General features: G+C 64.5%; 53 protein-coding genes, 1 tRNA gene and 1 pseudogene (1 of these 55 cut by a window edge). 30 read left to right on the top strand and 25 right to left on the bottom strand.

The window, feature by feature from the left end:
• Nucleotides 1-9: 9 nt before the first annotated feature.
• Nucleotides 10-2,988, bottom strand: a complete 2,979-nt coding sequence (locus BST27_RS05745; RefSeq protein ID WP_069421969.1) for a type I polyketide synthase — start codon at nt 2,986-2,988, stop codon at nt 10-12.
• 1,219 nt (nt 2,989-4,207) lie between these two features.
• Here BST27_RS05745 and BST27_RS34440 point away from each other — a divergent pair.
• Nucleotides 4,208-5,050 (top strand): annotated as a pseudogene (locus BST27_RS34440) (PE family protein); the annotation flags it as partial.
• Nucleotides 5,051-5,148: 98 nt separating this feature from the next.
• Here the strand turns inward: BST27_RS34440 and BST27_RS05755 are convergent.
• The 3 genes from BST27_RS05755 to pgm all read right to left on the bottom strand — a co-directional run bounded on the left by BST27_RS05755 (nt 5,149) and on the right by pgm (nt 8,931).
• Nucleotides 5,149-6,489 carry a phosphotransferase gene (locus BST27_RS05755; RefSeq protein WP_232007428.1) on the bottom strand — a complete coding sequence of 447 codons (1,341 nt, stop codon included), beginning with the start codon at nt 6,487-6,489 and terminating at the stop codon, nt 5,149-5,151.
• Between the two features lie 562 nt (nt 6,490-7,051).
• Nucleotides 7,052-7,127: transfer RNA gene (locus tag BST27_RS05760), tRNA-Ala, on the bottom strand.
• 169 nt (nt 7,128-7,296) lie between these two features.
• Nucleotides 7,297-8,931 (bottom strand): phosphoglucomutase (alpha-D-glucose-1,6-bisphosphate-dependent), encoded by a 1,635-nt coding sequence (gene pgm, locus BST27_RS05765; protein ID WP_069421966.1) that lies wholly within the window; start codon nt 8,929-8,931, stop codon nt 7,297-7,299.
• An 82-nt stretch (nt 8,932-9,013) separates the two neighbouring features.
• Here pgm and crcB (BST27_RS05770) point away from each other — a divergent pair, with 82 nt between their 5' ends.
• Genes crcB (BST27_RS05770) through BST27_RS05780 form a run of 3 tightly spaced genes read left to right on the top strand, consistent with a single transcriptional unit; the run spans nt 9,014 to nt 10,883 of the window.
• Nucleotides 9,014-9,412 (top strand): fluoride efflux transporter CrcB, encoded by a 399-nt coding sequence (crcB, locus tag BST27_RS05770; protein WP_069421965.1) that lies wholly within the window; start codon nt 9,014-9,016, stop codon nt 9,410-9,412.
• A complete protein-coding gene (gene crcB / locus BST27_RS05775) occupies nt 9,409-9,789 on the top strand; it encodes a fluoride efflux transporter CrcB (RefSeq protein WP_069421964.1) in 381 nt (126 codons plus the stop codon). The genes crcB (BST27_RS05770) and crcB (BST27_RS05775) overlap by 4 nt, the downstream gene beginning before the upstream one ends.
• Nucleotides 9,786-10,883 (top strand): DUF190 domain-containing protein, encoded by a 1,098-nt coding sequence (locus BST27_RS05780; protein WP_069421963.1) that lies wholly within the window; start codon nt 9,786-9,788, stop codon nt 10,881-10,883. Before crcB (BST27_RS05775) ends, BST27_RS05780 begins: the two co-directional genes overlap by 4 nt.
• Nucleotides 10,884-10,950: 67 nt before the next feature.
• Here the strand turns inward: BST27_RS05780 and BST27_RS05785 are convergent, their stop codons facing one another.
• The 3 genes from BST27_RS05785 to BST27_RS05795 form a co-directional block, all read right to left on the bottom strand.
• Complete coding sequence (locus BST27_RS05785; protein ID WP_069421962.1) at nt 10,951-11,814, bottom strand: LLM class F420-dependent oxidoreductase; 864 nt, start codon at nt 11,812-11,814, stop codon at nt 10,951-10,953.
• A 99-nt stretch (nt 11,815-11,913) separates the two neighbouring features.
• Complete coding sequence (locus BST27_RS05790) at nt 11,914-12,267, bottom strand: DUF488 domain-containing protein (protein ID WP_069421961.1); 354 nt, start codon at nt 12,265-12,267, stop codon at nt 11,914-11,916.
• Between the two features lie 164 nt (nt 12,268-12,431).
• A complete protein-coding gene (locus BST27_RS05795) occupies nt 12,432-13,352 on the bottom strand; it encodes an HpcH/HpaI aldolase/citrate lyase family protein (protein WP_069421960.1) in 921 nt (306 codons plus the stop codon).
• A 112-nt stretch (nt 13,353-13,464) separates the two neighbouring features.
• On the opposite strand from BST27_RS05795, the gene BST27_RS05800 reads away from it, so the two are divergent.
• Both BST27_RS05800 and BST27_RS05805 read left to right on the top strand, forming a co-directional pair.
• Nucleotides 13,465-13,698: a hypothetical protein gene (locus BST27_RS05800; protein WP_069421959.1), complete on the top strand. Its 234-nt coding sequence runs from the start codon at nt 13,465-13,467 to the stop codon at nt 13,696-13,698.
• Between the two features lie 54 nt (nt 13,699-13,752).
• Nucleotides 13,753-14,247 (top strand): nitroreductase family deazaflavin-dependent oxidoreductase, encoded by a 495-nt coding sequence (locus BST27_RS05805; protein ID WP_069421958.1) that lies wholly within the window; start codon nt 13,753-13,755, stop codon nt 14,245-14,247.
• Here the strand turns inward: BST27_RS05805 and BST27_RS05810 are convergent.
• A complete protein-coding gene (locus tag BST27_RS05810) occupies nt 14,228-14,818 on the bottom strand; it encodes a TetR/AcrR family transcriptional regulator (protein ID WP_232007427.1) in 591 nt (196 codons plus the stop codon). The two genes, BST27_RS05805 and BST27_RS05810, sit on opposite strands and share 20 nt — an antisense overlap.
• Nucleotides 14,819-14,897: 79 nt before the next feature.
• Here BST27_RS05810 and BST27_RS05815 point away from each other — a divergent pair, with 79 nt between their 5' ends.
• Nucleotides 14,898-15,731, top strand: coding sequence for a mycofactocin-coupled SDR family oxidoreductase (locus BST27_RS05815; protein ID WP_069421956.1), 834 nt, complete (start codon nt 14,898-14,900; stop codon nt 15,729-15,731).
• Nucleotides 15,732-15,744: 13 nt separating this feature from the next.
• The gene (locus BST27_RS05820; protein WP_069421955.1) at nt 15,745-16,953 is read left to right on the top strand and encodes a cytochrome P450; all 1,209 of its coding nucleotides are present in this window, start codon (nt 15,745-15,747) and stop codon (nt 16,951-16,953) included.
• Between the two features lie 12 nt (nt 16,954-16,965).
• Here the strand turns inward: BST27_RS05820 and BST27_RS05825 are convergent, their stop codons facing one another.
• Nucleotides 16,966-18,420 carry an aldehyde dehydrogenase family protein gene (locus BST27_RS05825; protein ID WP_069421954.1) on the bottom strand — a complete coding sequence of 485 codons (1,455 nt, stop codon included), beginning with the start codon at nt 18,418-18,420 and terminating at the stop codon, nt 16,966-16,968.
• A gap of 149 nt (nt 18,421-18,569) precedes the next feature.
• On the opposite strand from BST27_RS05825, the gene BST27_RS05830 reads away from it, so the two are divergent.
• Both BST27_RS05830 and BST27_RS05835 read left to right on the top strand, forming a co-directional pair.
• Entirely contained in the window at nt 18,570-19,028 is a 459-nt protein-coding gene (locus BST27_RS05830) for an SRPBCC family protein (RefSeq protein ID WP_069421953.1), read from the top strand.
• Nucleotides 19,021-20,823, top strand: a complete 1,803-nt coding sequence (locus BST27_RS05835; RefSeq protein ID WP_069421952.1) for a sulfatase family protein — start codon at nt 19,021-19,023, stop codon at nt 20,821-20,823. The genes BST27_RS05830 and BST27_RS05835 overlap by 8 nt, the downstream gene beginning before the upstream one ends.
• Nucleotides 20,824-20,851: 28 nt before the next feature.
• Here the strand turns inward: BST27_RS05835 and BST27_RS05840 are convergent, their stop codons facing one another.
• Nucleotides 20,852-21,679, bottom strand: a complete 828-nt coding sequence (locus tag BST27_RS05840) for an LLM class F420-dependent oxidoreductase (RefSeq protein WP_069421951.1) — start codon at nt 21,677-21,679, stop codon at nt 20,852-20,854.
• A 6-nt stretch (nt 21,680-21,685) separates the two neighbouring features.
• Nucleotides 21,686-22,105, bottom strand: coding sequence for a DUF4267 domain-containing protein (locus BST27_RS05845; RefSeq protein ID WP_069421950.1), 420 nt, complete (start codon nt 22,103-22,105; stop codon nt 21,686-21,688).
• 62 nt (nt 22,106-22,167) lie between these two features.
• Here BST27_RS05845 and BST27_RS05850 point away from each other — a divergent pair, with 62 nt between their 5' ends.
• Genes BST27_RS05850 through BST27_RS05860 form a run of 3 tightly spaced genes read left to right on the top strand, consistent with a single transcriptional unit; the run spans nt 22,168 to nt 25,449 of the window.
• Entirely contained in the window at nt 22,168-23,055 is an 888-nt protein-coding gene (locus tag BST27_RS05850) for an Rv3090 family protease (protein ID WP_069421949.1), read from the top strand.
• A gap of 3 nt (nt 23,056-23,058) precedes the next feature.
• Complete coding sequence (locus tag BST27_RS05855; protein ID WP_079219849.1) at nt 23,059-24,801, top strand: patatin-like phospholipase family protein; 1,743 nt, start codon at nt 23,059-23,061, stop codon at nt 24,799-24,801.
• A gap of 42 nt (nt 24,802-24,843) precedes the next feature.
• Nucleotides 24,844-25,449 carry a DUF732 domain-containing protein gene (locus BST27_RS05860; RefSeq protein ID WP_170062274.1) on the top strand — a complete coding sequence of 202 codons (606 nt, stop codon included), beginning with the start codon at nt 24,844-24,846 and terminating at the stop codon, nt 25,447-25,449.
• A 39-nt stretch (nt 25,450-25,488) separates the two neighbouring features.
• Here BST27_RS05860 and BST27_RS05865 read toward each other — a convergent pair whose 3' ends face one another.
• Genes BST27_RS05865 through BST27_RS05880 form a run of 4 tightly spaced genes read right to left on the bottom strand, consistent with a single transcriptional unit; the run spans nt 25,489 to nt 29,273 of the window.
• Nucleotides 25,489-26,433 (bottom strand): TIGR03619 family F420-dependent LLM class oxidoreductase, encoded by a 945-nt coding sequence (locus BST27_RS05865; RefSeq protein ID WP_069421947.1) that lies wholly within the window; start codon nt 26,431-26,433, stop codon nt 25,489-25,491.
• A gap of 33 nt (nt 26,434-26,466) precedes the next feature.
• Complete coding sequence (locus tag BST27_RS05870) at nt 26,467-27,123, bottom strand: nitroreductase family protein (RefSeq protein ID WP_372515553.1); 657 nt, start codon at nt 27,121-27,123, stop codon at nt 26,467-26,469.
• Nucleotides 27,120-28,232, bottom strand: coding sequence for an NAD(P)H-dependent amine dehydrogenase family protein (locus BST27_RS05875; RefSeq protein WP_069421946.1), 1,113 nt, complete (start codon nt 28,230-28,232; stop codon nt 27,120-27,122). The genes BST27_RS05870 and BST27_RS05875 overlap by 4 nt, the downstream gene beginning before the upstream one ends.
• A 21-nt stretch (nt 28,233-28,253) precedes the next feature.
• The gene (locus tag BST27_RS05880) at nt 28,254-29,273 is read right to left on the bottom strand and encodes an acyl-CoA dehydrogenase family protein (RefSeq protein ID WP_069421945.1); all 1,020 of its coding nucleotides are present in this window, start codon (nt 29,271-29,273) and stop codon (nt 28,254-28,256) included.
• A 125-nt stretch (nt 29,274-29,398) separates the two neighbouring features.
• Here BST27_RS05880 and BST27_RS05885 point away from each other — a divergent pair, with 125 nt between their 5' ends.
• Nucleotides 29,399-30,556: an acyl-CoA dehydrogenase family protein gene (locus BST27_RS05885; protein WP_069421944.1), complete on the top strand. Its 1,158-nt coding sequence runs from the start codon at nt 29,399-29,401 to the stop codon at nt 30,554-30,556.
• Here the strand turns inward: BST27_RS05885 and BST27_RS05890 are convergent.
• The gene (locus BST27_RS05890) at nt 30,545-31,336 is read right to left on the bottom strand and encodes a TetR/AcrR family transcriptional regulator (protein ID WP_069421943.1); all 792 of its coding nucleotides are present in this window, start codon (nt 31,334-31,336) and stop codon (nt 30,545-30,547) included. The genes BST27_RS05885 and BST27_RS05890 overlap by 12 nt on opposite strands.
• A 198-nt stretch (nt 31,337-31,534) precedes the next feature.
• Between BST27_RS05890 and BST27_RS05895 the strand changes: the two genes are divergently transcribed.
• Complete coding sequence (locus BST27_RS05895; RefSeq protein ID WP_069421942.1) at nt 31,535-32,722, top strand: amidohydrolase family protein; 1,188 nt, start codon at nt 31,535-31,537, stop codon at nt 32,720-32,722.
• 322 nt (nt 32,723-33,044) lie between these two features.
• Here BST27_RS05895 and BST27_RS05900 read toward each other — a convergent pair whose 3' ends face one another.
• From BST27_RS05900 to BST27_RS05915, 4 genes are read right to left on the bottom strand one after another with little or no spacing between them, the layout of a single operon-like run.
• Nucleotides 33,045-33,869, bottom strand: coding sequence for an enoyl-CoA hydratase/isomerase family protein (locus BST27_RS05900; RefSeq protein WP_069420214.1), 825 nt, complete (start codon nt 33,867-33,869; stop codon nt 33,045-33,047).
• A 14-nt stretch (nt 33,870-33,883) separates the two neighbouring features.
• A complete protein-coding gene (locus BST27_RS05905; protein WP_069420215.1) occupies nt 33,884-34,966 on the bottom strand; it encodes a hydroxyacid dehydrogenase in 1,083 nt (360 codons plus the stop codon).
• Nucleotides 34,963-36,078, bottom strand: a complete 1,116-nt coding sequence (locus BST27_RS05910) for a TauD/TfdA family dioxygenase (RefSeq protein WP_069420216.1) — start codon at nt 36,076-36,078, stop codon at nt 34,963-34,965. The genes BST27_RS05905 and BST27_RS05910 overlap by 4 nt, the downstream gene beginning before the upstream one ends.
• Before the next feature lie 16 nt (nt 36,079-36,094).
• Nucleotides 36,095-36,883, bottom strand: a complete 789-nt coding sequence (locus BST27_RS05915) for an HpcH/HpaI aldolase family protein (RefSeq protein WP_069420217.1) — start codon at nt 36,881-36,883, stop codon at nt 36,095-36,097.
• An 89-nt stretch (nt 36,884-36,972) separates the two neighbouring features.
• On the opposite strand from BST27_RS05915, the gene BST27_RS05920 reads away from it, so the two are divergent.
• Complete coding sequence (locus BST27_RS05920) at nt 36,973-38,118, top strand: acetyl-CoA acetyltransferase (RefSeq protein ID WP_069420218.1); 1,146 nt, start codon at nt 36,973-36,975, stop codon at nt 38,116-38,118.
• Nucleotides 38,118-38,522, top strand: coding sequence for a Zn-ribbon domain-containing OB-fold protein (locus tag BST27_RS05925; RefSeq protein ID WP_069420219.1), 405 nt, complete (start codon nt 38,118-38,120; stop codon nt 38,520-38,522). The genes BST27_RS05920 and BST27_RS05925 overlap by 1 nt, the downstream gene beginning before the upstream one ends.
• On the opposite strand, the gene BST27_RS05930 is transcribed toward BST27_RS05925, so the two are convergent.
• Nucleotides 38,519-40,045, bottom strand: coding sequence for a class I adenylate-forming enzyme family protein (locus tag BST27_RS05930; protein WP_079219851.1), 1,527 nt, complete (start codon nt 40,043-40,045; stop codon nt 38,519-38,521). The two genes, BST27_RS05925 and BST27_RS05930, sit on opposite strands and share 4 nt — an antisense overlap.
• A 106-nt stretch (nt 40,046-40,151) precedes the next feature.
• On the opposite strand from BST27_RS05930, the gene BST27_RS05935 reads away from it, so the two are divergent.
• Nucleotides 40,152-41,018: an SDR family NAD(P)-dependent oxidoreductase gene (locus tag BST27_RS05935; protein ID WP_069420221.1), complete on the top strand. Its 867-nt coding sequence runs from the start codon at nt 40,152-40,154 to the stop codon at nt 41,016-41,018.
• Between the two features lie 5 nt (nt 41,019-41,023).
• Here BST27_RS05935 and BST27_RS05940 read toward each other — a convergent pair whose 3' ends face one another.
• Entirely contained in the window at nt 41,024-41,845 is an 822-nt protein-coding gene (locus BST27_RS05940; protein WP_069420222.1) for an enoyl-CoA hydratase/isomerase family protein, read from the bottom strand.
• A 108-nt stretch (nt 41,846-41,953) separates the two neighbouring features.
• On the opposite strand from BST27_RS05940, the gene BST27_RS05945 reads away from it, so the two are divergent.
• From BST27_RS05945 to BST27_RS05995, 11 genes are all read left to right on the top strand, one after another.
• Nucleotides 41,954-43,204 carry a hotdog family protein gene (locus BST27_RS05945; RefSeq protein ID WP_069420223.1) on the top strand — a complete coding sequence of 417 codons (1,251 nt, stop codon included), beginning with the start codon at nt 41,954-41,956 and terminating at the stop codon, nt 43,202-43,204.
• Between the two features lie 4 nt (nt 43,205-43,208).
• On the top strand, nt 43,209-44,015 hold the full coding sequence (locus tag BST27_RS05950; protein WP_069420224.1) for an enoyl-CoA hydratase/isomerase family protein: 807 nt from the start codon (nt 43,209-43,211) through the stop codon (nt 44,013-44,015).
• 7 nt (nt 44,016-44,022) lie between these two features.
• Complete coding sequence (locus BST27_RS05955; RefSeq protein ID WP_069420225.1) at nt 44,023-45,270, top strand: acyl-CoA dehydrogenase family protein; 1,248 nt, start codon at nt 44,023-44,025, stop codon at nt 45,268-45,270.
• Nucleotides 45,267-46,082, top strand: coding sequence for an enoyl-CoA hydratase/isomerase family protein (locus BST27_RS05960; protein ID WP_069420277.1), 816 nt, complete (start codon nt 45,267-45,269; stop codon nt 46,080-46,082). The genes BST27_RS05955 and BST27_RS05960 overlap by 4 nt, the downstream gene beginning before the upstream one ends.
• Nucleotides 46,079-46,879: an enoyl-CoA hydratase/isomerase family protein gene (locus BST27_RS05965; protein ID WP_069420226.1), complete on the top strand. Its 801-nt coding sequence runs from the start codon at nt 46,079-46,081 to the stop codon at nt 46,877-46,879. Before BST27_RS05960 ends, BST27_RS05965 begins: the two co-directional genes overlap by 4 nt.
• Nucleotides 46,876-48,321, top strand: a complete 1,446-nt coding sequence (locus BST27_RS05970) for a class I adenylate-forming enzyme family protein (protein ID WP_069420227.1) — start codon at nt 46,876-46,878, stop codon at nt 48,319-48,321. The genes BST27_RS05965 and BST27_RS05970 overlap by 4 nt, the downstream gene beginning before the upstream one ends.
• A 430-nt stretch (nt 48,322-48,751) precedes the next feature.
• Nucleotides 48,752-49,435, top strand: coding sequence for a hypothetical protein (locus BST27_RS05975; RefSeq protein WP_069420228.1), 684 nt, complete (start codon nt 48,752-48,754; stop codon nt 49,433-49,435).
• Between the two features lie 91 nt (nt 49,436-49,526).
• A complete protein-coding gene (locus tag BST27_RS05980; RefSeq protein WP_069420229.1) occupies nt 49,527-49,880 on the top strand; it encodes a hypothetical protein in 354 nt (117 codons plus the stop codon).
• 1 nt (nt 49,881) lies between these two features.
• On the top strand, nt 49,882-50,481 hold the full coding sequence (locus BST27_RS05985) for an SDR family oxidoreductase (protein WP_069420230.1): 600 nt from the start codon (nt 49,882-49,884) through the stop codon (nt 50,479-50,481).
• A gap of 11 nt (nt 50,482-50,492) precedes the next feature.
• On the top strand, nt 50,493-51,236 hold the full coding sequence (locus tag BST27_RS05990; protein WP_232007327.1) for an SDR family NAD(P)-dependent oxidoreductase: 744 nt from the start codon (nt 50,493-50,495) through the stop codon (nt 51,234-51,236).
• Nucleotides 51,237-51,311: 75 nt separating this feature from the next.
• Nucleotides 51,312-52,490 carry an amidohydrolase family protein gene (locus BST27_RS05995; RefSeq protein ID WP_069420232.1) on the top strand — a complete coding sequence of 393 codons (1,179 nt, stop codon included), beginning with the start codon at nt 51,312-51,314 and terminating at the stop codon, nt 52,488-52,490.
• Here the strand turns inward: BST27_RS05995 and BST27_RS06000 are convergent.
• Nucleotides 52,477-53,925, bottom strand: a complete 1,449-nt coding sequence (locus tag BST27_RS06000) for a cytochrome P450 (RefSeq protein WP_069420233.1) — start codon at nt 53,923-53,925, stop codon at nt 52,477-52,479. The two genes, BST27_RS05995 and BST27_RS06000, sit on opposite strands and share 14 nt — an antisense overlap.
• Before the next feature lie 119 nt (nt 53,926-54,044).
• On the opposite strand from BST27_RS06000, the gene BST27_RS06005 reads away from it, so the two are divergent.
• Complete coding sequence (locus BST27_RS06005) at nt 54,045-54,707, top strand: TetR/AcrR family transcriptional regulator (protein ID WP_069420234.1); 663 nt, start codon at nt 54,045-54,047, stop codon at nt 54,705-54,707.
• On the opposite strand, the gene BST27_RS06010 is transcribed toward BST27_RS06005, so the two are convergent.
• Both BST27_RS06010 and BST27_RS06015 read right to left on the bottom strand, forming a co-directional pair.
• Entirely contained in the window at nt 54,704-56,242 is a 1,539-nt protein-coding gene (locus BST27_RS06010) for a class I adenylate-forming enzyme family protein (RefSeq protein WP_069420279.1), read from the bottom strand. The genes BST27_RS06005 and BST27_RS06010 overlap by 4 nt on opposite strands.
• Nucleotides 56,243-56,250: 8 nt before the next feature.
• On the bottom strand, nt 56,251-57,007 hold the 3' portion of the coding sequence (locus tag BST27_RS06015) for an acyl-CoA dehydrogenase family protein (protein ID WP_069420278.1). The gene runs 446 nt beyond the window's last position; the window shows 757 of its 1,203 coding nt (coding positions 447-1,203); its start codon lies beyond the right edge, outside the window; it ends in the stop codon at nt 56,251-56,253.

The following is a 57,007-nucleotide window of genomic DNA, read 5'->3' on the forward strand; positions in this document are numbered from 1 at the left end:
TCCACTACGCTACAAACGCGGCCCACTCAGAGGCTGCACACCCATAAACCGGTGTGCATCAAACCCGGGGTGGTTCATGGTCTCCAGTTCGGTCCTGGGTTTGTTGCCGTGTTGACCGTTGTGCGCGGTTGGTTTGATTTCAGTTGGCCGTCTCAGCGGCTCGTCGCTTATGTCTGGCCTTCCGTAGATGGAACCGTTGATCTTGATGGTCAGCTTGGGTTTCGGACGAGTACGCGGGTCGTCGCCAAGCCGGTAATCGGCCCACAGAGGCTCGAAATTCATATCGATGCCGGCCGCCACAAGTTGGGCCAATCCGATCCAAAGTGATCGAATTCCATTTCTGCCCTTGACGTCCAGGGATACTGCGGCATGCTCCTGGCCAGCGAGACACATCCCGACGAGGCCGGTCAGCACACTGCCGGGGCCAACCTCGACGAAGGTGCGAGCGCCCGCCTGCCACATTGCTTGAATTTGCTCGAAGAACCGCACTGGCTGAGCAATCTGGTTGGCGAGTGTGGTCCGCATTTCCTGCGCGTCACCGGTGTAAGGCTGCGCCGTCGCGTTGGCATAGACGGGCACTTGCGGTGTGCCGAAGGGAATGCCGGCGAGGAACGCGGCGAATGGGGTTGCTGCCGAGCTGACGATCGACGAATGGAATGCGGTGGCGACATCAAGTTGACGGGGGTTCAAACCCACTTCGCGGAATCGTTGTGCGGCGGCGTCCACGGCAGCCCTGTCGCCCGACAACACAACCTGATTGGGCGCGTTGTGGTTGGCGATCACTACGGAAAGCTCCCATTGTTCGATCAGCTTGCGGACTTGTTCGGCAGGTGCCGCCACCGCGCACATGGCGCCATCGCTGTGTGCCGCCGCTTGAGCCATCAGAGCACCGCGCGCACGGGCGATCCGAAGTGCCATTTCTTCGTCGAAAACACCAGCGGCACATAGTGCGCTGATTTCACCGAAACTGTGGCCGCCGACGGCGATGGGCGCAATACCAAGGGCACGGAGCACCGAGAGCAGACTTAAACTATGTGCACCAATTCCTGGTTGCGCCCACTCGGTCTTGGTCAACTCAGCGAGCTGCTGCGCACGATCACCATCGGTGAATGCCGCTTTTGGCCAGACAACTTGGTGCAGGTCGCGATCGGCGTTCAGCAACTGAGCGCGGGCACGTTCCCACGGCGATAACGCTGGCTCGAAGAGCTGCGGGATGTCCCCACCCATGCCCAGGTACTGACTGCCCTGCCCAGGGAAGAGCAGTGCTACTGGCCCGCTCTGCCGCGCCGAATAGAAGTATCCCTTTGGCGAGCCGAAGGAGGCTGCCAGGTCGCGCGTTTCAAGTTTCGCCGCTACTTCACCAAGCATTGACTGCAAGCTTGAAACACTATCGGCGACGAGGGCTAGGCGGTGTGGCTGCGACGCATCGTAGGCTGATTGTGACTGTCGGGCGATGTAGCTGAGCATGTCGGGACTGTCGACCAAAGAAGCCGATAGACGAGCGGCTTGATCGGCAAGTGCCACTGCTGAATTCGCGCCGAGCACTATCAGTTCAGAGTCCCAGGAACGGGATCGCCATGCGCGGTTTCCCGCACCCGCGTACTCCTCCAGTGTGACGTGAAAGTTAGTGCCGCCGAAGCCAAACGAACTTACCGATGCGCGCCGCGGGACGTCCTTGTCGGAAATCCATGGCTTGGCCTGTGTCGAGATGTAGAACGGCGACTGCTCAATCTCGAGGGCGGGGTTGGGTTGGTCAACTTTGATGGTTGGCGGCAAGGTCTTGTGGTGCAGCGCCATCACAGCCTTGAACAAGCCACACGCTCCTGCGGCGCCCTTGGTGTGCCCGACCTGTGACTTGACTGAGCCGAGGGCACACCACTGTGGGTCCATCCGACCCGATGCCTCGAAAACATCACGCAGCGCGGAGAACTCGGCAAGATCGCCGGCTTTGGTACCTGTGCCATGTGCTTCAACCAGCCCAACCGTGTCCGGACCGTAGCCTGCCGCAGCATAGGCACGGCGAAGGGCTTTGGCCTGACCGGCCGGACTGGGTGCGTAGATGCTTTTTGCCCGCCCATCCGAGGACGAGCCAATGCCGCGGACCACCGCGTAAATCCGGTCGCCATCGCGCTCGGCGTCATCCAGGCGCTTGAGCGCCAGCATCGCCAGCCCCTCGCCCAGCATGGTGCCGTCAGATTTATCGGAGAAGGGGCGGCAGTCTCCCGTTGGCGACAGCGCGGTGACCTTGGAGAAACACATAAACATGAAGGCGTCGTTGAATGCGTCGACACCACCGGCAATCACCATGTCTGCCTTGCCGAGGTATAACTCATTGAGCCCAACTTCGATAGCGGCCAGGGAGCTTGCACACGCCGCGTCCACGACACAGTTCGTACCGCCCAGATCGAACCGGTTGGCGATTCGACCGGTGATGACGTTGCCAAGCAATCCGGGGAAGGTGTTCTCCTGCCACGGCGTGTAGTTCGACATCACGCGCTCACCGAATGCCTTGATCTCAGATTCGGTGAGACCAGCAGCACGAAGCCCGCGCTCCCAGACCGGCCGGTGCAGATGGCCGCTCATATAAATCGTCATTTCCGTACCGCCTGATGCGCCGAGCACCACGCTGACACGCTCGCGATCAATTTGCGAGAAGTCACCGCCAGCGGCGTCTTCCAATACTTGCTGCGCGACTCTCAGCGCTAGCAATTGCGTACTATCAGTGGCCGGCAAAATACTTGGGGGGATTCCAAAATCCATGGGTGAGAAGTCGATATCGGGCAGGAATCCGCCGCGGCGGGCGTATACCTTATCCGGCGCCCCCGGATCGGAGTCGTAATAGTCGTCGATACGCCAGTGCGACTCGGGAACTGTTGAGAGCAGGTCGACCCCCTGGACGATGTTGCGCCAGAAGCGTTCGGCTTCAGGCGAGCCAGGGAATAAGGCGCTCACACCAACAACCGCGACGGGCGGATGCTGAAATACCATGAGTGTCAACCTTTCTGCAGCAGAGCTGGCGATCCTAGAATGCGAATCGCACAGCAAGGTTGGGTATGGCTTCGTAGTCATGCCCCACGTGGTGACCGGAAAGGATCGATTGCCCAGCGTTCCGAAGCGATGCGACCGCTAAGGGGCACAACTGATCTGATCGACGTGCTTTCCGGCTGAATCTTTGAGGTGCACCTAAACGCGTACGATCGGTGCGGGCGTGTCCCCGCGACGGATACAACCGACCGATGGTCCCGCACACAACCCACACTCGACGGACGTGGCGGGTGGCGTAGGCCTCGAGTGGGCGTAGCTTGCCGAAGTGCGGACGGCTCGCGAACGACCCGGTGTGCACCCTTGCGCCCTGCGTCACCCGCTTGGCAGGGATTTCTTTAATGACGCTTCCAGGCATAATTAAACAAAGTTACGCATTAGGCAATAAATGTCAAGACTTCGGCTACGATATACCTTGTATTCGTGACGCGAGTCTCTATCCGCAGGTTTTTGAAACACCAAGTTAAGAGAATTGAGACGCAGGGTCATTGACTTTCGGCCAGGACAATCCTATTTGCACGGCATTTGATATTGTGGCGCCATTGAGCTGTTTTCTGGAAAGTAGCTCTCCGGCTAGGTTGACCAAAACACTCCTTGCCAGCGGGGCGCGGAAGGCGTCAGGCAGTGCACCCGGCGGCCCGCGACCTGCGCGAGCTGCGCGTGTTCGTACAGCGACGGCCCTTGCTATGTCGCCTGGTACCGGACAAGGGCGGTGGCGATGCGAGCCACGTGCGACCGGTCTGCGGAACTCGCTCCACAATGACACCGTGCCGGCGAATTTTCTAAGCGCGCTGCGGAAAGAACTTGTTTACCCCTTTAATCACCGTCCGACCGTTGGGTCGGTTCGTATATTAAATTTACCGATAGCAAACCCATGCATAATTCATCAGTCGCATTGGCCTACATTCGCATCGACCCGCCAACGCCTTAATGAACTGCCATCTACCACCAACCCAATCGTCCGAACGCCGACTTCAACCGCTTGGCAATTTAGGTCAAACCAGCTGATACGCAATGGGGTTCTGCCGATCGCGTTTGGCTTCCATCCGGGTTCTCATGGTCGCGGGTTGATGGCCCCGACGGTACCTGGCATGCGAACCTATTCAACACACCGCCAGTCGCAGGCTGGTCACAGAACCGATTCGAGCTCAGGGAAGGGAATTGGATGGCGCTCTTGATCGCCCCAGAAATCGTTACCGCAGCAGCGTCAGACCTGGCGAGCATCGAGGCGGCGGTCCACTGCGCGACATCGGCGGCCAGTGCCCCTACCACCGGAGTGCTGGCTGCGGCGGCCGATGAAGTGTCAGCCGCCATCGCGGCCCTGTTCAGCGAGCACGGCCAAGCATTCCAGTCCATCAGTGCCCAGGCATCAACATTCCAACAGCAATTCGTCCAACTGCTCAGTGCAGGCGCGGCGTCGTACGCGAGCGCCGAAGCCGCGAACGCCAACCCGCTTCTGGCGCTGATCAATGCGCCGTTCTTGGCCGCGCTCGGCAGGCCGCTCATCGGTGACGGCGCCGACGGCACTACGACCGTCAACGGTATCGGCACCAACGGCGGCCCCGGCGGCATCCTCTACGGCAACGGCGGCCGCGGCGGCGACAGCACCCGGGTCGGCGCCCAAGGTGGCTGGGGCGGCCCGGGTGGGTTGATCGGTAACGGCGGCGCCGGAGGGAAAGGAGGACCCGCCGGGGTGTTGAACGGGGTGACCTACGCCGCGGGCGCCGGCGGGTTCGGCGGTAGGGGCGGTTTCCTGTACGGCAACGGGGGCGCGGGCGGCGCGGGCGGCTTCTCAGCGGTGGCCGGCGGCGTCGGCGGGATCGGTGGCCGGGGCGGCGATGCGGTGCTGTTCGGCGCCGGCGGAAATGGCGGAGCCGGCGGCGATGCCGACCAGACGTGGCAGGGTAACAAGCCCGGTTACGGCGGATTCGGCGGCGCAGGCGGCGGCATCCCGAACTTGTGGCCCGGACTCTTCGGCCCCACGGGGTCGCAAGGCAACAACGGCCAGCCCGTGCCGTGAGGACGACAAAAAGATCCCCGACGGCCCTGTTTTCTCGGTGGAGGTAAGGGGACTCGAGCCCCTGACCCCCCACGCTTGCGCAGGAATCAGTCGAGCAGTTCGCTCAAGGGTGTGACGTGTCCGATTCGTCCTCCGGTCAGCATCGGTTCGATGAGCAAGAGCTGACGCATCACCCGGCGATGGAGAAGCACGATCAGTTCGGGATCCTGCTCAGGCGCTGCCATCAGCACGGCATGCTCCAAGGCCTGATCGCCGGCCGCCCGGTCGGCGGGCCGTTCCCCAAGGAATTCCTCGAGGTCATCGAGATCCGCGGCGTCGATGGCGTGGCCGTATGTGGCGACCCGGTGGGCCAATTGGGCGACGGTCGAAGCGCACCGGCGCTGGTGTTCGGCGATGCCCGGCAGCACGTCAAGCGACTCGATCATGCCGGGCAGCCCGGCGATTGCCCCGGGATAGGAAGTCGGCATGGGGTCAGGAAGCGACACCGTCGACAGGGGGACGCCGGCCTGCTGCGCAATGGATTCGATCGTGTGCAGTGACAGGAGATGAAACCACTCGATGTACTGAACGATGTCGGGCAAGGGCAGGTCCAGGTGCAGGACTATCGCCACTCCCAGCGGGGTGCACAGCGCGAACTTGGCGGTGTGGAATTCGATCGCCGCACGGTCCAGGGGTACGCCCGAGCGTTGCTCATAGCGCCGCAACAGGCGACCCAGGTCACCCATCGGTTCGGTCACGTTGCGCAATCGAAGGCCCGCGAGGTCATGGAAGACGTCACCTATGTGGGCGAGCTCGACGTCGATCAACCCAGTGATCCGGCCGTCGGCGTACATGAATTGGCCGGTGTCGCCCAGCACGAAACGCGGGGTGGCGCGATGCGACGGCACGTGGCGCCTCAGCCAGCCGATGGCGAACTCCAGCAACGGCTCCGGGCGCTGCTTGAAGTCTCGATAGCGCGTTACGAATGTCTCGAAATAGTCGAGCGCAACGGCTTCAGGGCCGGTCGGTATGGGCAGGCCCGCGGCGGCGAAAGCAGTCGGATCGATGCCGTGGGCACTGACCAACGCATCGATGTAATCGTCCATCACCGCGTCAATCTGCTGGGGCTCGATGTCGCTGCATGGACTGGCAGCGCCGGGCAGCCAGTCCATCACGACGGCTGATGCTTCCGGGATCTCGCCGTAAATGTGCGGGACCGCGATGCCGTGCGCTTCCATCACGCGCAGCACTGTCGCCTCGGCCCAGACTGTCGCAAACCCGAACCCTTCGCGATCCCCCCGGACATAGAGGCGTATTTCTTGATCGTCACGTGCCGCGGTCACGAACCACGCTGGCCGCCAACGTTGCTGGCGCTCGATGGTGCGGACGGGACCGATGTTCTCCGTGATCCAGGCTTCGATCACGGAGTCTTCGACGGGGCCGGACACTGGGCAATGATACATATCCCGTGTATCTGTATTGCGAACGTCGACGGCGATCGAACGCGGGGTGCGTGGGAGGAGGGCAGCTACACGTTCACCAGCCACCTCGACGCCGTGCCGATCACCAGCAGTTCTCATCGAAAAGCGTGGCCGTCCCGTTGTACCGGGCGAGTCGGGCGCAGCATCGTCCGCCCAAATCGGCCGTTTCGAGATTGCTAGCGACGAGTCCTGGCGCCGCTGCTCGGCCTGCACGGCATCACGCGCACCGACGGAGCAATCTCGATCGCGCGCGGCTTCCGGCCTGGCGAATGGCAGGCGTTCGCAAACATCGCCGGCGTGGACGCCGCGACAACCCGCGCGCCCGGCTTCCGGCTATGCGTTAGGAGCAGCCAAGGGTAGCGATAGCGCGCCGTCTGCAGCCGGCAGCGTGGCCGGGGAATGTCGGGCATGGGATCGAGCAAGCCGCCGGACCCGAAAGCGCTACAGGATTAACTTGCCCAGCGCCTCCGCTGCGGCCTTGAGCTCGCGCGATCGGTGTCACGGGTGGCGGCTGTGACCAGCGGTTTTCTGGTGGAGCTAAGGGGACTCGAACCCCTGACCCCCACACTGCCAGTGTGGTGCGCTACCAGCTGCGCCATAGCCCCAGAATGTCGTGCCCATCGAAGCTACACCACAGCCAACGCGGGTTCAAAGTCGCAGGTGACAGAGCCGGTGATAGCACCCGCGATAGCGCATTCGAAAACAACATGCCCCTTCCCCGAGGTGCCAGTGTTACTGGTGGGGTCAACGTGACCCAAGCAGCGGAAACGGGCCCTACCCAATCGCCTGGTTGACCACTTCCCGCGCCGTCTTCTGCACCTCGGCGAGGTGCTCGGGCCCGAGAAATGACTCGGCGTAGATCTTGTACACGTCCTCGGTGCCCGACGGCCGCGCGGCGAACCACGCATTGGCCGTCGTCACCTTGAGCCCGCCCAGCGGGGCATCGTTGCCCGGCGCAGTAGTCAGCTTCGCCACAATCGGTTCACCAGCCATTTCGGTCGCGGTGACCTCCTCGGCCGACAGCCGCCCCAGGCGCGCCTTCTGTTCCCGGTCCGCCGGTGCATCCACCCGCGCATACGTCGGCGCACCATACGACGCGGCCAGCTCGCGGTACCGCTGCGACGGCGTCTTTCCGGTGACGGCCAGGATCTCCGAGGCCAGCAACGCCAGGATGATGCCGTCCTTGTCCGTCGTCCACACCGAACCATCGCGCCGCAGGAACGACGCTCCCGCCGACTCCTCGCCGCCGAAACCGATCGTGCCGCCGATCAACCCGTCGACAAACCACTTGAACCCGACCGGCACTTCCACCAGCGAACGCCCGATCCCGCCGACCACCCGGTCGATGATCGACGAACTGACCGCGGTCTTTCCGACGCCGACATCGGCGGGCCACGACGGCCGGTGCGTGTAGAGGTAGTCGATGGCCACCGCCAGGTAGTGGTTCGGATTCAGCAGACCCTCGTCCGGGGTGACGATGCCGTGCCGGTCAGAGTCTGCGTCGTTGCCGGTCGCAATCTGATAGCGGTCCCGGTTGGCGATCAGCGAGGCCATCGCGTCCGGCGAACTGCAGTCCATCCGGATCTTGCCGTCGTGGTCAAGCGTCATGAACCGCCACGTCGCATCCACCAGGGGGTTGACCACCGTGAGATCCAGCCCGTGCCGCTCGCCAATAGCACCCCAGTAGTCGACACTGGCACCGCCCAGTGGGTCGGCACCTATCCGGACTCCGGCCGAGCGGATGGCCGCAAGATCCACGACGTTGGGCAGGTCGTCAACGTAATTGCCCAGATAGTCGTGACGTTGGGCGGCCGCCAGCGCACGCGCGAACGGAACGCGCTTCACCGCCGAGCCGAGACCCGCACGCAGAATCTCGTTGGCGCGCCGCGCGATCGCGCCCGTCGCGTCACTGTCCGCCGGCCCGCCGTGCGGTGGGTTGTATTTGAAGCCCCCGTCGGACGGCGGATTGTGCGACGGGGTGACCACGATTCCGTCAGCCAACGCGTCGGTGCGGCCACGGTTGTAGGTCAGGATGGCGTGGCTGATAGCCGGCGTCGGCGTGTACCGGTCGCGCGAGTCGACGACGACCACCACATCGTTGGCCGCCAGCACCTCCAGCGCGGACACCCAAGCCGGCTCCGAAAGGCCATGTGTGTCACGGCCGATGAACAACGGTCCGGTGGTGCCCTGGGCCGCGCGGTATTCGACGATCGCCTGGGTGATGGCCAGAATGTGGGCCTCATTGAACGCCCCGGCGAGCGCGGAGCCACGATGGCCCGACGTGCCGAATGCCACCTGCTGGGCGACGTCGTCGGGATCGGGCGTCACCGAGTAATAGGCCGTCACCAGGTGCGGCAGGTCGACAAGGTCTTCGGGCTGGGCCGGTTGTCCGGCGCGTGGGTGGGCCATGGGTAACAATTCTGCCCGTAGGGGCGCCCGACCGCCCTACGCTGCGTAGGCACACACTCGGCACACCGAAGGGGAACAACCAGTGGCACGCCGCGACTACCGGGAGCTGGCAGCGATTTTCGCCGGCGGAGCGGTCGGATCCGTCACCCGCGCCGCCCTCGCCCATCTCACCGCGCCCGATCCGGCTCGGTGGCCGTGGCCCACCTTCATCGTCAACATCGTGGGCGCTTTCCTGCTGGGCTACTTCACCACCCGGTTGCTCGAACGCCTGCCGTTGTCGAGCTACCGACGCCCCGCGCTGGGCACTGGACTGTGCGGGGGACTCACCACGTTCTCGACGATGCAGGTGGAGACCGTCAGGATGATCGAGCACGGCCATTGGACCCTGGCCATCTCGTATACCGTCGTGAGCATCACGCTAGGACTGCTGGCGGTACATCTGGCAACAGCCATGGTGCGCCGGGTACGGGTACGCGGATGACGGCCACGCTCACGACGGCTCTGGTTTGGCTGGGCGTCATGGTCATCGGCGGCATCGGGTCCGTGTCGCGGTTCCTGGTCGACCGCGCGGTGGCCCGCCGTATGGCCCGGCCGTTTCCCTACGGGACCTTGACGGTGAACATCACGGGCGCCGCGCTCCTGGGATTCCTCGGCGGCCTGGCGTTGCCCAAGGACGTGGCCCTGCTGGCCGGCACCGCGTTCGTCGGCGCCTACACCACCTTCTCGACCTGGATGCTGGAAACCCAACGACTGGGCGAGGAACGTCAGCTGACGGCCGCGTTCGCCAATATCGCTGTCAGCGTGGTGCTCGGCCTGGCCGCCGCGCTGCTGGGGCAGTGGATCGCGGGGCTCATATGAGCGAGCAGAGCCTGAAGCTGACCGCGTACTTCGGCGAACGCCAGCGCACCCTGGGGCAACCGCGGCGCTTCCTCGCCGATTCGATGCTGGACCTCTTCGGCACCCGAGGTATCGCAACAAGCGTAATGCTGCGCGGCACCACAAGTTTCGGGCCCAGAGGTGACCTTCGCGACGACCAAACGTTGAGCCTGTCCGAAGACCCGCCGGTGACGATCGCGGCGGTCGATGTGGAGTCGAAGATTCGGCCCCTTGTCGACGACGTGATGGCGATGACCGACCGCGGCCTGGTCACTCTCGAACGCGCCCGGCTGATCACCCGAGACAACGGCGCCGCCGCACTCAACGACCTCAACGGCGTAACCGCGGACGCCGCCAAGCTCACCATCTATGTCGGCCGGCAGGTGCGCGTCGCAGGGAATCCTGCCTACCATGCCATCTGCGAACTCCTGCACCGGCATCAATTCGCCGGGGCCACAGTCCTTCTCGGCGTCGACGGGACCGCATACGGTGAGCGCTACCGAGCCAGGTTCTTCGGCCGGAATGTCAACGTCCCGCAGATGATCATCGCCGTCGGATCCATTCAGCAGGTTGCCGTCGCCGCAACGGAACTCGCCGCACTACTGCCCCGGCCGCTGCTCACGGTGGAACGAGTGCGCCTATGCAAACGCGACGGCAAGCGGTTCGCCCGACCGCAAGAGCTGCCCCCCACCGATAACCAGGGACGCCCCCTTTGGCAGAAGCTGATGGTGCACACGGCAGAAACCTCTCTCCATGGGGGACGACCCATCCACCGCGCGCTGATTCAGCACCTGATGCAGAACAAGACGACCCGCGGCGCGACGACGCTGCGCGGGATCTGGGGCTTTATCGGTGATCATAAGCCGCACGGCGACAAGCTATTTCAGCTAGGCCGCAAGGTTCCGGTGACGACCATCATCGTCGACACCCCCGAAGCGATCGCCCGCAGTTTCAACATTGTCGACGAGCTGACCACCAGCGACGGACTGGTGACCAGTGAAATGGTTCCCGCGGCCGTTTCCCTGGGCGGATCGCACCGAGGTGTCGAACCCACGCTCGCGCAATACGATTACTGATCGGCGCAGCCGGTAAGTATCGCGTCGAGCACCCCTATGGCGATCTGGACTCCGCTTCGGCGCTCGATTAGATCGTCCACCGATCGGCCAACCCCGAAATCCAACTGCGTACGGCGTCGGCATCCTCCGGTGGAGATTCAACCAGAACCAGCTCATCAACCCCGAGTTCGGCAAGTGCAGCAACATCATCAACGCGAGGGCTGACCAGAGCCACGGCCACCCGTAACTCGCGACGGTCGCGTCCCGATTCAGCACAGAGCCGCCCCAGCGCACCAAGCCGGTCGCGCGCCTCGGCAACGCCGTCGAGGTTGAACCCGTACCAGCCGTCGCCCCACCTCGCGACCCGTCGCAACGCCGCATCACTGTTGCCTCCCACCACCACCGGAATGCGACGATCGCGAACTGGCTTGGGATTCACCCGGATCGAGTCGAAGTTGACGAACTCTCCGGCGAATGAGGCGACGTCGTCGCGCCACAACACCCGCATTGCGTCGACGTATTCGGCGGTGCGCGCCCCGCGGCGCTCGAACGGCACCCCGAGCGCGTCGAATTCTTCACGGGACCAACCGACGCCGACGCCTAGCGTCAAGCGCCCGCCGCTCAGTCTGTCCAGGCTGGCGGCCTGCTTGGCGACGGTGACGGGGCTATGCTCCGGCAGCAGCAACACACCCGTCGCAATGGAGATTCGCGAAGAGGCAGCGGCGGCGAAGCCCAATGCGATCATCGGGTCAAGCCAATCTGCTTGTGCTGGAACGGCAATGACGCCGTCGTCGGAATAGGGATAGCGCGATTCGGGGCGGTCGACCATCACGACGTGTTCGCCGGCCCACAGGGTGGCGAAACCGATGTCGTCGGCCGCGGAAGCGACGGCGTCGATCACCGCACGGTCGGCGCCTGTCCCGATTCCCAGAGCGTGCAATCCCAGCCGCATCCAATGATCATCTCACGCCGGCCACTCGCCACCCCGGCGCGAGCGATGGCGAAAGTCCCAGATTCGGTATGAATTCGAGGCTTTCGCGTCTGCTCGGCGTTATCGGGTGAGGACTTCCGCGAGGACGGTCGCGTGACTGGCGTGCGCCTGGCGACCGGCGGTCACCAGAGTCACGACGCCACGCTGTGCCAACGCGCGCAGTTCGTCCAACGCCGGGTTGCCCTCCAGCTCCGCCTCATAGCGCGAAGCAAATTCGTCGAATCTGTCCAGGTGGTGGTGATACCACTCCCGCAGTTCCTTGGACGGTGCGACGTCTTTACACCAGATGCCCACCCGCGGGTCGTCCTTGCGGATGCCGCGTGGCCAGATGCGATCGATCAGCACCCGTTGACCGTCATCGGGATCCGGCTCGTCGTAGATCCGTGCCACCCGCACCCGATTCTCTGCACTCACGAAAAGACCAGGTGGTTGTGGCCGTTGCAGTAGGTCTGGATGGCCGAATGGACGGTCAACTCGGCAGCCGCTCCGCACGCGACAACAAACCCGGCCTTCATCGTCCGCCTCCTCGAGGACTGCGGCATCCGATACCGACGTTACGCTGCCATCGCGTCGAGCAACTAGTAGTGGTACGTGTCCGACGGCGCGGGTGCGTGCACCCGTTCGTCCTCGAATTCCGACGCTTCAATGCCGTACGAGCGGGCCAATTCCAAGATCTTGGTCGCCCTGGCGATGCGCGGCAGATCCGACCCGTTGCGGATCTCCCCTCCGTCGCGTTCGAATTCGGCGAAAAACTCTTTGGCCCAGCCGATTTCGTCCTGAGACGGGGACAGCCCCTCGTTCACCACCGCGCACTGGTCCGGCGACAGGCAGATCTTGCCGGTCATCCCGAACTCGACGGACACCGCGGTCGCCTCGATGAGCTTGAGCGGATTGGAACCGATGGTCGGGCCGTCGATCGCGCTCGGCAATCCGGCGGCCTTTGCCGCGATCGTGAACCGCGACCGCGCGTACGCCAGGGTGGTGGGATCTTCGCCGAAGCCAGTGTCCCGCCGGAAGTCGCCGATCCCGAACGCCAGGCGGAAAGTGCCTTTGGCAGCTGCGATCTCGGTGATTCGCTCCAGGCCCCGGGCCGTTTCCACCAACGCCACGATCGGCACGTTGGGCAACCGCCTGGCCGTCTCCGTGACGTGGTCCACCGACTCGACCATCGCCAGCATCACCCCACCCACCCCGGTATCGGCCAGTTGGGCGATGTCCTTTGCCCACCACGGGGTGCCGAACCCGTTGATCCGAACCCAATCGCTATGGCCGTCGCTAAGCCAGCGCACCACGTTGTCGCGCGCAGCGTCCTTGCCTTTGGGCGCGACGGCGTCCTCGATGTCAAGGACCACGATGTCCGCGCGGGAACGCTCCGCCGATTCAAACCGATCGGCATGCGCACCATTGACCAGCAACCAACTTCGGGCCAGCACCGGATCGATGCGTGAACCGATTTCCGTCTGATCTGCCGCGTTGGCGGTGTTGACCTGGTCATACATAGTGCGAACCGCCCCTTCCATCCATCAGTTGTCGAGCGATTTTGCCCTAACCGTATGCGACAAACCTTGTCGGGCTAGAGTGGGAACAACAATAAAGGCGAGGACGGGTGCTATGACGAAACCCAACTGGTCCGATGCACCCGAGATACATCCCTCGGAGATTCGCATCGGCGACATCATCGGTACGTTGCGGCCGAGTGCATACCGATACAAGGTCAAGCTCATCGGCGAACCGAAGAAAACCCCTAAGCAGTGGACGTTTTTCGGCAGCGATGCCGACGGCCGCCAGCACACGGGCACGTTCGGCGAGAACGACCTCGTTCGCAGGTACGCCAGAACGTCCTAACCACGACCGACGGTGCGGCTGACGCGAAATACTCCCTAGCGCAAGGAGTTATCGATGCCGAAGTTCGCCCTGCCCGACGAAGCCCCGTCCGGACTGACGTCACCGACCACGGCCAAGGCCATCAAGTACATGTCCAAGGCACACGTGGCGGTTTTCAAACTGACCAACGGATACATCGGCAACAAGTGGCGCGTGGGTGCCGGCTTCCGCAACCCGGTGCCGACGCTGCTGCTCGAACATCGCGGCCGTAAGTCGGGCAAGCAATTCACCACTCCCCTGCTGTACCTGCAGGACGGCGAGGACTTCGTCATCGTCGCATCGCAGGGCGGTCTGCCGAAGAATCCGCAGTGGTACTTCAACCTCGTCGCCAACCCGGACACGCGAATCCATGTCAAGGGGCGACGCAACCTGGAAGTCTCCGCGCACGTCGCCACTCCCGAGGAGCGCGCGGGCCTGTGGCCCCGGTTGGTCGAGCTCTACCCCGACTTCGCCAAATACCAACACTGGACTGAACGCGAGATCCCAGTCGTCATACTTTCCCCGCGTTGACCGTCAGCCGAAACACGGCACGATCCAGGATCGGCAGTATCTCGGCGATGTCGATCTCGCCGGCGGAGAAACGCGCCACCAGGCCGTATGCAAGGTTCGACACGATCGGGGGCAGTTCTTCGACCAGGTCGGCGTCGGCGTCCGCGAGCACGGCCATCGTCGCGGGTATGACGGCATCCAGGCCACGGTCGACCAGCCGCTGACCTCCAGGGGCCGACCGCGCGCGGTGATAAGCCTTGAGCATGTCGGGATGCCGCTCCCACGGTTCGAAAATGGTCCGAAACACCCGCATCAGGCCGTCGTAGATCGACTCGTCCGGCTCGTGCGTCTGCGTCGCCAAACCGGCGAAACGGTTCTCGTCCATCCACCGCTCGAGGGCAGCCACGATCAGCGAGTCCCGGGTCGGATAACGCTTGTAGATGGTCGCCAACGACGTCCGGGCACGGCGGGCGACCGCGCGCAACTGCACCGCGTCGTAACCCTGCGTTTCCAGGATCTCCACGACGATGTCGAGGATGCGATCATGCCGCCTATCTGCGGCATCACCGGTCGTGAGTTCGGCACTGACCACTGTCGCCCTGCACCCTTGCATCGTCGGTGTAACGCGGTTACCGTACAACGGTAACACGGTTACTCTTCGAGGAGGAACGATGGCCGAGCGCGTCGCCGGCAAGGTCGCATTTGTCACCGGCGCCGCGCGAGGCCAAGGCCGCAGTCATGCGGTGCGGCTGGCGCAGGAGGGCGCCGACATCATCGCCGTCGACATCTGCCAGCCGTTCGACGACTCCCCCGCACCACCGGCAACGTCCGAGGACCTGGCCGAGACGGCCGATCTCGTCAAGAACCTGGACCGACGGATCGTCACCGCCGAAGTCGACGTCCGCGACTACGACTCGCTCAAAGCCGCGGTCGACGCCGGCGCGGAGCAGCTGGGCGGTCTGGACATCGTCGTGGCCAACGCCGGCATCGCCACGGTCGCCCCTCGCCTGGACCGGATGGACGAACGCCTCTGGCAGGACATGATCGACGTCAATCTGACCGGGGTCTGGAAGTCGGTGAAAGCCGCAGCACCACATCTAATTTCCGCTGGGCAGGGCGCAATCGTGCTGACCAGCTCGGTCGCCGGTTTGAAGGCCTACACCCATACCGGCCATTACAACGCCGCCAAACACGGAGTGGTCGGCCTGATGCGGTCCTTCGCGGTCGAATTGGGTCCCAAGAACATTCGCGTCAATTCGGTACATCCCACGCATGTGAACACACCATTGTTGATCAATGAGAAGACATTTCGCCTGTTCCGACCCGACCTCGACAACCCCGGACCGGACGATCTGGCCCCCATCTGCCAAACCTTCCACACCCTGCCGATCCCCTGGGTGACACCGGAAGACATCAGCAATGCGGTGCTCTTCCTCGCCTCCGACGAGGCTCGATACATCACCGGCGTCGCGCTTCCCGTCGACGCCGGAAGCTGCCTGAAGTAAAGGATCCTCGCTCATGACGATCGCACCCGATGCACCACAAACCGACGTCTACTACGACCCCTACGACGTCAACATCACCGCCAACCCCTATCCCACTTTCGCGCGCCTGCGCGAAGAGGCGCCGCTGTACTACAACGAGCGCTACGACTTCTGGGCGATATCCCGGCACGCCGACGTTGAGAGCGCGCTGTCGGATTGGGAGACGTTCTCCAACAGTCGAAGTGACATCCTCGAACTGATCAAGTCGAAGTTCGACATGCCCCCCGGAGTGATGATGTTCGAGGACCCCCCGACACACACCAGGCTGCGCGGGGTCATGGGGCGAGTCTTCACGCCACGGCGAATGGCCGCCATTGAAGACCAGATTCGACGCTACTGCATCAAGTGTCTTGACCCGCTGGTCGGTTCGGACGGGTTCGACATCATCGCCGAACTCGCCTCGATGATGCCGATGCGCGTCATCGGCATGCTGCTCGGCATTCCCGAAGAAGAACAGATCGAGGTGCGCGACGCCAACGATGCCAACCTACGCACCCGCCCCGGCGCACCGATGAAGGTCGCCGACCCCGACGCCATCGCCGACGGCCGGATCTACGCCGACTACGTGGAATGGCGCGCCAAGAACCCGTCCGACGACCTGATGACCGCGCTGCTCAACGTTGAATTCGAAGACGAGCACGGCGTGACGAGAAAGCTGACGCGCAAGGAGGTTCTGCACTACACCCAGGTGGTGGCGGGCGCGGGCAACGAGACCACGGGCCGGCTGATCGGCTGGCTGGCCAAGGTGCTCGCCGAACATCCCGACCAGCGCCGCGAGATCGCGCAGGACCGCTCGTTGCTCAATCGCGCGGTCGACGAGACCTTGCGCTTCGAGCCGACCGGCCCGCACGTCGGGCGCTACACCCTTCGCGACTGGGAGGCTTATGGCACCACGGTGCCGGCCGGCAGCGCCGTGTTGCTGCTGTTCGGTGCCGCCAACCGAGACCCGGCGCGATACGAGAACCCCGACACGTTCAACATCCACCGCAACAACATCTCGCACCTGACGTTCGGCAAGGGCGTCCACTACTGCCTCGGCGCCAACCTCGCCCGCCTCGAAGGCCGGGTCGCGCTGGACGAGTTGCTCAACCGGTGGCCGGAATGGGGTATCGACTACGACAGTCTCAAGCTCGCGCCTACGTCGACCGTGCGTGGGTGGGAGCGGCTCCGGATCACGGTGTAGCCGGTATAGCCGCTACAGCTGGGCCCAGACCGACTTGGTCTTCAGGTAGATCTCGATGCCCTCGCGGCCGAATTCGTGACCCCAGCCGGACTGCTTGTAACCGCCGAACGGCACATCGTGGTCAAACACCAGTTGGCAGTTGACCTGCACGCTGCCCGCCTGCAGCCGCTTGACGATCCGGTGGGCCCGGCCCACGTTTTCCGTCCACGCGGTGGCCGCCAAGCCGTAGGTGGTGTCGTTGGCCAGTGCCACGGCCTCGTCTTCGTCGTCGAACGGCAGGATGCTGACCACCGGACCGAAGATCTCCTCTCGGTACAGGCGCATGCCGGGGTCGACGTTGGTGAGCACCGTGGGGTGGACGAAGTAGCCTTTACGGTCCAAACGGTGGCCGCCGGTGACCACGTCGACGCCCTCACTCTTGCCCTCGTCGATGAAGCCCATGACGCGGTTCAGCTGCTTCTGGCTGATGAGTGGACCGCTCACGCAGCCCTCCTCGTCGGGGCCGCCCAGTTTGAACGTATTCGCCATGGCGGCAATGCCTTCCACCACTTGGTCGTACACGCCTCGCTGGGCGAAGATCCGCGACCCGCACACGCAGCCCTGGCCGGAGTGCACAAAGATGCCCAGTGCCGCCATCAGAATGCACTTGCTCATGTCGGCGTCGTCGAAGATAAGCACCGGCGACTTCCCGCCGAGCTCGAGGGTGACCTTCTTCAGGTTGCCGGCCGATGCCCGCACGATCTCCTTGCCCACCTCGGTCGACCCGGTGAACGCGACCTTCTCGACGTCGGGATGCCTCGTGATCGCCGCGCCGGCGGTGTAGCCGTAGCCGGTGAGCAGGTTGACCACTCCCTCGGGCACGCCGGCCTCGTGGATCAGCCTGTCGAGCAGCAGCGCCGACAAGGGCGTCTCCTCGGCGGGCTTGACCACCATGCTGCAGCCAGCCGCCAACGCCGGCGCGAGCTTGGCACAGGCGTTGAAGATAGGGCCGTTCCACGGGAAGATCAGCCCCACCACGCTGTAGGGCTCCTTGAGGGTGTAGGCGTGCATGCTGACGAAGGTGTCCGTGGCGATGCCGTCGGTCTTCACGTCGTATGCGACGCCGTTGAGCTTCGAACACCAGCCGGCGTAGTAGCGGAAGAACTCCGAGCAGGTGGACATCTGCAATTGCGCCTGCATCAGCGGCATGCCGGTGTTCAGCGAATCGAGCTGGGCGAATTCGTCGGCGTGCTCATCGATCAAATCGGCGATGCGCCACATGATTTTGGCCCGCTGCCGTCCGGGCAATTGGGACCAGACGCCCGACTCGAAGGAAGCCTTGGCCCGCGCGACGGCGTCGTCGACCCCCTCTTCCCCGCAGTCGGTGAATTCGGTGATCTGCTCTTCGGTAGCCGGATTGATGATCGGAATCACGTCGCCCTTTCCGGGGCGCGTGCGAATCTCGTCGAGAACGGTCTGCAGGGTCACCGTTGATCCCTTTCAATCAGTCAGATGCTGAGCACTTGCTTAGCATTGCGTCACGTATGGGGTCAAGGCGCCGGACAGGTCGCGTCCCAATTCCAGCTGCATCGGTACCGCGTGCCCAGCGACAACCGTGCCGGCAGGCTCCGTGCAGAATGATGCGCGTGGCAGACATCAGCCGAAGCCGGACGATCGCAGCCGAACGGCAGGCGATCTGGGACGTCCTCGCCGACTTCGGCGCACTGAGCTCATGGGCCGACGGCGTCGACCACTCCTGCGTGCTGAACCACGGCCCCCACGGCGGACCATTGGGCACTACGCGGCGAGTGCAGGTCGGCAGTAATGCGCTGGTAGAGCGCATCACCGAGTTCGACCCGCCCGCAACGCTGGCCTACGACATCGAAGGCCTGCCGCCCAGGCTGGGCAAGGTCGCCAATCGATGGACACTGCGACCCGACGGCGCAGCAACCCGAGTGACCCTCACCAGCACCGTCGATGCCGGCAGCGGCCCGCCGGCACGCATGGCGGAGTGGGTCGCACTGCGACTGATGGCAAAGCAGTCCGACTCGATGCTCGCCGGGCTGGCACAACGATTGGAGAACGCGCATGCCTGACCGTCCAGACATCGTCATCCTCATGACCGATGAGGAGCGCGCCATCCCGCCCTATGAGCCAGACGACATCCGCGAGTGGCGCCGGCGCACCCTGACCGGCCGGCGCTGGTTCGACGAGCATGGAGTCAACTTCGCTCGGCACTACACCGGATCACTGGCCTGCGTTCCCAGCCGTCCGACCATCTTCACCGGGCAGTATCCAGACCTGCACGGCGTCACCCAAACCGACGGCATCGGTAAGCGATTCGACGACTCGCGGCTGCGCTGGCTGCGACAGGGCGAGGTGCCGACGCTGGGCAACTGGTTCCGCGCAGCGGGGTACGACACCCACTACGACGGCAAGTGGCACATCTCCCACGCCGACCTGCACGATCCGGCCACCGGGAAACCGTTGGCCACCAACGACAACGATGGCGTCGTCGATCAGGCCGCCGTGCAACGTTACCTCGAGGCAGATCCGTTGAGCCCGTACGGTTTCTCGGGATGGGTGGGTCCCGAACCGCACGGGGCGGGCACCGCCAACAGCGGATTTCGGCGTGACCCGCTGATCGCCAATCGGGTAGTCGCGTGGCTCGAGGATCGCTATGCACGACGTCGCGCGGGCGACCCCGAGGCGCTGCGCCCGTTCCTGCTGGTCGCCAGCTTTGTCAATCCGCATGACATCGTGCTGTTCCCGGCGTGGGCGCGACGCAGCCCGGTCAAGCCGTCACCCCTCGACCCGCCGCATGTACCGCCAGCACCCACCGCCGACGAGGACCTCAAGTCAAAGCCCGCCGCCCAGATCGCCTTCCGCGAGGCCTATTACAGCGGATACGGCGTCGCGCCCGCGGTCAGCCGGGGTTACCAGCGCTACGCGCAGCAGTACCGCGATCTCTACTACCGGCTACACGCCGAAGTCGACGGTCCGCTCGACCGGGTGCGCCGAGCGGTGACCGAAGGCGGATCCGAAAACGCCGTCCTGGTGCGGACCTCCGACCACGGTGAGTTGCTCGGCGCCCACGGCGGTCTGCACCAGAAGTGGTTCAACATGTACGACGAGGCGACCAGGGTCCCGTTCGTCATCGCGCGCATCGGGGAAAACGCCACGGCGCCAAGGACGGTCGAGGCGCCCACCTCGCATGTTGACCTGGTGCCGACACTGCTCAGCGCGGCCGGGGTCGATGTGGACGCGGTGGCTGCTGATCTCGCGGAGTCGTTCTCGGAAGTGCATCCGTTGCCCGGCCGCGACCTGATGCCGGTGGTGGACGGTGCTCAGGCCGACGAGGGACGCGCCGTGTATCTGATGACGCGCGACAACGTACTCGAAGGCGACACCGGTGCGTCGGCGTTGGCCCGGCAATTGGGCCATGCGGTGAATCCTCCTCCGCCACTTCGCATTAAGCTGCCCGCCCACGTAGCCTCGAATTTCGAAGGGCTGGTGGTGCGCGTCCCCGAAGCCGAAGCAATCGGCGGTGCGGGGCATCTGTGGAAGTTGGTGCGCACCTTCGACGACCCCGCCACGTGGACCGAGCCCGGCGTGCGCCACCTCTCGGCAAACGGATTGGGCGGTGAGGTATTTCGGACCGACCCCCTCGACGATCAGTGGGAGCTCTACGATCTGACCGTCGATCCGATCGAGTCGCAGAACCGCTGGACCGACCCAGAGTTGCACGAGCTGCGCCAGCACTTGAGGACGCAGCTCAAACAGCAACGGGCGGCGTCCGTCCCCGAGCGCAATCAGCCATGGCCGTACGTCGAACGACAGCCACCCGAGAGCGAAAGCCTGGTTCGCCGAGTGCTGGGACGGTTCAGCTAGCGCCGAACGTGCGGGATATCGCGTCTGACTACCCCAGCTGCGCGAGGTCGGCCGCCAAGGCGTCGAGGTATCGCAGTGTCTCGTCGCGCGGCGCGGTCGGCAGCTCCAACAGGACACGCTCCACCCCTAAAGCCTGGTAACCCGCAACGCCGTCCGCGGTCTGCTCGCCCCACTGGCAGACGGTAACCGGCACATCGGCGCCGGCGACGGCGCGCAGGTCCTGCAGCACCACCGCGAGCAGTTCCGGCGTGGGACTGATGGCAATCCAACCGGCACCCAGTCGGGCGATGCGCTTGAAGCTCGCCGGTCCCCCACCGATGTAAAACGGCGGATAAGGCTTGGTAGCGGGCTTTGGCCAACAGTAGATCGGGTCGAAATCCACGTATTCGCCGTGAAATTCGGCTTCGTCCTTGGTCCAGATCTCGATCATCGCGCGCAACCGCTCGTCGGCAACGCGGCCGCGCACCGCGGGATCGACACCGTGGTTGGCCACCTCCTCACGCAACCAACCCACACCCACGCCCAGGCGAAAACGTCCGCCCGACACCAGATCCAACGAGGCGACTTCTTTGGCCGTGATTATCGGATCCCGCTCCGAGATCAGCGCGATACCGGTGCCCAGCACCAGCCCCTCGGTGGCGACGGCCGCCGCCGCCAACGCGATGAACGGATCCAGCGGTCGGTAGTACTTCCGCGGCATTTCGCCACCACCGGGATACGGACTCGAGTGATTGACCGGGATGTGCGTGTGCTCGGCGAGAAACAAGGACTCGAAGCCGCGCTCTTCGAGTGCCGCCCCGAGCTCTGCCGGGCCGATGCCCTCGTCGGTCACAAACGTCAGAACACCGAAGTCCATAGTCGATTACTCGTCGCCGCTGACGCTGTCCGACAGCGCCCGCTGATCGCGACGGGTGGTCGGGCGCGCCGCACCCCACAGCCCGACACCGATGCCGAGGACAGCGCCACCCAAGCCAATGACGCGTTGCGCGGGCCTGAGCTCGCTATGCACACCGAGCCCACCCAGCAGGTCGGCCGCGTCGGCCCCACCCGACGCGAGGAACCAGCCTCGAGTGTTCTTGCCGCGCAGCGCCGCGGTCGCCAGCAAGCCTCCGATCAGCGCGTCGCGATAACCCATCGAGCGCAGCAACAACTGTGCGGTCGGCGATGACTCCTCCGCACCACCGCCCCAGAGTCGATTGGCACGCACGGGGTCCACAAGGAAGGAAATTCCAGAAGCGAGTCGGATGCTGCCCGCAAGGAGTGCGGCACGGTCAATGGACATGGCCGCAGCCTAGTCTTCCAAGCAACACGGTCAGCACCAAACCAAGCAGAAGGAGTCGGGGGATGACGTGGCAACTACTGTTCTTCGTAATCGGGCTCATCGTCGCTGGAGTAGCGGGCTTGTTCTGGCGACTCAATCGCGGCGACGGCGGAGGCTCGGCCGCCAGGGCGCTCACGCTCGGAGCGCTGGTAGTGGCAGTCCTGAGCTTCCTGCTCGGCTGCTTCGTGATCGTCGGTACCCGTCAGATCGCGATCGTGACCACATTCGGACGTCCCTCCGGGGTCAGCCTGAACAATGGCTTTCACGCCAAGTTTCCGTGGCAGATGACCCATCAGATGGACGGCGCCGTCCAGATCGACAAATACGTCAAGGTGGGCAACCACGACGAACGCATCATGGTCCGTCTGGGCAATCAATCGACAGCCTGGGCTGACGTCAGCATCCGTTGGCAACTGAAGCAGTCCGCCGCACCCGAATTGTTCCAGCAGTACAAGACGTTCGACAACGTACGGGTCAACCTGATCGAGCGGAACCTGTCGGTCGCGCTCAACGAGGTGTTCGCCGCCTTCAACCCGCTGGACCCGCAGAACCTCGATGTCTCCCCCCTGCCCGGCCTGGCCCGGCGCGCCGCCGACATCATGCGCAAGGATGTCAGCGGCCAAGTCGACATCTTCGACGTCAACGTGCCCACCATTCAGTACGACCAGGGGACCGAGGACAAAATCAACCAGCTCAACCAGCAACGCGCTCAGACCTCGATCGCGCAGGAGTCCCAGCGGACCGCCGAAGCACAGGCCAAGGCGAACGAGATCCTGTCCCGCTCAATCAGCAACGACCCCAACGTTGTGGTCCAGAACTGCATCACCGCCGCCATCAACAAGGGGATCAGCCCGCTGGGCTGCTGGCCGGGCACCTCGGCTCTGCCTACCGTGCCAGTCCCAGGACACTGACCGATGGAGATACGGATCGCCGACACCATCCGAAGGCGGCTACTCAACCGCGGCGTACCCCTCGAAGAAGTCGACGCCCTCCCGGAAAGCGACGAAATCGATCTCGACGCTCTCGACGACATCGACGCGATCGACGACGAGACCCGCGACACCGATGCGGCCCTGGACACCGTCGACCTGCCAGCGGTCGAACCTGCGCTGTTGCTGCAGAAGATGGAAAGCCGCCTGGTCCGACACAACCTCACCTACCCGGACGTGCTGAGCAGTGAGGATCTGCGCAAGCTGCGCTACGTCCTCAACTTCGCCCGGCTCGCCGATTTCGAGCCCGGCGCGGCGGGCCCGGGTGGCACCCGCGGCCGGGGGGACGTCTCGGTGGGCGCCGAAGTCGCGCCCTGGCGATCGCGGGTGATCGACACGCTCTACGGACCGCTGCGCGAGGAGCCGGATCCGGTCACCGCACTGAAGGCCGCCCGCGACACCCTGGCAGTTCTGGAACCCGAACAGAACGACCAGCGGCGCGTGCTCATCGAGCGACACGCCAACGACTTCTCCGCCCACGAACTGGACTCCGAGGTCGGCTACAAGAAGCTCGTCACGGTCCTGGGCGGGGGCGGCGGCGCCGGTTTCGTCTACATCGGCGGCATGCAGCGGCTCTTGGAAATCGGACAGGTGCCCGACTACATGGTCGGTTCGTCCTTCGGGTCGATCATGGGCAGCCTGGTAGCCCGTGAGCTGCCGGTGCCCATCGACGAGTACGTGGCGTGGGCAAAGTCGGTGTCCTACCGCGCCATTCTCGGACCCGAGCGCCTGCGCCGCCGGCACGGCCTGGCGGGCCTGTTCGCGCTGCGGTTCGACAAATTTGCCCTCCCGCTGCTCAGCCGCGAGGACGGCGAGCGGATGCGCATGTCGGACCTGGCGATCCCGCTGGATGTCGTGATCGCCGGCGTACGCAGGCAGCCGTATGCGAAGCTGCCGTCAAGGTTTCGCCATCCAGAACTGGCCGCCCTGCAATTGCGGTCGCTGCCGTTCCGCCCCATCGGCATGGGCCCGCTGGTGGCGGCCCGCATGTGGCAGGTAGCAGCATTCATCGACCTCCGAGTGGTGAAGCCGATCGTCGTCAGTGGGGAAGATCCGGACCTCGACTTCGACGTCGTCGACGCGGCCTCGTTCTCGTCTGCCATTCCTGGCGTGCTGCATCACGAAACAAGCGATCCCCGCATGGTCCCACTGCTCGACCAACTCTGTGCCGACCGGGACATCGCGGCGATTGTCGACGGCGGCGCTGCCAGCAACGTTCCCGTCGCGTTGGCGTGGAAACGAGTGCGCGACGGCAGATTGGGCACCCGAAACGCGTGCTACTTGGCCTTTGACTGCTTCCATCCCCAGTGGGACTCGCGGCATATGTGGTTGGCCCCGATCACCCAAGCGATCCAGCTGCAGATCGTGCGCAACCTGCCGTACGTCGACCACCTAATCCGCTTCGAGCCGACGCTGTCCGCGATCAACCTCGCACCCTCGGCCACCGCTATCGATCGAGCGTGCCGTTGGGGACGTAACAGTGTGGAGCAGGCGATTCCGGTGACGACAGCCCTGCTGCAGCCGACGTGGTGGGAGGGCGACGGGCCCCCACTCGCAGAACCGGCCGCCCGCGTCAAGTCCATGGCCCCTTCGATGACTTCGGTGCTGGACGCGATACAGGCGCCGACGAGCCGGCTGAAGAGGTGGCGAGACCGCCACCTGACCTGACCCGTTCGTCTTCGTCCGACTCGGCTGGCTACCATGGGGCTCATGGCCGACGGCGTCCCGCCGAGACACGAGACCGGCGGTGTGCCCAGCCCCTCTCCCGACGAATCCGCCGGACTTGCGTGGTCGAGCGAGAACGACTTCCGGGCGCCGCCGCCGCCCCCGCGCAGACCAGCCGGCGAATCAGCCGAAGTGCAGGGCGAACCCGAGACCGCAACCCAATCGTGGAGCACGGTGTGGAGTAGAGCGGCAGCGCTCCTGCTCATCGGTGTCGGGTTGGCAACGGTGATCATTGTGGCGAGCTTGCTGCTGTCCACCAAGAAAACCACGACGTCCAAGGCGCCGCCTAGTTCAACGGCATCGGCGACAACTTCGCCACTGATCGCCGAATCGATCACGTCCACGCCCGCTCAGGATGAGGAGTACATCCAGTCGCTCAACGACCGCGGCATTTCGTTCTCCAACCCGAAAGAGGCTGTGCTCAACGGCAAAACGGTGTGCCAGAACATCAGCGCCGGCAGCACCGTGCAATCCGTCGTCACCGACTTTCAATCGGCCAATCCCACGTATGCGGGCGTCGCGAACGCGTATGTGGCCATCTCCGTGCGGACCTATTGCCCGCAATTCAGCAACCTCGTCGTGGGGATGTGATCGACCGCTACGAGTGACGCGCTTCTAGCCGCGCCGCGGTCAATCGGTGACCGCGCGGAACGCGCTGACCAACTCGGACAACACCTCGGCCGCCTGCTCGGGGTTGCTGGGAAGGCTTCCACCGAAACGGATGTCGTGGATGTTCGAGCCTCCGTCCGCCAAGATCTGCGGGACCGCTGCAACGGTGGCCCGCACGTCGATCGAACGGTCCGCGCCCTTCACCAACGCGGCGGATGCCTGGACCCGCAACCCACTTGGATCGCCACCGACATCGGCGATCGCCTGCTTCATGGCCGGGATGGCGCCCTTGAGATCACTGATCGCCGGGCCCCACGGGATCCAGCGCTGCCCGAAACGGCTCAGCCGCCGGGCGACGGCGGGGTTGACCGTGCCGCTCACCCAGATGGGAACGCCACCCGGCTGCACCGGTTTGGGCATCTGGTGAATTCCGTCGAAGGACAATTCGGCCGAACTGTAGGAGGCACGTTGCTGCGTCCACAAGGTCTGGCACACCTCCAGCGTGTGGTCCAGTAACCGCCCGCGCCGCTCGAACGGCAACCCGGCGGCCTCGTATTCCTCACGCTGCCAACCGATCCCGACACCAAGGTCGACGCGTCCACCCGACAACACATCGATGGTCGCCACCTGCTTGGCCAGCACGGCGGGCCGTCGTAGCGCCGCGAGCAGCACGCCGGTACCAAGTCTGATGTTGCTGGTGATCGCGGCCACGGCGGTCAGAAAAATCAGCGGCTCCAGCCAGTCGCCGTCCGGGCCGGTCGGCTGCCTGCCACCCGCCGTTCCCCCCACGGCGGGGTCGCTGTAGGCGCCGAGATTCTCTCCGAATACTACGTGGTCGGACACCACCACCCGGTCGACACCGGCGGCATCCATGGCGAGCGCCGTCTGCAGGGTCGCGTTCCAATCCTGGTTCGGTTGGTCGCTAAAGCTTCGCAGATAGAGCGAGATGTTCGGACGGTCCGTCATGACCGTCGAGCCTACGGCAGCGCGACGAACTCCCTATCCGCCAGATCTTGCCTGCCACGGCGTATTCCAGTTATCGATCACCACCACCTCGGACAACGGCTTGCGCCGCACCGGGTGATGTCGACCCTTCGGCCAGCCCACCGTGAGCAGCGCCGCGATCTGCCATTCGTCGGGTATGCCTGCCACAGCCCGTAACTCCGTCTCACACGAGTAATGCCAGAGTGTGATTGCCGCGCCCAGGCCCTGGGCTCGCGCCGCGAGCAGAAAGTTCTGCACAGCGGGAAAGATCGAACCGCCCTGCTGGAGTTCGTCAGTTCCCTCCTGCGGCCGGATACAGAACACGACAAGTGCCGGCGCACCACCTCCGATCCGGGTGTGCTCGGCCATGGTCCGCAGCGCCCGAGACTTCTTATCGGCAGCGCCGTCCTCGGGCAGCGAAATGTTGTAAAAGTCAATCAACGCATCCCAGGTCCGCGCCGCCCCGTCCGTCACAACAGCGCGAGCCTCCGCCGACCGCAACACGACGAACTTCCATGGCTGCTGATTCGCACCGGACGGAGCCCAGCTAGCCGCGAGCAGACATCGTTCCAGCACTGCGTCGGAAACCGGTTCGTCCCGATACCGCCGCACCGTGGTCGCGGTGCGCATGGTTTCCCAGACGTCGAGCGGCGGTTGTGCGGCCGCGCTCATGCCGGTGTCGTCCCCGGCAATACGCCCCGCCACGTCCCGCCACGCACAGGTCCCGTGACCAATGGGAGGTCCAACGTTGACAAGAGGCCAGGCGGTGCGGCCATGACCGCGGGAATCGCGTTGAGCTCGCGCATCACGGTTGCGTAGGTGAGGCCACGCATGTTGCTTCCGCGCCCGTGCATCTCGATGTCGACCGTGTAGGTGGGTAGACCGTCCACGATGACGCGGTAACCCCCGAGCGGCGACGGATGCCTCGGCCAATCCGGTGCCGCATCCTGGCCCATCCGCGTGATGTGTTCGAGCACAACCCGTTCCTCGCCGTCGACGATGCCCGCGAGCTTGAACCGCATGCCGCCCATGGTTCCCGGCTCGACCCAGCCCGATGCCACCTCGTAACGCGCTGTGGCGAGCCACTTCTCGATCGTGGTCGCGACTCGATCTAGCCGCAGTCCGACACCGTCGGCGACCAAATGAACAATAGGCCCCCACAGCGCCGTGAGGCGTTCGGTGTCGAACAGCGGCGCCGGATGATCCGGCGTGTGCCCGAATCCCATAAAGTCGAACATGATGTCGGGCTGGTTGATCGGCGCGTAGTCGAGTATCTCGAGCATGGTGATCTTGTCGACGCGACTGCTGAAGCCGGTCATAGTCAGCGCGATGACGTCATTCGCCCAACCCGGGTCAACGCCACTGTTGAAGAAGCTGGTATTGCCCTCCCGGCACGCTGCCTCCAACAGCTCGACGGTTTCCTTGTCGGCGGCGGGCGGGTAGCACATGGGAACCAGGGAGGTAGACACCACGTGCTTACCGGCGCGCAGGCAGCGTGCGATGTCCTGCGCGGCCTCGCGATAGCGGTAGTCACCGGAAGCGAAGTAAGCGACCACGTCGGCGTCGATCGAAAGCGCGTCATCGATGTCTCGAGTGGCGATGACGCCGGTCGCCGGCATCCCGCACAGGTCGCCTGCGTCCTTCCCATCCTTCGCCTCGGAGTGAACGACGACGCCGGCCAGCTCCAGCCCCGGGTGGGCGATGATGCCCCGGAGCGCGCCGACGCCAACTTGCCCAGGGCCCCAGAGGATTACCCGTGGCTTACGCTGAGCATCCTGCATGCGCTTCCCTTCGACCCGCGATCAGCCCACGACGGCTCCGTAGCGGGCGTCGGCAACGCGATCCAAGGCGACGCCCGGATCACCGTAGACCAATGCCCAGCCACGAACTCGGCGATAGTACAGCTGCACGTCGCACTCCATTCCGAATCCGTAGCCTCCGTGGAAGTGCAGGCTACGGCGGGTCGCGTCGCGTGCCGTCTCATAGGCGAACGCGAATGCCATTGCGGCCAACTCGCGCGCGCGATCAGGCTCATCGACGAAGGCGCACGCCGCCCTGAGCCCGAGCAGTCGCGCCCCGTCTACGGCGGTCGCGCTGTCCGCCAGTGGGTGCGCGACCGCCTGGAAAGCGCCGATGGGAGTCCCGAAGGCGTGGCGCTGCTTGGCGTAATCGACCGCAAGTTCGACGGCCTTCTTTGCCGCGCCCGTCAGCGCCACCGCGGTCAACGCCAACCACAGGTCCAGCCCGCCGGCGAAAAGCTCGATCGCGCGCGGGCCTTCGGCAAGAATGTCGTAGCTGCCCTCAATCACAATGTCCGCCAACGGCATTGATCCGAGGTTGGACACCGCCCGACGGCCCGCTGCGAGCGGAACCGCAAGCAGCCGCCCGTCCACCAACGCCACCACATAATCGGCAACGGATCCGGCGGGGACCAGTTCCAGCCGAGCGCCCTGGCCAGCGCGCGGCGCGAACGTGACCAGTTGATCTCCCGACAGCACCCGATCGAGCAGCCGGGTGCCGATCTGGCCACTCGCCGCCAGCAGTCGAGCGGCAACCTGTGCCTCGATGAGCGGAGCCGACGCCACCGCGCGGCCGAACTGTTCGGTGATCAAGGCCAGCTCGAGTTCCGATGCGCCCCACCCCCCGGCATCGTCGTCAACCGCCATCTCCACGACACCGGTCTCCCGCAACGCCTTCCACAACTGGGCGTCGAAGCCGAGCGGTTCGGCCGAGCGGACGCGCTCCGAACCCGACTCCCGCGCGAACAGTGCGGCGAACGATTCCACCAACTGACGCTGTTCCCCGGTGAGGCTCAAGTCCACGTCTGCCCGCCCTAACCTTGCGGATATACTCGCTCTCAAAAAGCGAGAGTAACATTATCGCGCCACCGGCCGTAAGGTGACCTACCCGCTCCGGTCTTCCGGTTGACAGAGATTGGCACGCTCCCATGCATTTTCAGCTCGACCCGGACGCCGAGGCCTACCGGGCGCAAGTGCGCGCGCATCTGCGGGCGGTGTTGTCGCCCGAATTCGAGGAACGCGTCTACCGAAGCGGCGTCGCCCATGATGACGAGTTTGCGAAAGGGCTTGTCGCCAAGGGGTATTTTGCTCCGGACTGGCCAGCCGAGTTCGGTGGGCAGGACCGCGGTGCGTGGGATGCGCAGGTGGTCAAAGAGGAACTCATGCGGTTCGACGCGCCCATGTATCTGTCCGAGACCACGCGCATGGTGGCCTCGATCATCCGTGCGGTCGGAAGCCCGACCATGAAGGATCGCATTCTCAAAGGTGCGATGAAGGGTGATATCACCATTGCCCTCGGCTTCACCGAACCAGAATGCGGATCCGACGTTGCTGCGGCAACCACCAAGGCGGTCCGTGACGGCGACGACTGGGTGATCAACGGCAGCAAGATGTTCACCACCAACGGCCACATCGCCGATTACGTATTCCTGCTGGCGCGCACGAACCCGCACCGGCCGAAGCACCAGGGTCTCACCATGTTTCTGGTGCCGCTGAACACTAAAGGATTTGAAGCACAAGCTGTCTGGACGCTATCCGGCGAACGCACCAACGTCACCTTTTACACCGACGTCCGGATCAGCGATGAATGGCGAATCGGCGAGGTCGACGAAGGATGGCGAGTCATCGCCCTGTCGTTGCAGGACGAACACGCCTCCGGCTGGGGCCCCCACCTCGGCCGGTTGCTGCACCATGCGGAGCACTGGGCCGACTCACCGGCCGCCGACGGCTCGCGACCCATCGACACCGCCGATGTCCGGCGACGGCTAGCCAGAATCGCCATGGAATACGAGGTGTCGATGCTGCTGCAGCGACGGTGCGTGTGGATGGTCGAACAGGGTCAGATGCCGGTGGCCGAGGGCCCGATGTCGAAGGTGTTCAGCACCGAGTCCCTCGAACGCGCCAGTCAAGACATCGTCGAACTGGTTGGCCCGGACGGACTGCGCAGCTATTTGGAGCCTTCTGCACCCGAGCGGGGACGATTCGAGCACATGCTGCGCTTCGCCCTCGGCACCACGATCTATGCGGGCACCAGTGAGGTGCAACGCACCATCATCGCGCAACGCGGTCTCGGACTACCCCGTTAGCTTGCGGACCCGGCGTGTCGACGAGGTTCGCGAAGTTGTCTTCTTCGCCGCCTTAGGCTTCGGCTGATCCGCGGGCGGGCTGATGGCCTGTTTGCACCAAGCCCACAGCTGGTCTTCCGTCAGCTTGGATCCCTTGCCGCCCAGATGGAAAACGCCGATCTGAGCCAGCGCGGTGAGGGTGGTGTTCAACAACGTGGTCAGTTGTGCAGGCGTGAGATCGGTGCGGACCAATCCCGCACGTGCGCAATCGGTGAGGATCTTGGTCAACAGCTTCAGGTGCGGCTCCCACACCTTGGCGAAGTCGGCGGGTCGCTCGATCTCCAGGCTGAGGTTGTAGATGGTCATCACTCGGCCGCCTACCGATTCCGATGACTCGGCGCGATACAGCACGCCGCGGCAGAACGCTTCCAACTGCTCCATCGGGCCGTCCGCCGCGGCGACTTCTTGCCGGATGTTTTCGGTGAATTGACTGGTGACGTTCTCGTACAGCGCCAGCAGCAGTTCTTCCTTGCCGGCGAAATGTTGATAGAAGGCGCGCAGGCTGAGGTTCGACCGGTCGATGAGAGTCTGGATGGTGAAGTCCGCCTTGCCCGACTCCTCCACCAACTCCAGTGCCGTCGCGAGGAACCGCGAACTGCGCGCGAGAGCGCGCGCTCTCGCGGAACTCAGACGCCGCTCGATCGTGCGCTCTTGCCACGTGCTCGTTGGTTCGACGACTTCGGAGTCGACAATTTCCAAACTCGCCTCCGGGTCACCCCCGGCACCCTTTTTCGCAGCCATGATGCACTAAGAATACGCGTACGTCGTCGGTGTCTGCTCGCCACCTACACGTGCATGTTGATCAACGACCGCCACTATGCAAGCGCCCGGGGGCGCTGGAGTGGGTCGATGCGGTACCGTGGAAACGGTCATTCTCATTTTGTGGAAATCGGGGCCTCACTTCTTGAAGCCGCCGGCCGTCCGTTAAGGAGTGCAGCGTTGAGCGCAGACATTCTGATCGTCTCGCCGGACGACCACCTGGTCGAGCCGGCGGATCTGTGGACCAGTCGGTTGCCCGTGCGCTATCGGGACGTCGGGCCGCGGATCGTTCGCATGCGGGGGCGTATGGATCCAACCGTCACCACCGACGTTGCATTCGTCGAAGACGAGAATGGTCGCGACGCCGACATCTGGCACTACGAAGACGCGGTCATCCCAATCCCGCTGATCAGTGCCGCTGCCGGTTACGAACTCGACGAACTGACCACCGACCCGATCACCTACGACGAGATGCGCCCGGGATGCTTCCGCCCCAAAGACCGCCTCGCTGACATGGATATTGCCGGCATCGAGGCTTCGGCGTGCTTCCCCAACACCCTGGTTCGGTTTTGTGGCCAGCGCTTCTTATATGGCAAGGACAAGGAACTCGCGCTGCTCTGCGTGCAGGCTTACAACGACTTCCAGATCGACGAGTGGGGCGGCGACTCCGACGGCCGCCTTATCCCGCTTGGCATCATTCCGCTCTGGGACGTCGAACTGGCCGCGAAGGAGGTAGAGCGGGTAGCCGCCAAAGGCATGCCGGCCGTGTGCTTCTCCGAACTGCCTTCCCGTCTCGACCTGCCGTCCATCCACAGCGGCTACTGGGATCCGTTCTTCGCCGCCTGCGAACGCAACAATGTCGGCATCATGCTGCACATCGGGTCGAGTTCGTCGCTCACCAAGTCCTCACCCGACTCTCCCCACGTCGTTACGAGCGCACTGATGGCCGTCAACTGCACCATCGCCCTGGTCGACTGGCTGTTCTCCGCCAAGCTCATTCAGTTCCCGAAGCTCAAGATCGCCTTCGCCGAGGCGCAAGCGGGTTGGATCCCCTACTACCTGCAGCGTGTCGACGAGGTGTGGGAGGACCGTCGGGCGTGGGGCGGCATCCATCCCCTGCTGACCGAACCACCGAGCAACCAGGTGCCCGGCCGGGTGTACTTCTCCACCTTCGGCGACCCGGTCGCGTTCCGCATACTCGACCTGGTCGGGCCAGACCAGCTCATGTTCGAGACCGACTACCCACACAACGACACCAATTGGCCGAGAAGCCTGGAGGTCGCCAACAAGGCGACGGAAAACCTCGACGAGGAGACCAAGCGTAAGGTGCTGTCTACCAACGCAAAGAAGTTCTTCGGAATCCTCTAGCGCGCATTCGTCCTCGGGGGTGTCCTCGCGTCGTCCTCGCGTCGTCCTCGCGTCGTCCTCGCGTCGTCCTCGCGTCGTCCTCGCGTCGTCCTCGCGTCGTCGAGATTGCCGCCATGGTCGTGCTTCGGCCCTCCACCACAACCCCCACCGCAATCTCGCCGAGGATGCGCGGCGCAACGCGCCGTCGGGCTGCCCTCGCGTCGTCGACATTGCCGCCATGGTCGTGCTTCGGCCCCCCACCACAGCCCTCACGGCAATCTCGCCGAGGCCAAGGGCGAGGGCGAGGGCGAGGGGGCACGGCGTCAGCGCGCGCACGCCCCGCCTACCTGGCTTGCCAGTTCGGCTTGCGTTTCTCCAGGAAGGCGCGCGGCCCTTCGATGGCGTCCTTGGTCAGGGCGACCTTCATGCGGTAGTTCTCGGCGAGCAGCTCGGCCTCATAGATGGGCAACGACAATCCCTTTCGGACCCCCATGCGCGAACCTCGCACCGCCAGTGGTGCATTGGAGTTCACCACATCCGCGATCTCCCAGGCCCGGTCCATGAGCTGATCGTGCGGGACGACCTCGGTGAAAATCCCCAACTCGTAGGCACGCTGCGCGTCCAGGCTCTCATGCTTTCCCATGAGCACCAGCCGCATCGCGACAGGCAGCGGCAGGATCCGGGCCAGCCGTACCGCCTCGCGCCCCGATGACACTCCGATGCTCACATGCGGATCCATCAATGTCGCGCGCTCGGAGGCAACGGTGATGTCGGCCGTCGTGACGAGGTCCATGCCCGCCCCGCAGGCGATTCCGTTCACCGCGCAGATGATGGGCTTGGTCATCTGCAGCCAGGGCGGCGTCGCCTCCTGGGGGGCATCCCACTGTCGCATCGAACTCAGGATCGGTTCGCCCTGATTGTCGATGCCCGCGGCGTTCTCCATGTCATGGTCGGCGGCCTTGTTAACGTCGGCGCCCACGCACAACGCACGGCCGGCACCCGTCACGATCATCGTCCAAATGTCCTGTGAACGCTCGATTTCCGCGTATGCGACCGTGAGCTCGGCGATCATCTCGTCATTGATCGCATTGAGGACCTCGGGCCGCTTCAGGGTCACACACGCCGTCCTATCGCGAACCTCGACTTCGATGGTGTCGTAATCCGTCACGTGTGTACCTGTTCTCAATTCGTCTGTGGGGTCGTCTGATTGGCGCGGGCGGTCGGGCGAACGCCAAAAATCTCGTGGAATCGATCACAGTACCGGGGCCAGACATCGGGGTTCAACAGGCGCGGCGGCATTCCGCCGGCAAAGATGGTCTGCCATTGGGTGGCGGTGGCAACCGCGAGATCGTGCGCCGCCTCGACGGTGATGCCCGCGGTATGCGGTGTGGCGACCACGTTGGCCAGTCGCAACAGTGGATTGTCCTGCCGGGGCGGCTCTTCGTGGAACACATCCAGACCCGCGCCCGCGATTCCCCCGTCGATCAAAACCTCCAAGAGTGCTTGCTCATCGTGCACAAGACCGCGAGCGGTGGTGATGAAGTACGCCGTCGGCTTCATCGCCGCGAATTGCTCGCGGCCGAACAACCCTCGCGTTTCGGCGGTCAGCGGGCACGTCACCTGAACAAAGTCCGACCGTGTCAACAATTCAGCGAGGGTCACCAACCTCGCTCCGCGGCTCTCGGCCATCGCCGCATCGACGTACGGATCAAACGCGAGGACTTCCATTCCGAACGGCGCGCACAGCTGCACCAAGCGACTTCCGATGGCACCGAGTCCGACGACCCCGAGCGTCTTGCCAAGCAACTGGGTGCCCCGCAGCGCCATCCGGTCTTCCAGCGGTCCACCACGAAGAGACCGATCGGCAACAGTGATCTTCTTGGCCAGGTCCAGCATGAACCCGAGCGCGTGTTCCGCGACCGCCTCCGCTCCCGGACCGGAGTTGTTGCACACCGCGATTCCTGCTCGGGTGCATGCCTCGACGTTGATCACATCGTAGCCGGCACCCGCGGAGCACACCGCCAGAAGCTGTTCGCATCGCTTGATCAGGCCGGGGCCCGCCAGCCATTGCACGCCGTCGGCGTACGGGGCGACGTCGGTGCGGGTCGCAACCTGGTAACCATGCGCGGATTCCAGCACCGCCCAGCTCTTTTCGGCGGGCTCGTCGAGCTCGAGTCTGACCACGTCAATGTCGGCCCGTTCGAGGATGTCACCGGCCACCGGATCGGTCCACCGTTCGTAGACCAGTCGCGGACGAACGGTCATCGCTTGATGTTTGGTTTCGCCTGAGCCGCTTTGAACATGTCGGCCAGCGCCGCGTCGACGTTCTTGTAGTCGTTGCGCGCTATGGTCCCGTCGCGGCCAGGCACCGGGTCGTAGCCCAGCCGAAGGTCCTTGTTCTCCATGTGGAAATACTCGCGTCCGATGGGCAGTCGGCGGTCCTTGCGGGGCACCTCCATCCAGGCCCGCAGGAAGCAACGCGACTTCTTCGGGTCGGTGCTGCTGACGAAATCGGACCTCGAATGGCACATTGCGAAATTGTTTGCGACGGCCGCCTCGCCGGACTCGAGTCGGAATTCGACCTGCTGTTCGACCAGGATGGTGCGCAGCAATTCGATGGCCTCGGCTTGTTCTTCAGTGAACTCGCGGCCGAGCGTCTTCATGGCCGGCAGGATGCTGCTGTAGGTGAAATTGATGCAGATCCGTCCATCGATTTGCGAGAACACCGGCACATCGTAGGGCGTCACGTCGGGCTGGTCGTCGGGTTGCTCGCTGCGGCGGTGATGCGGAAACCCTTGGTAAAGCACGCCTAACAGATCGGGGCGCTCGGCGAGTATCCGGTTGTGCGCAGCAGGGCCGCTCGCGAATTGGCTCTCGCCACCCTCGGCGGCCGGGTAGACGCACAGCAACGAAAGGATGTCGGCGGCATCGTTGTGCATCGCCAATTCCGCTCGTGACTTGGTGCCCCTGGCGGGCTGCACCCCGCCGGGCAGCACCTCCTCTTGGACCCGCACCATGCGGTGGCCGAAGGAGTTGTTGGACACCAGGTAGCCCAGATGAGTACAAAACGCCCAGTAGATACGCTCCAAGTCTTCGATCGAGTGCTGCTCGACGGGAAAGCCGCGCACGCACGCAAGGCCCCTGCCGAACATGATCTCTCGATAGAGTCGCGCCAGATCCTCGTCGAGGTCAGGATGCCGTGCGTCCTCAGGCGTGATGTCGTCCCGATCCTTGTGTGCGGTCTTGGCCAGGATCGATTCCAGTGCAGCCACATTGCGGGAGGACAGGTCGAAGGCAAAATCCTCCTTGCTGGTGAAGTCGGCGCCGGTCCAGGCCATTGAGTCGGCGACTGGTTCGGTGTAGATGGCGGTCGGCATCCGGTCCTCCTGTGAGTCAATCGTTGCTGCGGCCCTCGAGTTCGCGCAGCGCCCGCGCCCGGGCGGTGGCTGCTTCTGTCATCATCCCGACATCCGTTCCCGCCGAGATGAATCGCAATCCCAGTCCTACAAAGCGTTTCAGCAGGTCAAGAGACTTGATTCCGGCCACACCGAGCGCCACGCCGTGCGTACGACAAGCCGCTGCGACCGATTCTACTGCATGGTGGAAATGATCATTCTCATACTGCCCATGAATGCCCATTTCGGCGGTGAGATCACTGGGTCCGAGCAGGATCATGTCGATTCCGTCGACCCCGGCAATCGAGTCGCAGGCCTCGACGCCCGCGGGCGTTTCGATCATCACCGCAACGACCGTCTGCCGCTCCAGCACTTCGACCAGTTGGTCGGCCGCCCTCGGCGCGTATCCGCTGACTGCGTTGGGACCGGAGATCGATCGGTGCCCATTGGGAGGAAAACGTGCGGCACGGACGACCGCTTCGGCTTCAATACTCGAATTTACATGCGGCACAATGACTCCGACGGCACCGATGTCCAAGACTCGGGCGATGATGCTCGGGTCGTGGGACGGTACCCGAACCAGTCCGGCGATACCCGCGCCCAGCGCGCTCACGCAGAGCAACTGCGCCGTTTCCAGCGAGGTGGATGTGTGTTCGAGATCGACATAGACGGCGTCGTACCCGCATGCCGCCGCGATGGCAGGAACATCGGGTGTGCGCGCGTTCTGCAATGCCAGGCACAGCACCAACGACTCTCCCCGCAGCGCATCCCGCAACGCTTTCGGCATACGCTCACCGTAGCGGATGCGAGAATCCCGCTTCCACTATTCGGTTAACGGTCGTTATCAGTGCTACGGCGATGTGATAACCATTAGCTATGCCATCCGACCGCGTCGCCATCGTGGGTGCGGGCCTGTCCGACTGCGGCCGGGTTCCCGATAAGACCGCGCTGGCGCTGATGGCCCAGGCTTCGCGACGGGCTGTCGCCGACGCCGGGCTGACGAAAGATGACATCGATGGTTTCGGTGGCCACGGATCACTGCTGCCTCCGGTTGAGGTCAGCGAGTACCTGGGCCTTCGACCGTCCTGGGTCGACGCGACCAATGTCGGCGGATCCTCGTGGGAAGTGATGGCCGGCCATGCTGCGGCGGCGATCGCGACCGGCCAGATCGAGGTCGCGCTGTTGACGTACGGCTCGACGGCGCGTTCCGACGTCAAGCGTCAGGTCCGCGCCTCGGCCGCAGTGATGGGCACCGGTGGCGCCCTGCAGTATGAAGTACCCTACGGCGCAACGTTGATCGCCAAGTACGCGATGGCGGCTAGGCGCCACATGATCGAGTTCGGCACGACGGTCGATCAATTGGCCGAGGTCGCCGTCGCGGCACACGAGTGGGCGGCGTTGAACGAGAATGCTTTTGAGCGAGACCGCATCACCGTGGCCGACGTCGCGGCCGCGCCGATGCTGGCGGACCCCTTCACCGCCAAGCATGTGTGCCTGCGCACCGATGGCGGCGGAGCGGTGGTGCTGGCCAGCGAGCGGGTCGCCAAAGACTGCGCCCACGAGCCAATCTGGATTCTCGGCGCAGCCGACGCCACCTCGCACGTCAGCATGAGCGAGTGGCCCGACTTCACCACGACGCCGGCAGCATTGTCGGGGCCACGAGCCTTCGCGCAGGCAGGTGTCACGCCGGCCGACATCGACGTGTGTCAGCTTTACGACTCGTTCACCTCCACGGTCCTGTTGACCGTGGAGGATCTGGGTTTCTGCGCCAAGGGCGAGGGCGGACCGTTCATCGAGTCGGGTGCACTGCGTCCGGGCGGGGCATTGCCCACCAACACCGACGGCGGGGGTCTGGCGTCGTGTCACCCCGGCATGCGCGGAATGTTCCTCATGGTGGAGGCGGTCCGGCAATTGCGTGGCGAATGCGGCTCACGACAAGTAGCCGACGCGACACTGGCCTGTGTGCACGCGATGGGCGGATTCTTCACCCACAGCGCCACGATGATTCTGGGGAGGCGGTAGTGAGCGCTCCCAATCGGCCCACGATCGACTCCGACAGCCAAGCGTGGTGGGCCGCGGTCCAGGACCGCAAATTGCTGGTAAATGTGTGCCGCACCTGCGGACAGGCCTCGCTGTACGTCCGCCCATTCTGTCCGCACTGTTGGAGCGAAGCGGTCACCCTGACGGAGGCTTCTGGACGCGCTCGGCTCTACACCTGGAGCGTCGTGCACCGCAACGCCGCGCCTTTCGACGTGCGCACGCCCTACGTGCTGGCGATGGTGGACCTTGCGGAGGGGCCGCGCCTGATGACGGTGCTGGAGGATTGCCCCGTCGAAAACCTCTGTGCCGAGCTAAGTTTGGAGGTCGCGTTCCGCACCGACGAGGACGGGTTCGTTGTGCCGGTATTCCGCCCGGCCAAAGACTAACGTCCCGGCACGGCCAGACGTTCGGCGAGCAACCGCGGCCGACCCACGGACGCCGCTTCGAGTTTGCCCCGTTCGATCTTGCCGTTCGCGTTGACGGGCAACGGCTCGGACCAGATCACCAGCTCTTCGGGCAGTTTGTATTTCGGCATGCCGTCGGACAACAGGGCGGCGGTGACATCCGCAAGCGAAACCTGGGTGTGCGGCTCGAGCACAACGGCCATTGCCAACCGTTCGCCGGTGGTGGCGTCGGCTACCGAGTAAGCGGCGCACTCGCGTATCCCCCCAATCCTCGACACCGCCTCCTCCACCTCCGCGGCGGCGATCTTCATTCCGTTCCGGATCACGATGTCCTTGATCCGGCCGACAACTCGGACTCGGCCGTCGATCAGTTCCGCGACATCGCCGGTACGAAACCATTCCCCGTCGAACCCCAGCGCGTCGTGCTCATCGTCGGTGTAACCAAGGAAGGTGTGCGGACCCCGAATACAGCACTCGGTCGGTTCGTCCGCTGAGCCGACCCGCACTTCGACGTCCGCCAGGGCTACCCCGTCATCGGCATGGCGCACGTGTCGGGGTTCGCTCCGCAGGCCCGACGTGCTGACCGGTACCTCCGAGGAGCCGTAGGCGCGCATGACGACGATGCCGAAGTCGTCCTCGATGCGTTCGACGATGCGCCGGTCAAGCATGGTGCCGCCCAGATAGACCGCGCGTAGCGACACCTCGGCTGTGCGGCTGGCCGACTCGCCCAGCATCCGGTCGAGCAGCCGGTCCGGGCCCCCGTACCAGGTCGCGCCGGACGAGACGAGAAATTCACTCGTCGTCACCGGATCCCAGCGGTCCTCGAGAATCACGGGTATCGCCAGCATCGGCCCGATGAACAGGGCCTGCACTACGCCGGTGACCGATGCCAGCGGGCTGATCAGGAAGATCCGGTCATCCGCGGCAAGGCCGGACGCGGAAATGTAATTGGCAGAGGCCTTGACCAAGGTACTGAGCGAGTGGATTACGCCTTTGGGCCGCGAGGTCGTTCCCGACGTATACAGCACGATGCACGGTTCGTCAGCGGGCCGCTGCGGGCCGGGCCTGATAGAACTGCTCACCGGCTTGCCGTCACCCACATCAAGCCAGATAAATCGCCCGGGCAGGTCGGATTCGGTGACACCAGCCCAGTTCGGTGCCGCCCCGAATTCGGCGCCCGTGCGCGCGATAACGTCCGCGACCTGCACCGCCCCGGCGCTGCGGGGCATCAGCAGAGCCAGCGCGTCGATGCGCAGTGCCGCATACACTGCCACCACCGATTCCAGGTCATTACCGACCACCAGAACCACCAGCGCGGCTGGCGTCACGCCCGCTTCAACCATCGCCTGGCAGGCGCGATCGACGCGTTCGTCAAGTTCGGCGTAGGTTAGTTGGCCGTCGCGCTGCAGAACCGCGAGTCGGCTCGGGTATTGCGCCGCGGCTGAACGCACTAGATCAACGGGCTGCCCCGACCAAACCCCCGCGGCGCGGTACCGGGGCCGCAGTGCTGCGGCTCGCCTGAAGGCATGTTGCAGCAATCCGGTCGGGCCATCCATGCCTTCCTCCGATGCAAATGATTGTTCTCGATCTAGTAAATGTAACCTCTCACCCATGCCGTCAATGACTTTCGACAATCAGGTAGCCATTGTGACGGGTGCCGGCGGTGGACTCGGTCGCTGTCACGCCCTGGAGCTGGCCCGCCGCGGTGCGCGCGTCGTCGTCAACGATCTGGGCAGCGCCGTCGACGGCAAGGGCGCCTCGATATCTGCAGCCCAGTCCGTGGTCGACGAGATCACCGCGGCGGGCGGAACCGCGATCGCCAACGGCGACTCGGTGGCAACCGAGGCAGGTGGCGCAGCGATCGTTGCAGCCGCGCTGGACGCATTCGGCCGAGTGGACGTGTTGGTGAACAACGCGGGAATCCTGCGCGACGCTTCGTTCAAGAACATGACGGCGGACCAGGTGGACGCCGTGATCGCGGTGCATCTCACCGGCGCCTTCAATGTGACCAGGGCGGTCTGGCCGGTAATGCGCGAGCAGAACTACGGCAGGATCGTCCAAACGACCTCGGGTACCGGGCTTTTCGGGAACTTCGGCCAAGCCAACTACGGCGCCGCGAAAATGGGACTGGTCGGCATGATGCACGTCCTGGCCATCGAGGGAGCCCGCAACGGCATCGCCATCAACGCCATCGCGCCCATCGCCCGCACCCGAATGACAGAGCAGATCATGGGTGAGGCGGGCAAAGACATGGACCCCGAACTGGTCACCCCCGTGGTGGTGTACCTGTCGCACTCCAGTTGCGACCGCACCGCACACATCTATTCGGTGGGCGCCGGAAAGGTGTCGCGGGTGTTCATCGGCGTGACCAAGGGGATCGAGGACACCGCGCTCACCGCGGAGAAGGTGGCTCAGTCGATCGACGAGATCGACGACACCGCCACGTACACCATCAGGGGCGGACCGACCCCCGGCTAGGTCGTTCAGCGCCCCTGAAACCGGGGCTGGCGCCGCTCGGCGAACGATGCCAACCCCTCCTGCAGGTCCGCGGTGCCCGACACCACCTCCTGGGCCCACGCCTCCTGCTCGAAGGCTCGATCGCGCCCCGACTCGGACGAGACCGCCAGCAGGCGCTTGGTCAACCCGAGCATCACCGTGGGGCCTTCCGCCAGCCGAACGGCGAGCTCCTGCGCGACCGCATCGGTATTGTCCAGTGGCACCACGCGATTGACCAGGCCGAGCCTCACACACTCCGCGGCGTCGACCGGTTCACCGAGCATCAGAAGCTCGGTTGCCTTGCGCAGACCGACAATTCTGGTCAGCAGGTGGATGGCACCCGAGTCCGGGAGGATGCCGCGATGCACAAAGGCCGCCACAAGCCTTGCCTCCGTGGACATGACAACCAGATCACACGCCAGGACCAGGCTCGCACCCGCTCCGGCGGCGACGCCCTTGACGGCCGCAACCACCGGTTTGTCGCAGTCCAGCACCGACGCAATGAGCCGCTGCCAGCCCTGCTGCAACATCCGCGCCACGTCACCTGGGCGACGCTGCGGTGGCGGTCCCGCTGTCCCTTGCTCTCCCGCCGACGGCAGTCCCGCGCCGGAACAGAAGTGCCGGGAACCGGTCGCGGTGAGCAGTACGGCGCGAACGGCCGGGTCGTCATTCGCCTGCAACAACGCATCGGTGAGGGCATCACGGGCCAACGGCGACAACGAATTTCCTACCCCGGAGCGATCTATCGTGATGCGGGCGACCGCGTCGTCGCCGGTCGTCACCACGATCCCGGACGCTTCTTCAACCATCGGTCAGCCCCTGCGTTAACGACGTTTCCGTTTTTCGGGTATCTTAATTTCCATCTCGTCCGGCCCTCTATCCGACCAAGACACGGGCCACAATGGGGAGGCAATCCGATGGCGGAGACCGGCCGAATCACCGACGAAGGCCTGGCCAGACTGCGCGCCACCATCGGTATTGCCGTTCCGCACCCACAACCTCCGCACTATCTGCGCCCCAACGAGGACGCGTTTCGGCACGTCGCCGAGAGCTATGGCGATGCCAACCCGCTCTGGACCGATCCGGAGTACGCGGCCAAATCCGTGTGGGGTGAGTCTGTCGCGCCGCCCGCCCTCATCGGGGGCGACACGCTGATCGGTGAGGACGAAGTCACCACCCTCTCCGACGAGGACCGTGCGCTCACCAAGGGCGACCCACTGCGCGGTGTACATGCCTTCTACGCGTCGTCGTCGCGCGAATGGTGGGCTCCATTGCGCGCCAACCACCGCGTGTTTCGGCGCAATGCCCTGGTGGCCGCCCTCGACAAGTCCAGCGAATTCGCCGGCCGCGCCGTCCACGAGTGGTCCGCGCAGGTGTTCCGTGACGATGAGGGCACGATCCTGGGCGGCCAGTACCGCAACATGATCCGGACCGAACGCAGCAAGGCGCGCGGCCGCAAGAAGTACGAATCGGTCGAGCTCAAGACGTGGACCGCCGAGGAGATCGCTGAGCTCGACGAACGATACGCACGCGAGACGGCGCGCGGGAGCGACCCGCGCTGGTGGGAAGACGTCAACGAGGGAGACCAGGTTGGCCCGCTGACCAAAGGGCCGCTGACCGTGACCGACATGGTCTGTTGGCACGTCGGCATGGGTACCGGAATCTACGGGGTCCGGCCCCTCGGCCTCGCGTGGCGCAACCGGCAACGCATTCCGCGCTTCTATACGCCCAATGAACAGGGTGTGCCCGATGTTCAACAACGTGTGCACTGGGACCCCGCCGCCGCCCGGAATGCGGGCAACCCCACCACCTTTGACTACGGCCGCATGCGCGAGACCTGGCTGATCCACCTGTGCACGAACTGGATGGGTGATGACGCTTGGTTATGGAAGCTCGATTGCGAGTTCCGCCTGTTCAATTACGTCGGTGACCTGCACACCATCACCGGTTCGGTGGTACGCAAGTACCTTGCCGACGGTGAACGCCCGGCCGTCGATCTCGAACTTGCCGCGACCAATCACCGCGGCGAGATCACCACACCTGGGCACGCGACAATCCTGCTTCCCAGCCGGGAACGCGGACCGGTGCGCTTGCCCGACCCGCCTGGCGGTGCGACGAATCTGACGGATCTGCTGACCGCCGTGTCGGCGCAATTCGGTGAGCGCTGATCGGATGAATTACGAGAGCGTCCCCGGACTTCGCGCCGCACAACAGGGCTCGGTGCTGCGGTTGACCCTGGATCGCGCCGATCGCCGCAATGCGGTCAACGATGTGATGCTCGACGCCGTGATCGGGCATCTCGCCGCGGCCGGCGTAGACGAGTCGGTGCGGGTTATCCGCATCGATGCCGAGGGGCCGGACTTCTGCGCCGGCTCGGACCTGATCGCCAACAACGCGAAGTCGGAACGCAAGCCACGCGTGGGTAGCACGCAGCGCCGCCTACCCAACAAGGCCAATCGGCTCATCCCGCTGATGCTGGAGACGCAGGTGCCGATCGTGGCCGTGGTGCGAGGTTGGGCGGCCGGCCTCGGCTTCCACATTGCGCTGGCCGCCGACTTCGCCGTGGCCGCCGACGACGCCCGCTTCTGGGAGCCGTTCATGGCCCGTGGCTTTTCGCCCGACAGCGGTGCGGCATGGTTGCTGCCCCGGTTGATCGGCATGGTGCGTACCAGGCAACTACTCATGCTGGGGCGAGAAATCACCGGGGCGACCGCGGCGGAATGGGGCATCATCCACGGTGCCGTCCCTACAGACCAATTGGAAGATGCCGCAACCGAGCTCGTATCTACACTCGCCGAGGCACCCACGGTTGCGCTCGGGCTCACCAAGTGGCTGCTGCAGAGCGGAAACGGACTGGACCTTGACCGCCATCTGCAGAACGAGGCGATGGCGCTCGAAATATCCAGCCGCAGCGAGGATTTCCGCGAGGGCCTGGCGGCATTCCGAGACAAGCGCAAACCCGAATTCCAGGGTCGGTGAGACGATCATGACCCGGCTACCGATCACCGAGTCCACCGGCGTGACCGAAGCGGTCGAGGCGGTCGAACAGTGGATCGCAGCGGAGGTACCCGAATCTTGGCGGACTGCGGCCGCCGCGGGGCCAAAAGCGTTGCGCGCCGTCCGCAGCCCGGCCGACTACGAGCAGTGGTATCCGACGTTCGCTCGATCGGGCCTGGTCGTGCCGACCTGGCTACCCGAATACGGGGGGCTGGGCGTCGGAGCCGAAGTGGCACGTGCGATCGAGGCGGCGCTAGGCCCGTTGCGGCTCTACCGGCTCAATCCGCTGGGCCTGTACAACACCGCTGCGGCGCTGTTCAGTCATGGCTCCGAGGAACAACGGCGCCGTTTCCTGCCCCCCATCGTGCGCAACGAGGAGAAGTGGTGCCAGCTGTTCAGTGAGCCCGGCGCCGGTTCCGATCTCGCCTCGCTTGCTACGCGCGCGGTGCGCGACGGTGACGGGTGGGTGATCACCGGACAAAAGGTCTGGACCACTTGGGCAAACGAAGCCGACTTCGCGATCCTGCTGGCCCGCACCGATCCCGAACAGCCAAAACACAAGGGCATCACCTATTTTCTGCTCGACATGCACCAGCCCGGAGTCCAGGTACGGCCACTCCGTCAGATCACCGGTGAGGCTGAATTCAACGAGGTCTTCATCGACGGAGCCCGCGTTCCGGACGCACATCGCGTCGGCGAACTCAACGACGGGTGGCGGGTCAGCGCCGCGACCTTGTCCAGCGAACGGCAGATGGTGTCGGGGTCGGGCTCGGGTGCGGGCTCGGGTCGCATGGGCGGATCCAGCGCAGCGCGGCTGATCAGTCTCGCCCAGGAGACCGGGCGGTGGGACGACCCCGTCGTCAGGGGCAAAGTCATGCGTCTGTGGGCTCAAGAGCAGGTCCGCGCCTGGACCAACGCCCGTGTCCGCGCGGCGCTTTCGGCCGGGCAATCCCCTGGAGCCGCCTCGTCGATCGGCAAGGTGCACCAAGCCACTCTCAATCAGCAGATCCAAGATCTCATGGTGGATCTGCTGGGGACGGACGCTATCGCGTGGCCCGCCGACGATCCGGACGCAATGCCGCGCGAGGTGCACGGCATGCTGCGCAGCCTGGCCAACGGAACGGAAGGCGGCACCACCGACATCAACAAGAACATCCTGGGCGAACGGGTACTCGGGTTGCCTCGAGAACCCGACCCATGGAAGGGCAAGCCCTGGAAGGACATCCCGCGGTCGTGAGCCCCTACCAACGCCTGGACGTCGCGAAGTCGGACGGCGTCGGATGGCTCATCCTGAACCGGCCCGACGCCGGCAACGCGTTCGACGCCCTGATGCTCGACGAACTCGAAGCCGCGTGGCGCGAACTCGATGCCGACCCCGAGGTGCGGGTTATCGTCAACACCGCCAACGGCAAAGCATTCTGCACGGGCATGGACGTCGTGCAGGTAGCACGCGACAAGGACGCGATGCGCCGACATTCCCGCCGGACCAGGGACGCCACGCTGATGATCTCGTCCTGGCACTGCCAGGTGTGGAAACCGGTGATCGCCGCGGTAAATGGGGTGTGCGCGGGCGGCGGGCTGCACCTGGTGGCGGACGCCGACATCGTCATCGCCGCGGAGTCAGCGTCGTTCGTCGACCCCCATGTATCGGTAGGCCAGGCCGTGGCCTACGAGGCGATCACCCTGCTGCGGAAATCACCGATGGAGGCCATCACCCGAATGGCGCTCATCGGCAAGGGCGAACGCGTCTCGGCCCAGCACGCATACGAATTGGGAATACTCTCTGAGGTGGTGCCGGACGACCAACTTCGCCCAGCGGCGGCGCGGCTGGCCGCGGCTGTCGCCTCCAACTCACCGACGGCCATGCGCGCCACCAAGAAAGCGCTGTGGCGCTCCCTGGAGGTCGGTCTTACGCAGGCACGCAACGAAGCCGCCGAGGAGATCTGGCAGCTGCGCAACCACCCCGACCATGCCGAAGGGGTCCGCGCGTGGCGGGAAAAGCGGGTTCCACAGTGGCAACCGCTGTCCGATGCAGTGGAGGTTCCGTGACATATCAATGGCTCATCGTCGAGAGGCACGGGCCCGTCGGCTGGATCATCAACAATCGGCCCGAACGGCTCAACGCCTACGACGCAGTGATGCGTGAGGAATTCCCCAGAGCGTGGGCGGAGTTGGACGCCGACCCACAGGTGCGCGTGATCGTGCATACCGGAAACGGTCGGGCCTTCCAGGTGGGCGCCGACGTCGAAGATCTCGACGGCGAGGCCGTCCTGCAGTTCCAGAAAACGATGCAAACGCTCGACCTCAAACTCACCGCCTGGCATTGCAACGTCGGAAAGCCGGTGATCACTGCGGTCAATGGGGTGTGTGCGGGTGGTGGCCTGCATTGGGTGGCCGACGCCGACATCGTCATTGCGGCCGCCGACGCGACTTTCGTCGACCCCCATGTGTCGATCGGTCAAGTCTCCGCGCTGGAGACCATCGCTCTCATGCGCAAGGTGCCGGCAGAGGCGGTGCTTCGGATGGCACTCATCGGCAGCCACGAACGACTGACCGCGCAGCGCGCCTACCAACTCGGCATGATCAGCGAGGTCATCGACCCGCCGGAGAAGTTGCGCGACGCCGCACAAGTGCTCGCGGAGAAGATCGCCCGGAACTCACCGGCGGCGATGCGAGCCACCAAGCGGGCGTTGTGGGGTGCGCTCGAGTACGGCTTGACCGACGCTTGCCGCGCAGGCGCCAAGCATCTGACCTCCATGTGGGGCCATCCAGACCAGAACGAGGGACCGTTGGCATTCGCCGAGAAGAGGACGCCTAACTGGGCTCCGCTGGAGAGTGAACCGTGAGCCTCGCGGAGGTATTGGACGGCCCGCCCGACATCGCCGTCCACACGCTCGGCGGCGATGTGACACGAAACGAGTTGGCAGCCAGCGCCGATCAACTGAGCAAGGTGCTCACCGAGATTGGCTTGACCACCGGCGAGGTCGTTGCCGCCATGCTGCCCAACGACTCCGTCACCATCGCCGCGCTGTTCGGAACCTGGCGCGCCGGCGGGGTGTACACGCCGCTCAATCCTCGCGCGCCCGACGCCGAGCTCGTCACGCAACTCGAGACGTTGCGGCCTGTAGCGGTGATCACCACTCCGGCTCTGGCACAGCGCTTCTCTTCATCCGGGTTGCCGGTTGTCGTGGGCTCGGAGCTCGAATGGTCCGTCACATCCACTTCCGCACCACCGGCGGGACGGCGTACTTACGACTCCGATGTCGCCCTGCTGCAGTTCACTTCGGGCACCACCGGTCCACCGAAGCCAGTGCCATTGCGTCATGCCACCGTGTTGGATCTGATCGACCGACTGCTGGACAAGCTGCGCGGCGCGAAGTCCGCCACAGCCGAGAAGCGCACCCCGATGCCCAACCTGGTGCCGCTGTCCTTGTCGTTGTGGGCCGGTATTTACCAAGTGTTGTTCGCATTTCGGGCCGGCGCGGGCGTCGTGTTGATGGAGCGGTTTTCGCCCGCAGACTTCGCGGCGTTGGTCAAGCGGCATCAGTTGCGCTCCACCGTGTTACCGCCAGCGGCCTTGACCATGGTGCTGCACGACGACTCGGTAACGGACTTGTCGCCGTTGCGGATCGTCCGCTCGATCACCGCTCCCCTGTCTCCGGTTCAGGCCGCCCGCTTCCGCGACAAGTTCGGCGTGCTGGTGCTGAACTCCTACGGGCAGACCGAACTCGGTGGCGAAGTGGTCGGGTGGTCGGCCGCCGACGCGCGCGAATGGGGTGAAACGAAGCTGGGTTCGGTGGGGCGACCACTTCCGGGCATTGATGTGACGATCCAGGACGACGAGGTGATGGTCCGCACGCCCACCACCGCGGCACGCAAGATCGATCCGGCATTCCTGGACCGACTCACCGACGACGGCTGGTTCCACACTGGCGATCTCGGCTGGTTCGATGACGACGGCTTCCTGTGGCTTGACGGTCGGGTGTCGGACATGATCAATCGGGGCGGGCTCAAGGTGTTTCCTGGCGCGGTGGAGGACGTGCTGGTGGCCGCAGCCGGGGTACGCGAGGCGGCAGTCGTCGGAATTCCTGATGAGCGACTGGGCGAGGTGCCCTGGGCGTTTGTGGTGCGCAGCGACCCGTCACTCACCGAGTCGGCGCTGGTGTCCTGGTGTCGCGAGCGGCTGACGCCATACCGCGTTCCGGCACGTATTGTGTTCGTCGATCAGTTGCCGCGCAACGATGTTGGCAAGGTGGTCAAGCGGGAACTGGCCGCGCTGGCTCAGTAGTCACGCTGGCCCCACTCGCCGAGTGTGTGGCCTGTGGCCCTCAAAATTCGAGTCGCGGTACATAGGCCACACGTTCGGCGCCACTTCCGTCCAGGCGTCGACGCCACCGGCCACCACCGCAGTGTGAGAACCAAGGCTCTCGCAATTCGAAAGTGGTGTTACTCTGCGATGCAAATACAAATTTCCAGCAGACGAAGGGGGCGACCATGTGGCAGGAGATCGTCCGCCTGGCGGTGACATGGGTTGTCATGTGCGGACTGGTCGCGTTCTTCTACTGGATGTTGGCCAACATCGGGACGTTCTGATGGACGACCAAGACCGCCGACGCCGCCGCGGACTCATCGCGTTCCAGATCTTCATCTACGGCCTGCTGATTGCGATGTTTGCGATCCAGGTGCAGATGTACCTCACCAGGGACTGGTGATCGCTCATGACACTGGACCAGTCAGTCACCCTCGACGACCACGAGGACCAGACAAGACAGGCGCAGCGGCGCGCAGACCGATGGCTCATCGCGGGCACGGCGCTCATGGGCACTCTGGTGCTCGGCCCGATCGGCCTCCCTGTCTTCTGTCGCGGCCTTTACTTACTCAGAAAGGCGCAACGCGAAGGCCTCTCCGTCCGGCCGACAATGGTCACCCTCATCGGATACGTCGTGATCTTGGACGCCGCACTGAACAGCATCGGCTGGGCGCTGGATCTGTTCGCCAACCACGCCTTGATCACTCGCACGGTATTCACCGCGTGGGGCAACCTCATCGACGCCGGCTATTTCTGGCACTACAACGAACTTTGGATCGGCGGCGCCAGCGCCCCCGGTGAGAAGGCCTGGGTCATGGTCTGTGTCCTCATCGCCTTCCCGATGCGGATCGCCGCCGCCATCGCCTTCCTGCAGATGAAGCGCTGGGGACATCAGTGGCTGATCGTGACCTGCTGGTTCGGCATCGTGCTCTGGACCGGCTACATCTTCAACATGACGCTGTATGCCGACGTGCGCTACACGGCCGTGGGCCTGCCCGTATTCGGCTGGTGGGCATTCAACATCTTCTACATCACCCCATTCCTGGCGATTCCCTACCTACACACCGTGAACCGGGAAATCTTCTCCGACTAGCGAGGAAGGAAGGACCGTGTCTCAAACCACCTCGGAGGCAACGGATCCGGTTGCATCGCTGCCGATCGGAACCACTTCAACCTGGGCGAGGATGCACAAATGGCTCCGGAGAGGACTGTACGTCTGCCTCTTTGGATTGGTCATCGAGGGATCGATGACCGTGCCGGTGATGGCGATCTGGTACGGGTGGCCGACGCTATCCCTCACCGAGATCTGCAGTGAGTTGATGAAAGTGCGCTACTCCGACGACTCGCTCGAATGCCACCAGCCGTATCCGATCGGCGGCCCGCCGTTCGGAGGTGCTCCCGAAGCCGCCGGCCAACGAACTGCTCGCGACGACTGGGGAATTCAGCCCAAACCGAGGTATGACCGTATTGGTTTCAGGGAATTGATCAGAATTCACGACGAACGCGTGGCCAGGCAGCCAAGCGCCCCACATCCGTGACGTGACTGCTCGGACGGTCGTCATAGGGCCGACCAAAGAATTGTCCGCCGCGCTCGCCGACGGACTCGATGCATCCGTTGTCGAGGACAACATGCAGACATTGCCGGAGGCCGATGGCGTGGTCATCGTCGTCGACCCCGATCCCGAAGCCGGGCCTCTCAGTGCCCTTCACCCCGAGGAATGGGACCGCATCGTGAACGCCACGTTGTGGGACACGCTCGCCGCGTTGCAACGCGCTCGCCGTTCCGTTCGTCAGTCCCGTGGACGCATCGTTCTCGTGGTGCCGACCATCGGCCTAGCCGGCGCCGCCCAACTCGTCGGCTATACCACCGCGCTCGAGGGTGTCCGCGCCATGGCGAAATCGGCAGCTCGACAATGGAGTTCCGAAGGCATCGCGGTAAATGTCGTCGCAACGGCCCTGCGACTGTTCGCCCCCGACGAGGCTGCCGCGGCGGCACACCTGTCGGCTCCCGCGGTGCAGGATTCCGCCTCGCTTCTCCAATCTGTTGTGGAGTCGGTCAAATTCCTGCTGCTGCGACGTCTCGATCACGTCGTCGGCGAGACCATCGTGGTCGATGGCGGCTCGGTGATGCTGCCGTGACCCTCACCGGCATGACGGTGCTCGTGACCGGATCCGGCGCAGGGGTCGGCCGCGGTATCGCGCTGGCGTTGGCCTCGCAAGGTGCACACGTCATCGTCGCCACCCGGTCGGAGACCGGCCTGGCGGTCAGAGCCGAGATAGTATCGCGCGGAGGAGCCGCTACCTTCGCGCGCTGCGACGTTACCAACGGCGAAGCGGTCGCCGCCGCAGTAGAACTCGCGGTCACGACAACCGGGCGGCTCGATGCCGTGGTGCACAACGCCACCAGCAATCTCTCAAGCCAGCCGCATCAGCTGGCGGATGTCGACCGTGAGCTCTGGAACAGCCATTTCTCGGTGTCCGTGCGCGGCGCCTATCATTGCGCCGCTGCTGCGTTTGCAGCGCTCAAAGAACGAGGCGGAACGTTCTTGGTCATGACCTCGCCTGCCGGCATCGAGGGCAGCGCGACGCTACCCCTATACGCCACGATGAAGGGTGCGCTGCGCGGCTTCGCCAAGAGCCTCGCCCGCGAATGGGCTCCCTACCACATCACCGTGAATGCCGTCTCCCCCTTGGCCTATTCACCTGCGATGACTGCCGCGATAGCGGCCGATCCAGACATGGAAGGGAGGTTGGCGCGTCGAATTCCGCTGGGACACATCGGAGACCCTGAGCGCGACATCGGATCTGCGGTCTCATTCCTGGTGAGCCCGGCGGCGAGATACGTCACCGGTCAGACCCTCGGCGTGGACGGCGGTCACTACACGAATCTCTAACAGACAACCGAAAATACTCATTCTCGTATTCGGATATAGTGGTCTCCAATTAGCTGAGCCTGCAAGGAGGCGGCCATGGCGGATGGACAAGCGTTCGAGGTCTGGGATGCCGACAACCACATGTACGAGACCATCGACGCCTACACCCGGTACCTGCCGGAAAAGTACTCCGAAGCACTGAAGTTCGTTGACATCAACGGCCGCAAGAAATTGCAGATCCTTGGCACCGTCACCGAGTGCATCCCTAACCCAACCTACGAAGTGATTCCCACGCCGGGTGCGTGGGCCGACTACTACCGCGGAATCAACCCGGAGGGCAAGACCCTGCGTGAACTCGCCGACCCGATCCGCTGCCCTGACGAATTCCGGCGCCCGGACTTACGCCTGGCGTTGATGGACCGCCAAGGCGTCGACGGCGCCGTGATGTTCCCGACAACGGCGGGAATGCTCGAAGAACGAACGAAATCCGACACCGAGCTCACCCATGCGATCACCCACGCCTTCAACCGATGGCTACTCGACGATTGGACATTCAACTATCAGAACCGAATCTTTCCCGTTCCCGCTGTCTCGCTGAACGATCCCGCCAAGGGCGTCGAAGAGCTCGAATGGTGCCTCGCCAACGGCGCGAAAACGGTGCTGATTCGGCCCGCGCCGGTGCCCCGCGAAGACGGCACCTCCCGATCTCCGGCACTGCCGGAATTTGACGACTTCTGGCGGCTGGTCGAGTCGTCGGGCATCTCCGTGCAGATGCACAACTCGGATGCGGGGTACGACCGCTATTTGAACGACTGGGAAGACGGAGACGAGTTCCAGGGCTTCCAGCTGACGAAGTTCCGCGGATTCGTATATGAAGAGAGCCGCCACATTTTCGACACGCTCGCCGCGTTCATCGCCCACGGCGTGTTCGAGCGCTTTCCTGGTCTGCGCATTGGTGTGGTCGAGAACGGCGGGTCGTGGGCCCAACGGCTGATGGAGGCGTTCGACCGGGTGTACCGGAAAAAGCCACGCGATTTCGACGAGCACCCAGGTGATGTCTTCCGCAGGCATGTCTGGATTAATCCGTTCCACGAGGAAGACATGCCGCATCTCATCGAGGTACTCGGCGTCAATCGGGTGATGTTCGGCTCGGACTACCCGCATCCGGAGGGTCTCGCTGAGCCGGCGCAATTCGTCACCGAACTCAAGGACCTGCCGGCCGAAACTACCGCGCGAGTCATGGGTGGCAACCTCAAGGAACTCATCGGCGTCTAGCCAACTTCCGCAGATCGATGGGTAGTTCGTCAGCCGGGGTCGGGCCGGTTCCCCAGGTCAACACCAGCTGATGGCCGTACGGCACCCACCACTCGAAACGCCTCAGCAATTGGTGCATCGTGGCCTTCACCGTCATATCGGCGAACTGCTGGCCGATGCACTTGTGGGCCCCGCCACCGAAGGGCGCGAAGACGAAACGACTCACCGCCGCCTGGCGTTCAGGCTTGTCGACGAAGCGCGCAGGATTGAACGTGTCAGGGTCGGGCCACCAGTCGGAAAGCCTCATGGAGGCGTAGACGTTGATGGCCACCTGAGTCTTGCGCGGCACGAAGTGCCCGAGAATCTCGGTGTCGCAGGTGGTTTGACGGAAGAGCGTGCCAGCTGGGGCATACATCCGGAGTATTTCTTTGAACGCGGCATCGAGCAGTGGGTACGCATCGAGATCCAACAACGTCGGCGCGTCGTTTGGCCGGCCCATCGCCTCGTCACGAAGAGCGTTCTGCCAATGCCGATTCCGACCCAGCTCGTATACCAGCATCGATAACGCGATCGCCGTGGTGTCGTGGGCGGCCATCAACAGGAAGATCATGTGGTTCACGATGTCGGCAGGAGTGAACCGCGCCCCGTCCTCGTCTTCGCTGCGGCACAGCATCGAGAACAGATCGGTGCCGTTGCCGCGCTGGCGGGCCGGAACTTGGCTAGCGAAATAGCGTTCGAGTCGCTCTCGGGCGCGGAGCCCTCGTGCCCAGGTGCCTCCGGGCACATCCGCCCGCACGACGGCCTGCCCGCCGCGGACCGTGTCGTGGAAGTCTGCGGAAAGCCGGTCCGACTCCGGTCCCAGATGAGTACCGACGAATACCTCCGCCGCCTGTTCCAGCAGCAGATGCTTGATGGATGGATAGAAGGGGAAGCACGTCGTTGAAGGCCACTGGCTCAACGTCCGATCGATGCTGGGCCGCATCAGAGCGAGGTATCCCTCCAGCGCGCTGCGGGTGAAGGCCTGCTGCATGATTCGGCGGTGGTCGCGATGCTCGTCGAATTCCAGCAACATGATTCCGCGGTGGAAGAACGGCCCGATGACGGGCGCCCAACCACGTGTACTGGAGAAGATCTTGCCCCGGTTGATCCATGCCGTCTCGAGCGCATCGGGTCCCATCAGCGCGACGACGCGGAACCCGACTCCCCCGGCCCACCACACCGGCCCATATCGCTCGTATCTGCGTCGGGAAAACTCCAGCGGGTCGGCGAGCGTACTCAAAACGTGGCCGAGGAAGGGAAACCCATAGTCACCCATGACCGGCTTGAGGTTTGAGCCCGCGGGCGGGGTCGCCAACGGCCGTTCGCTGCTGGGAAATCGAGATGTGACGGCCGCGCCCAGCGCTTGCACGCGGTGTCTGTTCACTGGTGATGCGAGCTGGGCGGTCAGGGCTGTCACAACGAGCCTCCTATGCTGGTGCCCATCTGGTACAGAACTGTGCCAGACTGACCGAGTGGAGTCAACGGATCTCGGGGAGTGGTCGCAACGGCGCCGTCGACAATTGCGACGATCTGGCGATGCCTGAGACCACGCAGCGCGCCTACGGCGGGCAATCCGCGGACGCTCGTCGCCGGCAGCGGCGGAGTCGCCTCCTGGATGCTGCGATGGACTCGATGGCACGCAACGAGTGGCGCAGCGCGACTGTCGAAAAACTCTGCGCCGCTGCCGGTCTGAACAAGCGATACTTCTACGAAAGTTTCACCGACCTCGACACGCTCTCCGCCGCGGTCATCGATGACATCGCCGAGGATGTGCGTGCCGCGACCGTCGAGGCCTCGGACGCGACGGCCGATGGGCCGTTGGAGGCGCAAGCTCTAGCGGTCGTCGCGGCGGCGGTACGAGCGCTTGTCGACGACCCGCGCCGCGCGCGGGTGCTGCTAGGGGGCGTGGCCGCCTCGCCCGAGTTGCACAACCACCGCACCAGGGTGATGCACCGCCTCACCAAAGTGGCGATCGACCATGGCAAAGTCGTGCACGGCGTCGAGCTGGAAACCGATCCGTTGGCGCAGGTTGCGCCGGCATTCATTGTCGGAGGCACCGCTGACGCGATCCTGTCCTACGTAAACGGGAACGTCAAACTATCCTTCGACGACTTCATCGCCCAGTTGGCAACCCTCTGGCTGATCACCGGAAACGGGGCGGCGCAGCTCGCTCGCGCCCGACTGACTCAGCGCGGCTAGCCGAATTGCGCACGCAGCTCGTTTTTCAGGACCTTGCCCGTGAGGTTGCGCGGTAGCGCCTCGACCAATTCGAGGCGCTCCGGAGATTTGTGTCGACTCAATCCCTGCCGCCGACAGTGTTCGGCCAACGCGTCCAGGGTGACCTCTCCCCCGGGTTGGGCGACCACTACAGCGCAAACCCGTTCCCCGGTGCGCGGGTCCGGCACGCCGATGACCGCAACGTCGGCGACCGCGGGATGCGTCGCCAGCACATTCTCGATCTCGAGTGCCGAGATGTTCTCCGCATTGCGGATGATGGCGTCCTTGATACGCCCGGTAATGACGACGTTGCCCTGCTCGTCGATCCGCCCCCGGTCGCCGCTGCGGAACCAACCTTCGGCGTCAAATGCGGCCGCGTCCAACGAGCCGTCAACGTATCCCAGGAAGCACTGGGGTCCCTTGAGACGAAGTTCGCCCTCCTCGCCGACGTTGACTTCGCGCTCGCTCTCGTCGACGACCCGCACCGATACTCCGGCAACAGGGCGTCCCACGGTCCGGTCGAGCAAATCGGGCGCAGCCTCTGGTGTCTGCGAGGTAGCGACCGGGAACTCCGTCAAACCCCAAGAGTTGGCAACGCCGTTGACCGAAAATACTTCCCGCACTTGCCGTCCCAACTCCGCAGTGATCGGCGCGCCTCCCCCGACGCAGCCCCGCAAGTCGGGGTACAGCGGTTCGGATCCGTGGGCGCGCTGCGCGGCCATGAATGCCACAAAGAAGGGGGTCGCGGTGCCCAGCAGTGTCGGGCGGTGCGCCGCCAGTCGATACGGGGTCGTCGCTGGGTCGAACGAGTCGAACAAGACCAATCGCATGCCGGTGCGCAGGCTCGCAGCGAGCATGGCGGCGCCTCCGATGTGCGAAACGGGAAACGCGATCGGGTTGACGTCGCTGCTGGACGCACCCACGATGCCGATCACTCCGGCCGAACCGGCGATCACCGAACGGTCGCAATGGCGAGCGCCTTTCGGCGCGGCCGTGGTACCCGAGGAGTAGTAGATCCAGCGGGGGTCTTCACCGCTACTCGGTGCCGCCGGCAACAGCGCGGGGTCGCCGACCGGCAGGCGCAGGCCGTCGGTGACCGTGGCTTCGTGATCGATCACCACGACGGACAGCGGCCGTTCCTTCGCCACCGCCTCTGCCAGCGCGATGTGATCAAAGCCGCGCCACCGACCCGGGACCACAAGCACTTCCGTCGCGAGCTGTTCTGTCGCGAAGCGAACTTCACTTTCGCGCCAGATCGGAAGGATCGGGTTCTGCACTGCGCCCAGTCGGGCCAGTGCAACCATCACCACCATCGTCTCCAGCGTGGTCGGCAGCTGCCACGACACCACGGTGCCCTCGCCGACCCCGGACTCCGATAGCGCAGCCGCGGTGCGCTCACCCTCATCCCGCAGTTGTGCACAGGTCAGGCTGCGGCCGAAGTCGTCGGCCAGAACCACCCGCTCCGGATGCGCTTCGGCCACCGCGTCGACCAGACCCCAGAACGTCTCACTGGCCATCGTCGCGCTCACCCGCTCGGTAACAGCAGCCGACGCTTCGCGAGGATGTTACGCATCATCTCCGAGCTTCCGCCGGAGATCGTATATGCCCGTGACCACAACCAGCATTCTCGCAGACGCTCTTTCGCCTGCCGTACGGCTGTGTCGGTAGAAGCGACATCCGCTGCGGCAGCTGCGAGTTCAGCACCATACACCGAAACCCGGTGGTAGGTCTCGGCGAAGCTCAGCTTGGCGATCGAGCCATCGCCCGGCATATCGGCACCGGCGATGAGACGTTCGACGTGGTCGTCGATAAACGACTTCGCCACCTCGACTTCGACGGTGAGTTCGGCGATGGTTTGTCGGATGTCGGGGTGCGTGAGCGCCGGGACGCCGTCGATGAGCGCATTACGGGCCACCGTCACAAGGTCGTCGATCAACAATTCGAGCAGGATGACATTGCCGCCGATACCGAAGCGTTCGAAGTCCAGACCAGCCATGATGATCGACCAGCCCTGTCCGATTTCGCCGACCAGGCTGTCCGCGTCGAGCACCACGCCGGTCAGGAACACCTCGTTGATTTCGATTGCATCCCCGATGCTGCGGATGGGACGAACCTCGACGCCGGCTGCCGACATCGGCACCGCGAATACCGAAAGGCCGTGGTGACGAGACGAAGTCGGATCAGTGCGGATGAGCGCCAACCCCATGTCGGCCCAGTGTCCGTCGGTGATCCATGTCTTCTGCCCGTCGATGACCCAGGTACCGTCGTCCTGCCGCACGCCG

Source organism: Mycobacterium intermedium (assembly GCF_002086275.1).
Taxonomy (GTDB): domain Bacteria; phylum Actinomycetota; class Actinomycetes; order Mycobacteriales; family Mycobacteriaceae; genus Mycobacterium; species Mycobacterium intermedium.

What these genes read in the sequence shown, in the direction of transcription:
- BST27_RS05745 (WP_069421969.1), bottom strand. Translation starts at nt 2,988, where the DNA reads ATGGTATTTCAGCATCCGCCCGTCGCGGTTGTTGGTGTGAGCGCCTTA.
- pgm (WP_069421966.1), bottom strand. Translation starts at nt 8,931, where the DNA reads ATGGCCCACCCACGCGCCGGACAACCGGCCCAGCCCGAAGACCTTGTC.
- crcB (WP_069421964.1), top strand. Translation starts at nt 9,409, where the DNA reads ATGACGGCCACGCTCACGACGGCTCTGGTTTGGCTGGGCGTCATGGTC.
- BST27_RS05780 (WP_069421963.1), top strand. Translation starts at nt 9,786, where the DNA reads ATGAGCGAGCAGAGCCTGAAGCTGACCGCGTACTTCGGCGAACGCCAG.
- BST27_RS05785 (WP_069421962.1), bottom strand. Translation starts at nt 11,814, where the DNA reads ATGCGGCTGGGATTGCACGCTCTGGGAATCGGGACAGGCGCCGACCGT.
- BST27_RS05795 (WP_069421960.1), bottom strand. Translation starts at nt 13,352, where the DNA reads ATGTATGACCAGGTCAACACCGCCAACGCGGCAGATCAGACGGAAATC.
- BST27_RS05800 (WP_069421959.1), top strand. Translation starts at nt 13,465, where the DNA reads ATGACGAAACCCAACTGGTCCGATGCACCCGAGATACATCCCTCGGAG.
- BST27_RS05805 (WP_069421958.1), top strand. Translation starts at nt 13,753, where the DNA reads ATGCCGAAGTTCGCCCTGCCCGACGAAGCCCCGTCCGGACTGACGTCA.
- BST27_RS05815 (WP_069421956.1), top strand. Translation starts at nt 14,898, where the DNA reads ATGGCCGAGCGCGTCGCCGGCAAGGTCGCATTTGTCACCGGCGCCGCG.
- BST27_RS05820 (WP_069421955.1), top strand. Translation starts at nt 15,745, where the DNA reads ATGACGATCGCACCCGATGCACCACAAACCGACGTCTACTACGACCCC.
- BST27_RS05830 (WP_069421953.1), top strand. Translation starts at nt 18,570, where the DNA reads ATGATGCGCGTGGCAGACATCAGCCGAAGCCGGACGATCGCAGCCGAA.
- BST27_RS05835 (WP_069421952.1), top strand. Translation starts at nt 19,021, where the DNA reads ATGCCTGACCGTCCAGACATCGTCATCCTCATGACCGATGAGGAGCGC.
- BST27_RS05840 (WP_069421951.1), bottom strand. Translation starts at nt 21,679, where the DNA reads ATGGACTTCGGTGTTCTGACGTTTGTGACCGACGAGGGCATCGGCCCG.
- BST27_RS05845 (WP_069421950.1), bottom strand. Translation starts at nt 22,105, where the DNA reads ATGTCCATTGACCGTGCCGCACTCCTTGCGGGCAGCATCCGACTCGCT.
- BST27_RS05850 (WP_069421949.1), top strand. Translation starts at nt 22,168, where the DNA reads ATGACGTGGCAACTACTGTTCTTCGTAATCGGGCTCATCGTCGCTGGA.
- BST27_RS05855 (WP_079219849.1), top strand. Translation starts at nt 23,059, where the DNA reads ATGGAGATACGGATCGCCGACACCATCCGAAGGCGGCTACTCAACCGC.
- BST27_RS05860 (WP_170062274.1), top strand. Translation starts at nt 24,844, where the DNA reads ATGGCCGACGGCGTCCCGCCGAGACACGAGACCGGCGGTGTGCCCAGC.
- BST27_RS05865 (WP_069421947.1), bottom strand. Translation starts at nt 26,433, where the DNA reads ATGACGGACCGTCCGAACATCTCGCTCTATCTGCGAAGCTTTAGCGAC.
- BST27_RS05870 (WP_372515553.1), bottom strand. Translation starts at nt 27,123, where the DNA reads ATGAGCGCGGCCGCACAACCGCCGCTCGACGTCTGGGAAACCATGCGC.
- BST27_RS05875 (WP_069421946.1), bottom strand. Translation starts at nt 28,232, where the DNA reads ATGCAGGATGCTCAGCGTAAGCCACGGGTAATCCTCTGGGGCCCTGGG.
- BST27_RS05885 (WP_069421944.1), top strand. Translation starts at nt 29,399, where the DNA reads ATGCATTTTCAGCTCGACCCGGACGCCGAGGCCTACCGGGCGCAAGTG.
- BST27_RS05890 (WP_069421943.1), bottom strand. Translation starts at nt 31,336, where the DNA reads ATGGCTGCGAAAAAGGGTGCCGGGGGTGACCCGGAGGCGAGTTTGGAA.
- BST27_RS05905 (WP_069420215.1), bottom strand. Translation starts at nt 34,966, where the DNA reads ATGACCGTTCGTCCGCGACTGGTCTACGAACGGTGGACCGATCCGGTG.
- BST27_RS05910 (WP_069420216.1), bottom strand. Translation starts at nt 36,078, where the DNA reads ATGCCGACCGCCATCTACACCGAACCAGTCGCCGACTCAATGGCCTGG.
- BST27_RS05915 (WP_069420217.1), bottom strand. Translation starts at nt 36,883, where the DNA reads ATGCCGAAAGCGTTGCGGGATGCGCTGCGGGGAGAGTCGTTGGTGCTG.
- BST27_RS05920 (WP_069420218.1), top strand. Translation starts at nt 36,973, where the DNA reads ATGCCATCCGACCGCGTCGCCATCGTGGGTGCGGGCCTGTCCGACTGC.
- BST27_RS05935 (WP_069420221.1), top strand. Translation starts at nt 40,152, where the DNA reads ATGCCGTCAATGACTTTCGACAATCAGGTAGCCATTGTGACGGGTGCC.
- BST27_RS05940 (WP_069420222.1), bottom strand. Translation starts at nt 41,845, where the DNA reads ATGGTTGAAGAAGCGTCCGGGATCGTGGTGACGACCGGCGACGACGCG.
- BST27_RS05945 (WP_069420223.1), top strand. Translation starts at nt 41,954, where the DNA reads ATGGCGGAGACCGGCCGAATCACCGACGAAGGCCTGGCCAGACTGCGC.
- BST27_RS05950 (WP_069420224.1), top strand. Translation starts at nt 43,209, where the DNA reads ATGAATTACGAGAGCGTCCCCGGACTTCGCGCCGCACAACAGGGCTCG.
- BST27_RS05955 (WP_069420225.1), top strand. Translation starts at nt 44,023, where the DNA reads ATGACCCGGCTACCGATCACCGAGTCCACCGGCGTGACCGAAGCGGTC.
- BST27_RS05975 (WP_069420228.1), top strand. Translation starts at nt 48,752, where the DNA reads ATGACACTGGACCAGTCAGTCACCCTCGACGACCACGAGGACCAGACA.
- BST27_RS05980 (WP_069420229.1), top strand. Translation starts at nt 49,527, where the DNA reads ATGCACAAATGGCTCCGGAGAGGACTGTACGTCTGCCTCTTTGGATTG.
- BST27_RS05990 (WP_232007327.1), top strand. Translation starts at nt 50,493, where the DNA reads ATGACGGTGCTCGTGACCGGATCCGGCGCAGGGGTCGGCCGCGGTATC.
- BST27_RS05995 (WP_069420232.1), top strand. Translation starts at nt 51,312, where the DNA reads ATGGCGGATGGACAAGCGTTCGAGGTCTGGGATGCCGACAACCACATG.
- BST27_RS06005 (WP_069420234.1), top strand. Translation starts at nt 54,045, where the DNA reads ATGCCTGAGACCACGCAGCGCGCCTACGGCGGGCAATCCGCGGACGCT.
- BST27_RS06010 (WP_069420279.1), bottom strand. Translation starts at nt 56,242, where the DNA reads ATGGCCAGTGAGACGTTCTGGGGTCTGGTCGACGCGGTGGCCGAAGCG.